33 protein-coding genes are annotated in these 41,720 nt (G+C 71.6%); 17 read left to right on the top strand and 16 right to left on the bottom strand.

Annotated elements, in window-relative coordinates; all coding sequences use genetic code 11:
• Positions 1-110: 110 nt before the first annotated feature.
• Complete coding sequence (locus ABZ857_RS24060; protein ID WP_357046368.1) at positions 111-2,558, bottom strand: M14 family metallopeptidase; 2,448 nt, start codon at positions 2,556-2,558, stop codon at positions 111-113.
• A gap of 224 nt (positions 2,559-2,782) precedes the next feature.
• Positions 2,783-3,445, bottom strand: coding sequence for an SDR family oxidoreductase (locus ABZ857_RS24055; protein ID WP_357046366.1), 663 nt, complete (start codon positions 3,443-3,445; stop codon positions 2,783-2,785).
• Positions 3,446-3,593: 148 nt separating this feature from the next.
• On the opposite strand from ABZ857_RS24055, the gene ABZ857_RS24050 reads away from it, so the two are divergent.
• From ABZ857_RS24050 to ABZ857_RS24040, 3 genes are all read left to right on the top strand, one after another.
• Positions 3,594-4,361, top strand: coding sequence for a hypothetical protein (locus ABZ857_RS24050; RefSeq protein ID WP_357046364.1), 768 nt, complete (start codon positions 3,594-3,596; stop codon positions 4,359-4,361).
• Position 4,362: 1 nt separating this feature from the next.
• A complete protein-coding gene (locus tag ABZ857_RS24045; RefSeq protein ID WP_357046362.1) occupies positions 4,363-4,995 on the top strand; it encodes a hypothetical protein in 633 nt (210 codons plus the stop codon).
• A gap of 88 nt (positions 4,996-5,083) precedes the next feature.
• Positions 5,084-5,905, top strand: a complete 822-nt coding sequence (locus ABZ857_RS24040) for an SAM-dependent methyltransferase (protein WP_357046360.1) — start codon at positions 5,084-5,086, stop codon at positions 5,903-5,905.
• A gap of 56 nt (positions 5,906-5,961) precedes the next feature.
• Here ABZ857_RS24040 and ABZ857_RS24035 read toward each other — a convergent pair whose 3' ends face one another.
• From ABZ857_RS24035 to ABZ857_RS24020, 4 genes are all read right to left on the bottom strand, one after another.
• Positions 5,962-9,537, bottom strand: coding sequence for a DUF87 domain-containing protein (locus ABZ857_RS24035; RefSeq protein WP_357046358.1), 3,576 nt, complete (start codon positions 9,535-9,537; stop codon positions 5,962-5,964).
• A complete protein-coding gene (locus tag ABZ857_RS24030) occupies positions 9,534-10,250 on the bottom strand; it encodes a hypothetical protein (protein ID WP_357046356.1) in 717 nt (238 codons plus the stop codon). Before ABZ857_RS24030 ends, ABZ857_RS24035 begins: the two co-directional genes overlap by 4 nt.
• Positions 10,243-11,289 carry a DUF559 domain-containing protein gene (locus ABZ857_RS24025; RefSeq protein WP_357046354.1) on the bottom strand — a complete coding sequence of 349 codons (1,047 nt, stop codon included), beginning with the start codon at positions 11,287-11,289 and terminating at the stop codon, positions 10,243-10,245. The genes ABZ857_RS24030 and ABZ857_RS24025 overlap by 8 nt, the downstream gene beginning before the upstream one ends.
• A 126-nt stretch (positions 11,290-11,415) precedes the next feature.
• Entirely contained in the window at positions 11,416-12,192 is a 777-nt protein-coding gene (locus tag ABZ857_RS24020; protein ID WP_357046352.1) for an IclR family transcriptional regulator, read from the bottom strand.
• Between the two features lie 130 nt (positions 12,193-12,322).
• On the opposite strand from ABZ857_RS24020, the gene ABZ857_RS24015 reads away from it, so the two are divergent.
• Genes ABZ857_RS24015 through ABZ857_RS23980 form a run of 8 tightly spaced genes read left to right on the top strand, consistent with a single transcriptional unit; the run spans position 12,323 to position 20,333 of the window.
• A complete protein-coding gene (locus tag ABZ857_RS24015) occupies positions 12,323-13,327 on the top strand; it encodes an ABC transporter substrate-binding protein (RefSeq protein WP_357046350.1) in 1,005 nt (334 codons plus the stop codon).
• Positions 13,320-14,336: an ABC transporter substrate-binding protein gene (locus ABZ857_RS24010; protein ID WP_357046348.1), complete on the top strand. Its 1,017-nt coding sequence runs from the start codon at positions 13,320-13,322 to the stop codon at positions 14,334-14,336. Before ABZ857_RS24015 ends, ABZ857_RS24010 begins: the two co-directional genes overlap by 8 nt.
• Entirely contained in the window at positions 14,333-15,184 is an 852-nt protein-coding gene (locus ABZ857_RS24005) for an ABC transporter permease subunit (protein WP_357046346.1), read from the top strand. Before ABZ857_RS24010 ends, ABZ857_RS24005 begins: the two co-directional genes overlap by 4 nt.
• The gene (locus ABZ857_RS24000) at positions 15,181-15,972 is read left to right on the top strand and encodes an ABC transporter ATP-binding protein (RefSeq protein ID WP_357046344.1); all 792 of its coding nucleotides are present in this window, start codon (positions 15,181-15,183) and stop codon (positions 15,970-15,972) included. Before ABZ857_RS24005 ends, ABZ857_RS24000 begins: the two co-directional genes overlap by 4 nt.
• Positions 15,969-17,441: a hypothetical protein gene (locus ABZ857_RS23995; protein WP_357046342.1), complete on the top strand. Its 1,473-nt coding sequence runs from the start codon at positions 15,969-15,971 to the stop codon at positions 17,439-17,441. The genes ABZ857_RS24000 and ABZ857_RS23995 overlap by 4 nt, the downstream gene beginning before the upstream one ends.
• A 3-nt stretch (positions 17,442-17,444) precedes the next feature.
• Positions 17,445-18,362: an LLM class flavin-dependent oxidoreductase gene (locus ABZ857_RS23990; RefSeq protein ID WP_357046340.1), complete on the top strand. Its 918-nt coding sequence runs from the start codon at positions 17,445-17,447 to the stop codon at positions 18,360-18,362.
• The gene (locus ABZ857_RS23985; RefSeq protein ID WP_357046338.1) at positions 18,352-19,446 is read left to right on the top strand and encodes an LLM class flavin-dependent oxidoreductase; all 1,095 of its coding nucleotides are present in this window, start codon (positions 18,352-18,354) and stop codon (positions 19,444-19,446) included. The genes ABZ857_RS23990 and ABZ857_RS23985 overlap by 11 nt, the downstream gene beginning before the upstream one ends.
• Positions 19,443-20,333, top strand: coding sequence for an ABC transporter substrate-binding protein (locus tag ABZ857_RS23980; RefSeq protein WP_357046336.1), 891 nt, complete (start codon positions 19,443-19,445; stop codon positions 20,331-20,333). Before ABZ857_RS23985 ends, ABZ857_RS23980 begins: the two co-directional genes overlap by 4 nt.
• A 50-nt stretch (positions 20,334-20,383) precedes the next feature.
• On the opposite strand, the gene ABZ857_RS23975 is transcribed toward ABZ857_RS23980, so the two are convergent.
• Positions 20,384-21,388: a CU044_5270 family protein gene (locus ABZ857_RS23975; protein ID WP_357046334.1), complete on the bottom strand. Its 1,005-nt coding sequence runs from the start codon at positions 21,386-21,388 to the stop codon at positions 20,384-20,386.
• Positions 21,385-21,879, bottom strand: a complete 495-nt coding sequence (locus ABZ857_RS23970) for a sigma-70 family RNA polymerase sigma factor (RefSeq protein ID WP_357046332.1) — start codon at positions 21,877-21,879, stop codon at positions 21,385-21,387. Before ABZ857_RS23970 ends, ABZ857_RS23975 begins: the two co-directional genes overlap by 4 nt.
• Positions 21,880-22,049: 170 nt before the next feature.
• Between ABZ857_RS23970 and ABZ857_RS23965 the strand changes: the two genes are divergently transcribed.
• Both ABZ857_RS23965 and ABZ857_RS23960 read left to right on the top strand, forming a co-directional pair.
• Positions 22,050-22,289 carry a helix-turn-helix domain-containing protein gene (locus tag ABZ857_RS23965; RefSeq protein ID WP_357046331.1) on the top strand — a complete coding sequence of 80 codons (240 nt, stop codon included), beginning with the start codon at positions 22,050-22,052 and terminating at the stop codon, positions 22,287-22,289.
• Positions 22,258-22,863, top strand: a complete 606-nt coding sequence (locus tag ABZ857_RS23960) for a transposase (protein ID WP_357046329.1) — start codon at positions 22,258-22,260, stop codon at positions 22,861-22,863. Before ABZ857_RS23965 ends, ABZ857_RS23960 begins: the two co-directional genes overlap by 32 nt.
• Positions 22,864-22,957: 94 nt before the next feature.
• Here the strand turns inward: ABZ857_RS23960 and ABZ857_RS23955 are convergent, their stop codons facing one another.
• Both ABZ857_RS23955 and ABZ857_RS23950 read right to left on the bottom strand, forming a co-directional pair.
• Positions 22,958-23,701, bottom strand: a complete 744-nt coding sequence (locus ABZ857_RS23955) for a hypothetical protein (RefSeq protein WP_357046327.1) — start codon at positions 23,699-23,701, stop codon at positions 22,958-22,960.
• Between the two features lie 185 nt (positions 23,702-23,886).
• Positions 23,887-25,656, bottom strand: coding sequence for a 5'-nucleotidase C-terminal domain-containing protein (locus ABZ857_RS23950; protein ID WP_357046325.1), 1,770 nt, complete (start codon positions 25,654-25,656; stop codon positions 23,887-23,889).
• A gap of 103 nt (positions 25,657-25,759) precedes the next feature.
• On the opposite strand from ABZ857_RS23950, the gene ABZ857_RS23945 reads away from it, so the two are divergent.
• Both ABZ857_RS23945 and ABZ857_RS23940 read left to right on the top strand, forming a co-directional pair.
• Complete coding sequence (locus ABZ857_RS23945; protein ID WP_357046323.1) at positions 25,760-26,776, top strand: DNA polymerase ligase N-terminal domain-containing protein; 1,017 nt, start codon at positions 25,760-25,762, stop codon at positions 26,774-26,776.
• A gap of 43 nt (positions 26,777-26,819) precedes the next feature.
• Positions 26,820-27,188, top strand: a complete 369-nt coding sequence (locus ABZ857_RS23940; protein ID WP_193201656.1) for a hypothetical protein — start codon at positions 26,820-26,822, stop codon at positions 27,186-27,188.
• Positions 27,189-27,194: 6 nt separating this feature from the next.
• Here ABZ857_RS23940 and ABZ857_RS23935 read toward each other — a convergent pair whose 3' ends face one another.
• Positions 27,195-27,815, bottom strand: a complete 621-nt coding sequence (locus ABZ857_RS23935; RefSeq protein WP_357046321.1) for a sigma-70 family RNA polymerase sigma factor — start codon at positions 27,813-27,815, stop codon at positions 27,195-27,197.
• A 204-nt stretch (positions 27,816-28,019) separates the two neighbouring features.
• Here ABZ857_RS23935 and ABZ857_RS23930 point away from each other — a divergent pair, with 204 nt between their 5' ends.
• Positions 28,020-28,190, top strand: coding sequence for a hypothetical protein (locus tag ABZ857_RS23930; RefSeq protein WP_357046319.1), 171 nt, complete (start codon positions 28,020-28,022; stop codon positions 28,188-28,190).
• Between the two features lie 15 nt (positions 28,191-28,205).
• On the opposite strand, the gene ABZ857_RS23925 is transcribed toward ABZ857_RS23930, so the two are convergent.
• The 4 genes from ABZ857_RS23925 to ABZ857_RS23910 form a co-directional block, all read right to left on the bottom strand.
• Positions 28,206-29,468, bottom strand: coding sequence for a site-2 protease family protein (locus ABZ857_RS23925; RefSeq protein ID WP_357046317.1), 1,263 nt, complete (start codon positions 29,466-29,468; stop codon positions 28,206-28,208).
• Positions 29,469-29,661: 193 nt separating this feature from the next.
• Positions 29,662-31,845, bottom strand: a complete 2,184-nt coding sequence (locus ABZ857_RS23920) for a cellulose binding domain-containing protein (RefSeq protein WP_357046492.1) — start codon at positions 31,843-31,845, stop codon at positions 29,662-29,664.
• Between the two features lie 292 nt (positions 31,846-32,137).
• On the bottom strand, positions 32,138-33,181 hold the full coding sequence (locus tag ABZ857_RS23915) for a LacI family DNA-binding transcriptional regulator (protein ID WP_357046315.1): 1,044 nt from the start codon (positions 33,179-33,181) through the stop codon (positions 32,138-32,140).
• 243 nt (positions 33,182-33,424) lie between these two features.
• Complete coding sequence (locus ABZ857_RS23910) at positions 33,425-35,767, bottom strand: cellulose binding domain-containing protein (protein WP_357046313.1); 2,343 nt, start codon at positions 35,765-35,767, stop codon at positions 33,425-33,427.
• Positions 35,768-36,280: 513 nt separating this feature from the next.
• On the opposite strand from ABZ857_RS23910, the gene ABZ857_RS23905 reads away from it, so the two are divergent.
• Positions 36,281-37,585 (top strand): FAD-dependent oxidoreductase, encoded by a 1,305-nt coding sequence (locus ABZ857_RS23905; protein WP_357046311.1) that lies wholly within the window; start codon positions 36,281-36,283, stop codon positions 37,583-37,585.
• Between the two features lie 13 nt (positions 37,586-37,598).
• Here the strand turns inward: ABZ857_RS23905 and ABZ857_RS23900 are convergent.
• Positions 37,599-41,720: HAMP domain-containing protein (locus ABZ857_RS23900; RefSeq protein WP_357046309.1), on the bottom strand; the 4,122-nt coding region annotated here is incomplete at its 5' end.

Below are 41,720 nucleotides of genomic sequence, written 5' to 3'. Positions count from 1 at the left end.
TTCCAACCCTGGTTCCCCGTCCGCCGGTATAGTGGGGGTCGGTTGGGAAAGTTGGGGGGGCCCCGCGGCGGTGAGAACTCCCCGGCCGGCGGCCACCTCGGAACGGAGGGTCAGCGCGTGTCGCCGACCTTGACGGTCTCCTTGTTGTAGTTCTTGCCGTTGCCGTCCGGCTTGTAGTTCTTCTCGACGTTGCCCGCGATGTCCACGGCGAACCAGTGGACCTCCGTGGTCCCGGTCACCGTGATCTTCTGTGCACCCTCGCGCATGCCGGCCGCGGCCAGCTTGGGCGAGTTCAGCGTCGGGCGGCTGCCGTCGAGCGTGTAGTAGACGTTCGCCGGCTCGTCGGTCGTGAACGTGAAGGTCGCCGAGGAGGCGTCCTTCGCGGTCACCGTGAGCCGCGAGTCCGGCCGGTCCTTGTCCTCCGCGTAGGCCCGGGCCACCTCCAGGATGGCGACCTGGCCGTTGGAGAACTCCATCGCCTCCTCGTGGCCCTCCGCGAACGGCGGCTGGAAGCCGACCGCGCGGTACTGCTTGGTCGCCTGGTCGTAGACGTCCGCGCCGACCTCGAAGTCCCAGCCGATGATGCCGCGGTTGTACCAGTGCTCGTCGGCGCTGTTGCCCGCCGCCGAGTAGAGCACGTCCACCACCGGGCCGGTGCGCCCCGGCCAGATCGCCGTGCCACGCCAGTCCTGCACGGCCGACAGGATGTGGCCGGAGGCGTTCCAGAAGAAGCTCTCCGTGCCGAAGTCGGTCCGCGGCAGGACCTCACGCCCCGCGGTCTTGTACGCCCCGGGAGGCCACATGAAGTAGCCGCCGTAGGAGTGGGTGTTCATGGCGAACTTGATGTTGGTGTACTTGTCGGTGAGCCACACCTGGTTGCGCGTCTCGGGCTCCGACAGCTCGGAAGGACCGCCGAACGTGTCGCTGGTGCAGGTCGTGGAGGCGCCGTTGTACCCGTCGAACACCGAGCCGACGGTGAAGTTGCGGTTGAGGTCGACACCCCACGAGTTGCGGCGGCCCGGGTCCCCGTTGGAGACCGGGCAGTAGTTGGTCATGTTGCGCCGCTGCATGTTGTAGTCGTACATCGAGTAGTGCCCGCCGTCGGGGTTGGCCGTCGGCATGATGAAGATGTCGAGGCCGTCGACGAGCTTGCGGGTGGCCGCGTCGTGAGCGTAGTTGCGCAGCAGCCGCTCGGCGGTCTCCACGCAGGTCACCGGGGTCACCCACTCGCGGGCGTGCTCCTGGCAGTAGAGGAAGACGCCGACCTTCGAGCCGTCCCGGTGCTTGCCGACGCGCAGGACCTTCATCTGGAACGGCTGCCGCGAGACCGTCGCCGGAGCCTGGAGGCCGTCGGTGAGCTTCGTCGCGGCTGCCTCGGTCACCACTCCGTTCCCGGCGTTGCCGCGGTAGGTGGCGGCGGTGAGCAGCGCGGAGGCGGCGGCGTCGCCGTTGAGGGCGGCGACCACCTGCGCGGCCGTGCTGCTGATCGCCCCGGAGGCGTCGGTGGCCAGGTTGACCACCACGTTCTTGCCGTTGACCGCGACCGACAGCGGGGCGGAGGCGGCGGCGGGCCGGACCAGCGCGACGCTCACGTCGTTGCCGCCCTCGCTGCCGTACGCCTTGGAGCTCACGTAGAAGGTGCTCGCGGCGGCGGTGCCGGCCCCGGTGCCGAACTGCGCCTGGGCCGCCCGCCGGTAGCCGTTCGTCTTGTACGGCAGGTCGACGATCTCCGCGATCTTCGGGAACTCCTTGGCGAGCCCGGTGATGCGGCCGGTGACCTCGGTCGGGTCCATGTAGTGGTCGACGAAGTCCGACACGTAGTGCTTGCTCGGGGCCTTGCGCTCCTCGCCGAGCCACTTGGTCACCGGCACCGTGACCGTGCCGCCCCGGTTGCTGGTCACCGTGACCTTCGTGGGGGTCTGCGTGATCGGCAGCGGCGAGTTGAACCGGTGGTACATGTACTGCCCGGCGTCGGTGAAGCGGGACATGGTCGCCGTGCCGCCGGAGTCCGGAGCCGTTCCGGGACCGCTGTCCCAGGTGGCGGTGAGCACGGTCTGCGCGTCCGTGGCGCTCGACTTCACCTCCACCGACAGGAAACGCTGGCCGTCGAGGCTGGTGAACCACTCGGCGCGCAGCGGGGTGAGCGTGTCGGTCGCCGCCGCGTCGGCCGAGGCGGCGGCCAGGGCCTGCCGCCGTTCCGCCTGGTTCGCGGCGTAGTCGCCCTGGTCGGATATGGCGTCGCGGACGTCGAAGCCCTGGTCGCGCAGGCTCCGGGCCTCCTCGGGGCTGAGCACGGCGTGCACCTCGATGCCGCCGTCGACCGGCTTGGTGTACTCGGCCAGGTCGACGCCCAGGGAGACCAGCTTGTCCACCGCCGCCTGGTCGGGGACGACGACGCGCAGCAGCGCGACCCCGTCCTGCGCGGTGCTGGACGCCCGGTCGGGCGGGACCGGCTGGGGAGAGGGGTCGGCGAGCACCGGGAGGGCGTTCAGGGTGATCGCCAAGGGGAGTGCGAGCACGGCCGCGTAGCGCCGCGCCCTGCGGGGAGAGCTCCTCATCGAGTTTCCTCCATCTGGCGTGCCTTCCGGGGCGGGGGGTCAGCCCGGAGGGGAGCACGCGAGGTCGAGGGAAGTCTTTGTCACCCGGAAAAAGTCGTCAAGGTGCCGTAACCCCCCAAATTTGGGATTTTTCCGTAACGAGATGACTTAGTGCTCGATTGGGTATTTAGCCCCTCTTGTCACGCGGGACCGCACGAGTAACGGTCCCGGCTCGCCCTCGCGCCTCACCGCATCAGCACGAGGCGTACGGCCTCGGCGACGGGCACGCCTCCGCCGATGAGTTCGAGGACGCGATGCCGCGTCTGCGGAGCGTCGATCAGCGCGGCGATCACGGCGGCGACGTCGTCGCGTGGCACCGCCCCCGGAGGAAGCGGCGGGTCGGCCAGCGTCACCAGGCCGGTCCCCGGCCCGTCGGTGAGCCGCCCCGGCCGCAGGATCGTCCAGTCGAGCGGGCGGGCGCGCAGGTCCTCCTCCGCCGCCGTCTTCGCGGTGATGTAGGCCGCCCAGACCTCGTCGCGCCCCGGCGCCGGCGGCGATCCCGCGCCCATCGAGGAGATCTGGATGAAGCGGGACACACCCGCCCGTTCCGCGGCGTCGGCGAGTAGCACCGAGGCGCCCTGGTCCACGGTGAACTTGCGTGCGGCGCCGCTGCCGGGTCCCGCCCCGGCGGCGAAGACGACGGCTCCGGCTCCGAGCAGGATCTCGGCCACCTCCCCGGGCGTGGTCCGCTCCAGGTCGCACAGCACCGCCTCGGCCCCGGCCGCCTCCAGGTCCGCGACCTGGTCCGGGTTGCGGATCAGCCCCACCGGCGCGTCGCCCCGCCCGCTCAGCAGGCGTGCCAGCCGAAGGGCGATCTTCCCGTGCCCGCCCGCGATCACCACGCGCATGCGCCCACCTCCGCGCCGATCCTGCCACGACCTGCCCCCGCGGCCGGGGCATGCCGCGCCGTCGTTTGCGCGTCTCCGCTGGTCGCTGGTTACTTTTTGTGATAGTCATCTCACCACAAGTAATCGGCAAAGTGTCTGTGGAGATGTCATGCTCATGGGCGTACTCGCGGTCGCGGCGGCCGTCGGCCTGGTGGCCGTGGCGGCCCTGCTGTTCCGCGCGCTGGGCCGGGGCACCGACGATCGCGATCCCGGCGGCGCGTCCGCCGGGCACGCGGGGTCGATGCTGTCCTCGCTGTTCCTGCTCGTGTTCGCCATCGCGATCGTCGTGCCGTGGACTTCGGCCGACTCGGCGCGGCAGAACACCTATTCGGAGACCCAGGCTCTCGTGGAGGCCTACTGGGCCGCCGCGCCGCTGCCCGCCCCCGACGCCGCCCAGGTGCGCGAGGGGCTGCGCGAGTACGCGAGGTACGTCGTCGAGGACGAGTGGCCGCAGATGGCGGCCGGACGCCTCGGCAGCGAGGGGACGGCGCGGCTGGAGGCGCTGCGCGCCCGCGTGACCGAACTGCCGGTCACGACCGACGAGGCGCACGACGCCAAGGACGCCGTGCTGGAGCGGATGGCGGACCTGTTCGCCGCCCGCCGGCAGCGCGCCGCCGACACGGAGACCACGCTGCCTCCCGGAGTTTTCCTGCTGACGATCGTGACGGGCGCCATCGTCGTCGTCTTCCCGTTCCTGGCCGGGGCCCGGCCCCGGGGGCTCACACTCGTGCCGGTGACGGCGATGGCGGTCCTGCTCGGCGTGGGCGTCTACCTCGCGTGGAACATCTCCCACCCCTTCAGCGGTGGCCTGGCGGTCAAGCCCGACGCGTTCGTGAGCGCCCTGCACGAGTTCCAGCGGATCCCCGAGGGCCGCTGACATGGGCAGGACGGCGGGCCCGCGCGCGGCCGTCGCGCTCGTCTGCGCCTGCGCCGCGCTGACCTGCACCGCACCGGCCTGTGTCATGCCGGCCGCCGCGTCTCCCGCGCCGGCGCTATCGGGGCGGCTGGAGACCGGAGGCTCGGCGCGGGCACAGGGCGTGGTCCAGGGTGTGTCCCTCGCGGCCGACGACCCGCACGGACCGGGCCTGCGGGTCGGCGTCTGCGTCGACGTCGACGTGATCGTCGATCTGCACGCCGAGGTCGGCATCGGCGGGCCCGGCTGCACGCCGCCGACGCCCGTGCCGCCGCCCGCGCCCTCTCCGGAGCCTCCGCCCGCGCCTTCCCCGGAACCACCGCCGTCACCGGCTCCCGAGAAGCCCGCGCCGGCGCCCCGGCACTCCCCGCACCGGGTGGCGGCCGCGCCCCCGCCGCCCGCCGCGGTGCCGTCCCCCCGCCCCCGCCCGACACCGCGGCCCACCCCGTCGCCGTCGAGGTCACCGGTATACCGCGTGCCGGCCATGCGCGCGGTCGCGCCCGTACGGCACCGCAACCCTCTGGGGACGCTCACGGTCGTCGTGGTCCTGTCGGTGGTGATCGCCGCCGCCGCCTCCGCCGCCTTCCGTCTCCGGTAGGAGGACACGGGCGCCGGCCCACGTTAGATTGGGCTCACGATCTGGATCTTGAAAGTGCCGCGGTCGCGCGGTGAAGGACGTGAGCCCTATGACGGCCGAGCAGGCGCCCCGTGGAGTCGATCCGACCATTCCCAACGCGGCCCGCATGTACGACTACTTCCTGGGCGGCAAGGACAACTTCCAAGCCGACCGCGACCTGGCGAACCTGGTGCTGAGCGTGCTGCCCGAGACCAGGGAGGGCACCAGGCAGAATCGCCGGCTGATCGGCCGGATCGTGCGTTACCTGGTGGACCAGGGGATCAGGCAGTTCCTCGACCTCGGGTCGGGACTCCCGGCGCAGGACAACGTGCACGAGGTGGCCCACCGGTTCGCGCCCGACGCGCGGGTGGTCTACGTGGACAGCGATCCCGTGGTCTGCGCGCACGGGCGGGCGCTGCTGGCCGACCCCGACCGCGTGGCGATGATCCAGGCCGACGCGCGCAGGCCCGCGGAGGTCCTCGGCGATCCGCAGGTGCGCGGACTGATCGACTTCGAACGGCCGGTCGCCGTGCTGATGATGTTCTTCGTGCACCTCGTGCCGGACGAGGACGACCCTCAGGGGTTCGTCGCCGCCTACCGGGAGGCCCTCGCGCCGGGCAGTTACCTCGCGCTCTCGCACGTCTGCGGTGACACCGCCCCCGAGAGGATGGGCAGGATCACCGAGTTCTACCGCCAGGCCAACGTGCCGTTCGTCCCCCGGTCGCGTACGGAGATCGCCCGCTTCTTCGGCGATTTCGAGCTGATCCCTCCCGGCCTGGCCAGCGGCGCCGGGCCGGAGAACGTCTGGCCGTTCGGCGACGAGGAGACGGCGATGTTCGCCGACGAGGAGACGGCCCGCATGGGCTGTGCGGGAGTGGGCCGCAAGCGCTGACGCGGGCGGCGGAGCCGGCGCCGCGCCCGAGGGCGGCGCCGGCTCCCCGCCATCCCTCAGGACCGGCTCGCCCGGGCCACGACCTCCTCACTGGTCAGGGGGCTGCTCGGGTGGTGGCTCAGGCACAGCGGTGTGCGGACCTTCGTGAAGGACCCGCCCTCGAACGCCGCGTAGAACTGGCCGGACCGCAGCCGCGACACGTCGGCGACGTCGCCGCCCTTGGCCCTGGCCAGCTCACGCGCCGCCGTGATCTGGGCCGGCGCGTTGAGCAGGCCGAAGAACTGGGTGGCGGCGTTGCCCGTGATCCGGTTGTGCAGGCCCTTCGGCGCCTGGGTGGCGAACACCAGCCCGAGGCCGTACTTGCGGGCCTGGGCGGCGAGGGCGAGCGTGCTCTGGGTGCACACGGTCGCCGGTCCGGACGGCGCGAACGTCTGGGCCTCGTCCATCACGAACAGTCCGCCGAGCGGCCGGTCTCCGGCCGGATGCCGCTTGATCCAGGAGAACAGCGCCATCTGCAGCTGGTTGACGAAGCCCTGCCGCTGAGCGTCGGAGGCCATGCCGGTGAGGCTGATCACCGAGACGCGGGCCCGCTTCCCCTCCGGCGGCGTCAGCAGGACGCCGGGATCGACAGGCGTCCCGGTCCCCGCGAACAGGGGATCGCTGATCGTCTCCGCCCTCAGGTGCTGGGCCATCTCGGTCGCGAGCCTGGCAGCGCCTTCGAGACTGCTCACGCCGTCCGGCAGGTCGTCGAGCAGGGCGATCAAGCCGTTCAGCCTCGTGCCACCGTGCCGTCCGTAGTGGGCGACGGCCTCGCGGAGCACCGCCTGGCCCAGGTGGGCCCTGGCCGTCCTGGTCTCCAGCTTCGCCCGGGGCACGAGCGCGGCGAGGGCGGCGTCCACCGCCTCGTCGAACTCGTCCGCGTCGTCGGCGATGCTGCCGAAGTCGGGCAGCGGCTGGAAGCTCAGCGGGCGTCCCGACTCCTTGCGCGGCGTCCAGACGACGACGTCGGTGTTCGCCAGGTAGTCGTCGGCCCTGGCCGCGTCGCCCTCGCCCCACTCCGCCGGTGGCTCGGGCCACCGGTCGCCGAGCCGTGCGAGGTCGTTGTTCGCGTCGAGGACGATCGCCGAGACCCCCTGAAGGGCGCACTCCTCCACGAGACGGCGGATCAGCACCGTCTTGCCGGAGCCCGAGCCCGCGAAGATCGCCGTGTGCTTGCGCAGGGTCTCCAACGGGATCCGTACCGGCCGGTCGTCCGAGGTCGCGGCCCCGATCGTCAGGTACGGAGCCGGCGGGACCTCGTCCGACCACAGTGCCCTGCGCGAGCGAGGAACGGACGGCGTCTCCGCGAACGGCGTCTCCGTAGCCGGCGCCTCGGTAGCCGGCGTCTCAGCAGCCGGCGCCTCCGGGGCCGGTACCTCCGCGGCCGGCGCGTCGGCCGGCGATGCCTCGGGGGAGAGCAGCGGTGGCCAGACCTGCAGATCGGGACCGGCCGAGCCGACGGCTGCGCCGCCGGGCGGCGCGACGCTCGTACCGACCGGTTCCGGCGCATCGCCGGAGGCCGGTGACGGCGTGGTCTCGGAGGCCGGTGGCGGCGCGGTCTCGGAGGCCGGTGGCGGGGTGGTGCCGGGCGCCGGTGGCGGCGTGGTGTCGGAGGCGGGGGACGGCGCGTCGGACACCGGCAGCGGCCTGAGTCCTGGCACCGCCTCCCGGCGGAGCAGACGCCGGTCGGGATTGGCGGTGCGCCGGGGGCGGTCCGGCGACCGGGTCGCCCGGGAGGACCTCCCGCTCCCGGCGCCGGACCCGCGGGGAACAGCCGCGTCGCTCAGCGCCTCGGCGAACAGCTTCACCTCGCTCGTCGGCCTGCGAGAGACGAGCCATGCCTGGAGGTCCGGCGGGTTTTCGGTCAGCAGGGTGCGAAGCGCGGAGAAGATCCTCAGGTCGTCCTCCTCGACCTGGAGGACACGGCCGCCCGCCTGCTCGAAGGCCGCGAGGGCCTCCTGCGTGACCGGCCCCTTCGCCCAGCTCTGGTTCCTGAGCACGAACAGTCTGCGCGCGGGTATCCGCTCGTCGAGCCCGGCCGCGGTGGAGGCGGCCTTCAGCCGGTTGAGCGCGGCGATGTGGTGGGACGCCGAGATGGCCCGGAAGCACCAGTGGGCCTCGTTCTCCGTCGCCTCGTCCAGGGTCCGCCGCAGACGCGCGTGCAGGGGCGGCTTCGTGCTCGGGGGCGGGTCCTGGGTGAACAGGCGCCCGTCGTCGCCCTGCTCGGCGATCCAGGCGGACAGCCCGGCCGACAGCAGTCCCGGCATCACGGCGTCCTCCGTGATCGGGTCCAGCGCCTCCGCCACGTCCGCCCGCTTTCGCAGCTCCGCGAACCGCCTGTCGAGCCCGCCGAAGTCGGGTTCCCGCTTCCGTGGCAGGGGGATGGGATCGACCGTGCTCGACCCGGAGCCCGTCAGCCGTTCCAGCTCCGTGACTTGCCCGCTCGCCAGGCACGACCGCACGTGCTTGTCGATCCTGATGAGCAACTGGCGCGGGGTGTACTGGTTCGCCTCCTCGAACGCCTCCGGCTTCACCGGCCACGTCGGATACGGCGGCGTGAACCCCGCCGCGCCGTACTGCGCGCCGAACCGCTTCTCGACCAGCGCCCGGCCCGTCTTCGCGTCCGAGATCGTCCCCAGCGGAAAGGTCGTCCGGAAGCGGTCCTGGACGGTGTCCGTGGCATGCCGCTCGATCAATGCCCATGTCTGAGGGAGACAGGACAGCACCGTCAGCGTGCGGCGGGTGACCTCGCGAAGGGTCATCAGACCGCCCGCGACGCGTTCGAGCGCCCTCCGGTGCTCCGGGTCCTCCGCCGATCCGCCCTCGGTCAGGGCCGAGGACTGGGCGATCAGCGTGTCGACCTGGTCCACGGCGATGACGGAGGGACCGGTCAGCGCGAGAAGCCTGGACAGGTCGTGGACGATCTCCTGCGGTGTCTTCTCGACGGTCCGGAACCCCCATCCCGCGCGCTCGCCGGGCTCTCCCTGCGGCGCCGAGATGAGGTAGGCGTCACCGACGTCCTGCGCCGCCAGGTCATGGGAGGCCCGCAGCGTGAGGGCCCGTGCGGTGTCCTGCACGTCACGGCCGGCGTGCGAGTCGTAGCGGCGCAGGGCGTTGATGAAGGCGTCCAGGTCCGCCCGGGACAGGGGAGCGTCACCGATGATCGGGCCGCGAGCGGCCTGCGGCACGTCGGCGAGCACGCACAGGCGCCACAGGAGCTCCTTCAGCTGACTGCCGTCCCCGGCCATCGGCCGGGAGAGGCTGTCGAGCATGGAGAGCAGCACGCTCTCCCAGAAGTCCTTCGCGTCGAGCAGGCTGACGAGGAAGAAGTAGGCGTCCTCCTCGTGCACCTTCTGCCGCACCCAGCCGAGCAGGTGCGTCTTGCCCGTTCCCCGCTGGCCCTGTATCGCGACGCCGATGGGGCTCGCGGCGACGCTCTCCTCCGCCTCCAGCAGGCCGTTCAGGATGACCTGGGCGGCGTCCCGGTGCAGCCCCTCGACGTGGAACGGCAACGGGCGCCACACGTCGTCGGCGACCCGCGTGTAGTTGAACCGCAGGGCCCGAAGGGCGTCGAGTTCGTCGCTCGTCATCATGCTCCGATCAGGATGAGGTGCTTGGCCTGGTCCCCGATCACGACAGCGGCGCTCCTGTCCTCGTCGGTGAGCATCTTCTGGTTGGACTCGGGCACCAGGCGCACGTCGGGCAGGCCGATCATGTGACGGAGGACGGCGTCGACCTCGGCCCTGGGGGCGTCGCCCAGCAGCGGACGCAGCCGGGTCAGGCTGACCCAGGCGTTCGGCTTGTCGGCCAGTTGCGCGTACGCCTTGCGGATCATCGTCTCGACGTCGTCGGATGCGAGCGATATCCCGCTCGCGGCCGGTGGCTGCGGGATCGCCGCCTCGGAGGCGGACGGTTCCTCAACCGGTGCCTCGGTGGTCGCCGGGGGGAGGTCCTCCTCCCGCCCGAAGATCTCGGCGAGGCTGTTCTCGCTACGGGCGATGTGCCGCTGGAGGTTGCCGACGAGGGCCTTGACCGTCGCCGCGGCGAAACCGGTGCCCGGCGCGGTGACGCCGTCCCGGAAGAGCTGCGACGCGTGATGCCAGCCCTTGTCGGTCAGCACGTGGCTGAAAGAACGGCCTGTTCTCCGGCTGGTGACGAATCTGCCCTCGTTGAGGGCGGTCCGTTCCTTGCCCGTGATGGTGACGCCGTACTTTTCCTTGAGCTCGGGATTGGACATCTCCCGGTCCTCCGCCATCAGGATCAGGAGGGCGCAGGTCGCGGAGAAGGACAAGGGCTTGTCAGGCATGGGGTGACCCTTCGAACGTTCCATGGCGGCACTGGTGGAGGAAGCGCTCCAACTCGGCGAGCACGGTGCCGAGACGTTCCAGCACCTGCTCGTTGGTGAAGCGGCGGACGGCGTAGCCGTCCCGGCGGAGGCACAGGTCGCGCTGTCTGTCCGCGGCGAGGCGGAGCGGCCTGAGATGCTCGGGGCCGTCGATCTCGACCACGCATCGCTCGGCACGCCAGAGCAGGTCGACGCGGATCGGGTTGCTGAGCGGTCCGGAGGCGTGGAGCTGGTTCCACTCGCGGCCCGCCGCCCAGGCGCACGGCGACAGCGCCGCCTCCAACCGCCGCTCGGCGGCGCTGGCCGGGTGCGGCACCCCGGCGAGAGGCGGGAAGGTGAGCGCCGGCAGCCGGCAGTCCTCGGCGCCGCCGGACGCGATCTCGCGGGCGAGCGCCGCCACCTCCTCCGGGATGGGGGCGGCCACGGTCTCGATCCGGTCGACAGAGCGCGGCGGCGGCCCGGTGAGCCAGACGCCGAACCCGCCGTGGTGGGCCAGCCACTCGCACGCCGCGACCAGCGCCTCCTCCGCCGACGGGCTGAGCTCCGGCGGCATCCGCACGAGGATCGCGGCCTCGGGCCGCCGGTAGCCCGAGCGGAGCACCCGGGCCAGCCCGGCGGCACGGATCTCGGGCGGGAAGCCGCCCCGGGCCTCACCCCGCAGGGCGCGTTCCGCCAGGTGGGCGAGGAAGGGCGCGAAGTGCCTGGTGGCCGAGCCCGTACGCAGGGCGAGGGCGCGAACGGCGGGGACGGCCGCGCCGCCGGGTCCCGTGATGCCGTCCGCCTCGGGCAGCCAGGCCGGGAACATCGCCAGCGCGGCGGACTCCAGTTCCCCCAGCACGTCGGCGACCACGTCCGCGGGGGTCCCGGCCGGGCGAGGGACGTACGTGACCAGCGCGGGCGCGTCGTCAGGCAGAGGCTCGACCGCCAGCGCGACGGCGTCCGGGTCGCCGTGCAGGTGCACGACCCGGCCCGTGGGAAGCTCCGTCCACGAGCGCGCCACGCCGTCCCCACCCTGTCGCTGAAGATCCAACAATCTCGACCCGGCAGAGGCTATCCGGCAGCGGCAGGACCGTCCATGAAATCGGGAATTTCCGGTTCTGTACTCCTGGTGCGACACCCCGCGGCCTCACCGCACGTCGGCGATCCGCCGCTCGGAGGGTGGCAGGAGCAGCACCTCCAGTGCTCTCGCGCACGCCAGGGCATGGCTCACGAACCAGCCGATGCGCGCCTCCGTGATGAGCCGTGGCGTGGCACGCACGGCGAGCGCGTAGCGGGCGTGCTCCGCCCGGTCGAGGACCGGTACGGCGAGAGTCCGGACGCCGTAGGCCGACTCCCCGTCGTTGAGCGCGTAGCCGTTCTCGCGGACCTTCTCGATCTCGGCGCGCAGCTCGCCGGGGTCGGTGATCGTCCTGTCGGTCTGGGGCGGGAGCGAGCCGAGAAGTGTGAGGTCGTCACCCGGAGGCGCGGCCCAGGCGAGCAGGACCTTGCCGAGGGCGGTCGAGTGGAGCGGGCGGCGCAGGCCGATGGCGCTGTCGGGATCGACCGAGCCGCCCAGCAGGATCACCGCGTGCTTCCCGTTGCGCATCGCCAGGTCGACCGTCGCCGAGGTGACGCGGGCGAGCTGGTTCAGCTCGGGGGTGACGCGGTGCAGTCCGCGCTGGTGGAAGGAGAGCCGGCCGAGCTCGGTCACCGAAGGGCCGAGGCGATAGCGGGCGGTCTGCGGGTCCTGTTCGAGGAACCCCGAGCCGGCGAGGGCCTGGGCCAGCCGGTGTGCGGTGGAGCCGGACAGGCCCAACCGGCGGGCGATGTCTGAGGCGCTCAGGGGCGGGCCGCCGTCCTGGAAGCAGGTGAGCACGGCCATCGCCCGCTGCACCGCCTGTGCCCCGGCGCTCGTCGATCCCATGATGTAGGAATCTCCACTTCGTCTAAGGGGATTGGTATCCACAGCCCACTGCGCAGCCGATCGAACGGGCTTCCCACGATATGGGAGCATACTTTGCAATTCCTACCAAGTTAGTGGCAAACTTCGGGACATGAGCGCACCCGCGTCCCACCTGGACACGATCTGGTTCACCCGCTGTCCGGTGCCCACCGCCACCGGCATCGCCGCCGACCGGGGCTGGCTCACCGCGGAGTTCGCCGCGGAGGGCATCGAGGTCCGTTCGCTTCAGGACGTCCCGAGCGAGGTCGCCGGGGACCACCACTACACCCACGGGCTCCCCGGCCTGTTCCGGGAGGGCGGCAACGTGCCCGCTCTGTGGGCCCGCTCCCGGGGGGAGGCCACCCGCCTCATCGGGCTGACGTGGATCGAGGAGCGCCAGGTGATCCTCGTACGCGCCGGCAGCGAGATCCGCACCCCCGGACAGCTCAAGGGACTGCGCCTGGCGGTTCCGCGGCACCCCATCCCTATCGACTTCTGGCGGGCCATGGCGCTGCGCGGTTTCGAGGGCGCGCTGTCCCTGGCCGGTCTCGGCCTGGCCGACGCGGACCTCGTCGACGTCGAGGCCGAGCCGGGCGCCGGGCAGTGGGAGGCCGAACTGGCCGCGCTGTCGCGGGGTGAGGTCGACGCCGTCTACGTCAAGGGGGCGCAGGCCGTCGAGGCCGCCGCACGGCACCGCGCCGAGGTCGCCGTCGATCTCGACGCGGCCGAGGACCGTCGATCGCGGGTCAACAACGGCACCCCGCGCCCGATAACCGTCCACCAGCGGCTGCTCGACGAGCACCCCGGCGTGGTGGCCCGATTCCTCGCCGTGCTGCTCAGAGCCGCCGACTGGGCCGCGGACCATCCGGCCGAGGTGGCACGGATCCTCGGCGCGGAGACGGGGGGCGGCCCCGCCGGCGTGGCCGGCGCCTACCGTGCCGGAGCCTCCCTCCACCTCGACCTGTCCGCCGAGCGCCTCGACCTCCTGGCGGCGCAGGAGCGTGCCCTGCGCGCCCACGGCTTCCTGGAGACGCCCGTCGACGTCGCGGCCTGGGCCGACCACACCCCGCTCGCAACCGCCCGACACCTCATCACCGCTGGAGAGTCACGTGCGTAAGCTTCCCCTCGCCCTGGCCGCCGCCGTCCCGCTGGCACTGCTGGCCGCCTGCGGCTCCACCGGAACAGGCGCGACGGCGTCGGGCGCGCCTGAGAAAGCGGGTCAGGTGGTCGTCAGGATCGCCGATCCCGGCAACGACGGCTACCTGGCCGTGGCCAAGAAGGACGGCAGCCTGGACGCCGCGCTGGCGAAGGTGAACGCCAAGGTCCGGTGGGCCGGCGACTTTCCCGTCTTCGCCCCGGCCGCGCAGGCCATCAACGCCGGCTCGCTCGACGTCGCCCAGGGCTCGATCACCTCCGGGATCACCGCCCTCGCCGTCAAGCCCAGCTTCAAGATCTTCGCCGTCACCCCGCCGGACGAGGCGGGTGAGGGCATCGTGGTCAAGAACAGCTCCCCGATCAAGACGGTGGCCGACCTCGCCGGGCACACCGTGGCCGTCGGCAAGGGCGGCACGAGCGAATACCTCCTGCTCAAGGCGTTGCAGACCTACGGCGTGCCGCTCGACAAGGTCAAGCGCGTCTACCTCGCGCCGGTCGACACCGCGCCGGTCTTCGGGTCGGGCAAGGTCGACGCCTGGGCCACCTTCTCCACGTTCCTGGCTCCCGCGGTCGCCACCCTCGACGGGCGGGTCCTGGCGGACGGCGCCGACATCAAGTCGGACAACTACGCGATCTGGGTCGCGTCCAACACGCTCATCGAGAAGCACCCCGAGGTCGTCAAGGCGCTGTACGACTTCTTCCACGAGGGCTCGGCCAAGGAGATCGCCGACCCGAAGGCGTACCAGAACGTCTTCACCTCCGCGGGCCCGCAGGCGGTGGCGGGCAGGCTCCAGGACCTGCTGATCGACATCCGCAGGCAGGGGAAGCCGGTCCAGGCCGTCACCGAGGCGGACCTCGCGCGGTTCCGGGACGTCGCCGCGTTCTACCTGGACCAGAAGGTGCTCACCGCGCCGCTCGACGTCGCGCAGTACGTCGTCGACGTCACCACGCTCCCGGGCGGCGGCGCGTGACCGCGCTGGAGGCGACGCGGCGGGCCGACGCCGAGCCGGCTTCCCACCTCATCCGGCCACGACCGCCGCGCAGGGCCCGCAGGCACCCGGCGGCGAGCCTCGCCCTGCGCGTCGTGGGGCCGGTCGCACTGGTCGCGGCCTGGCAGATCGGCGCCGCCTCGGGGCTGCTCACCCCCGATGTGCTCGCCGGGCCGGGGACCGTGCTGACGACGTTCGGCGACCTGTGGTCGGACGGGCAGCTCCAGGAGGCGCTGCGCGTCTCGCTCGCCCGCGCCGGGCTCGGCTTCGTGCTCGGCGGCTCGGCGGGCCTGCTCATCGGGGTGCTGTCGGGGCTGACCCGCCTGGGGGAGGAGCTCTTCGACTCCTCGATGCAGATGCTGCGCGCCGTTCCGTTCCTGTCGCTGGTGCCGCTGTTCATGGTGTGGTTCGGTATCGAGGAGGCGTCCAAGATCCTGCTCATCGCGGTCGCCTGCACTTTCCCGATGTACATCAACGTCTCCAGCGGCGTCCGCAACGTCGATCGCAAGGTCGTCGAGGCGGCCAGGTCGTTCGGCCTCGGCCGGCTCCGGCTGGTGCGGGAGGTCGTCCTCCCCGGTGCGCTTCCCTCGCTGTTCGCCGGCCTGCGGCTGTCGGCGACGCTCAGCGTGATCGCGCTGATCGCCGCCGAGGAGATCAACGTGACCTCCGGCCTCGGCTACCTGATGAACACGGCGCGCGACTACCTGCGCACCGACGTGCTGGCCCTCTGCGTGATCCTCTACGCGCTGGTCGGCCTGCTCGCGGACCTCGCTCTGCGCGTGATCGAACGCCTCGCGATGCCGTGGCGCAGGGCGGTGGCGGTCCGATGAGCGGCCCCACAGCGCACACAGCGCACACAGCGCACACTGCGCACACTGCGCACACGACACACACGGCGACCGGCGGCGACGCCCTCGCCGTACGGGTGAGCGGGCTGCGCAAGGTGTTCGGCGACAGGGCGGTCCTCGACGGGATCGACCTCACCGTCCGGCGGGGCGAGTTCGTCGCGCTGCTCGGCCCGAGCGGCACGGGCAAGACCACGCTGCTGCGCATCCTCGCCGGTCTCGACGGCGCGACCACCGGGACCGTGCTGGTCCCGCCCGTGCGTACGGTCGTCTTCCAGGAACCCCGGCTGATCCCGTCCAAGCGGGCGCTGGCGAACGTCGTGATCGGACAGGGCAGGAGCGCCCGCGCCAAGGGGCTCGAAGCGCTCGAAGAGGTGGGACTCGGCGGGCACGCCCGCGCCTGGCCCGCCACGCTCTCCGGTGGGGAGGCGCAGCGGGTGGCGCTCGCCCGGGCCCTGGTCCGCGAACCCGAGTTGCTGCTCCTGGACGAGCCGTTCGCCGCCCTGGACGCGCTGACCCGGATCACCATGCAGGAGCTGATCGCCGAGCTGTGCGCCCGGCACCGTCCCGCCGTGGTGCTGGTCACGCACGACGTGGAGGAGGCCATCCTGCTCGCGGATCGGATCATCGTGCTCCGCGACGGCGCGTTCGCCACGGATCTCGCGGTGGACCTCGCCCGCCCGCGCGACCGCGGCGGCGCGCGCTTCGTCGGACTGCGCCACCGCCTCCTCGCCGACCTGGGCGTGGACGTGACGGCGGGAGCGGCGCGATGAGCGCCAGGACCACGGCCCTGAGCTGGATCGAGGAGAACTCCGCGGCGCTGACGGGCCTGTCGGACACCATCTGGGCGCTGGCCGAGCCGTCCCTGCGCGAATGGCGGTCCGCCCTCGCCACCGCCGGGCTGCTGCGCGCCCACGGCTTCACGATCGAGTGGGGCACGGCCGGTTTCCCCGCCGCCTTCGTGGCGACGTACGGCGAGGGCGCGCCGGTGATCGGGTTCAACGTGGAGTACGACGCGCTGCCGGGGCTGAGCCAGCGGGCCGGTGTGCCGCGCCACGACCCGCTCGTGTTCGACGGCGATCCCCATTACGGACCCGGGTACGGCCCGGGGCATGGCTGCGGGCACAACGCGCTGGCCGCGGCCTCGGCCGGCGCCGCCATCGCGGCCGCGAAGGCGCTCGGCGGCCGGGGCACGCTGAAGGTCTTCGCCTCGACAGGGGAGGAGCAGCTCGTCGGCAAGGCGTACGCGGTGCGCGACGGCGCCTACGACGGGCTGGACGTCTTCCTCGACTGGCATCCGGCGCCGGTGACCGCGACCGGCTGGGACGTCACGACGGCCCTGATCTCCGCGACGTTCACCTTCCTCGGTTCGCCCGGGCACGCGTCCAGCCCGCTGGGCACCAGGAGCGGCCTGGACGGCGCCCTGCTGCTGACCACGATGGCCGAGCACCTGCGCGCCGGGAACGTCTCGCCGTCCGGGCGGATCGGCTACGCGTTCGCCGGGCCGGCCGGCGCCCCCAATGTGACGCCCGACATCTCGACGGTCTGGTTCTTCGTCCGGGAGAGCACCTACGAGGGGGCGCGCATCCTCCACGAGAAGGTGCTCGACTGCGCCAGGGCCGCGGCGCTGGCCAGCAGGACGCGGCTGGAGCACCGGGTCGTCACCGCCATCCGGGAGGGCCTCGGCAACCGCGCCGGCGCGGAACTGCTGCACGCGACCATGAGCGAACTCGGCGCGCCCGAGTTCACCGACGCCGACCACGAGTTCGCGGTCCGGCTCCAGGCGGCGATCGGCAGGCCGCAGGCGGGGCTGGCCACGGGCGTCCTGCCGCTCCGCCCGCCCGCCGAGGTCGATCTCGGCGGGCCGTCCAGCGACACGTCGGAGGTGAGCCGGCGGGCCCCGCATCTGTCCTTCGTGGCGCCCGTCGTCCCGCTGGGCGTGCCGCTCCACTCGTGGGCGGCCACGGCCTCGACCGGCACGGGCATCGCCCACCGCGGGCTGCTCTCGGCGGCCCGCTACCTCGCCGCCACGGCGGTCGACCTGGTCGAGCGGCCCCGCGCGCTCGCCGCGATCCGGGAGGAGTTCGCGGGGCACCCGCCCTCGCCCGGCCCGCTCCCCGGCGACGCGACCCCGCCGCTCTGTTCCCCGCCGCCCGAGTTCCTGGCCGAGACCGGGCAGGAACCACCGGCCGCCCCCGCGTGGAGTCCACCGATCTCCGCCGAGCCCGTCGGAAGGATCTGAATAATGAATGTCCGAGGCGGTGGCATCACGCCGGCCGTCCACATCACCCTCCCCGCGGGCGGGTGGCGCCCGCCCGCGCTGCCCGGCTTCGTCACCGATCCGCGCCCGGAGGCCCCCGGTCCGCTCGACCACCTGGGCAGGATCGGCCGGGCGGCCGAGCTGGCCGGGCTCGACGGCGTGCTCGTGCCGTTCGACCCCGCGGGGCAGGACACGTTCGTCGTCGCCGCGGGACTGCTGCGGCGGTCCCGCCACGTGCGGGTCGCGGCCGGGTTCCACGCGGGCATCGCCACCCCGGTCTACGCCGCCAAGCTCTCGGCCTCGCTGCAGCGGTTCTCCGGCGACCGGCTCGACTGGCGGCTCACCGTGGACCTCGACACCCGGACGGCCCGTTCGCAGGGCGACTTCCTCGAAGGCCCCGACCGGTACGCGCGGGCCGAGGAGTTCCTCACCGTGGCCAAGGGCGTGTGGCACGAGGGGGAATTCACGTTCGAGGGCCGCTTCTACCAGGTGCTCGGCGGGGGCCTGCCGTTCCCGCTGTCCGGCCGGGTCTTCCCCCGGGTGCACCTGTCGGGCACGTCGCCCGAGGCCGTCGCGCTGTCGGCCCGCCACGCCGACGTCCACGTGTTCTCTCCGGACGACGACATCGAGTCCCTGATCGACCGGCTGCCCGGCGTCGCGTACGGCCTGCGCCTGCCGGTGCTGGCCCGGGAGGACGACGGGGAGGCCCGGACGGCGGCCGGCCGCATCGGCTTCTCGGGACTGACCGGGTCGTACGAGGCCGTGGCGGACGCGATCCGCGGCTATGCCCGGCGGGGCGTCTCGGAGTTCTTCGTCGAGACCGCGCCGCACGTCGAGGAGACCTACCGGCTGGGCGAGCACCTGCTCCCGCTGCTGGCGAAGGAGACGCACCATGTCGGTTGACATCTACTGGCGCATCGCGATGGAGGGCGACCAGCGGTCGCTGCGCCGGAAGGGGGCCAGCAGGGGTGGCTTCGCCCCCGAGGTGCCGGGGGCCCTGGCGCCGGGCGGACGCGACGACTACACCCACGCCGACTACATGGCGCAGGTGGCCCGGGCCTCGGAGGCGGCCGGGTTCGTCGGAGGACTCCTGCCGTCCTTCCCGCACACCGACGACCCCTGGGCGGCGGCGGCGACCCTGGCCGGGGAGACGTCCACCTACCGGTTCATGGTGGCCTTCCAGCCGGGGTTCCTGCACCCGGTGAAGGCCGCGCACATGTCCGCGACCCTGCAGCGGGCGACCGGCGGGCGCGTCGTCTACAACATCATCTCCGGTGGCGGCGGACCGCAGCAGCTCTGGTGGGGCGACAGGGTCGACCACGACGACCGTTACGCCCGCACCTCGGAGTTCCTCGACGTGCTCAAGGGAGTCTGGCGCGGGGACTTCACCCACAAGGGCCGCTTCTACCAGGTGGAGGACGCCGGGCTGCCCGAGTCGCTGACCGGCCTGCCGTTCCCGCAGGTTTACTTCTCCGGCTCGTCGCCGGCCGCGATCGCCGCGGCCGGTCGGCACGCCGACTACTACCTGTCGTGGCTGGAGCCCTTCGAGGCGCTGGCGGAGAAGTTCGGCCAGGTGCGCGCGCACAGCGTCACCCCGCCGAAGTTCGCGGTACGGATCGACGTGCTGGCCCGCGAGACCGAGGAGGAGGCCTGGGAGGAGATTCGCAGAGGCTGGACCTCGGCCGCCCGGGGGACGGGGGCGGGCGACTCCGTCGGCTGGCGGCGCAGCCAGTCGTTCGTCGCGGGCGCCGGTGACGACCACCGCGACCTGGAGGTCCAGCCCAACGTCTGGGGCGGGTTCGACCGGCTCCGCGCCGGCCCCGCCTTCGGCCTGGTCGGCGACTACCGGCAGGTCGCCGCCCGGCTGAACGAACTGATCGCGCTCGGCGTCGACGCGTTCATCCTCGCCGGCGTGCCCCACCTGGAGGAGGCGCTCCGCGTCGGCGAACACGTGCTTCCCCTGCTCACGAAAGGAACGTCGAAATGACCCTCCGCGTCGGATACTTCCCGCAGAACAACTCGCTGTGGGTGCTGCGCCACCGCGGCATCCTGGAGCGCGCGATCCCGGACGTCGAGTGGGTGAACCTGCGTGACCTGCCGTCCGGTGACCGGGTCGCGCCCACCGAGGGACTGCCCTCCCAGCACAGCGACCACCTGTTCGACGGCGGCTACGACTTCATCGGCACCGGCGCCACGCCGCCCATCACCGCCCAGGGCAAGGGGCGCGACATCGTGTACGTCGCCGTCTCCGAGCCGCGCCACGAGAACGGGCGGCTGGTCGTCCTGGACGACTCGCCCATCCGGTCCCTGGAGGACCTCAAGGGCAGGCGGATCGCGCTCGGGCACGGCTCCTGGCAGACCACCCTGGTGCTGCTCGCCCTGGAGAAGGCCGGCCTCGGCTGGAAGGACATCGTGCCGGTCGACGTCTACGACGACGCGGCCGGGCTGTTCCTGCGCGGCGAGGTCGACGCGTGGGTCGGCTCCTACCCCTACCTCACCGAGGTCGAGAAGCAGGCCCAGGTGCGCGAGCTGGTCCCCACGGACGGCCTGTTCAGCCACCGCTCGCTCTGGTTCACCCGCCGGGACTTCGCCCTGGAGCGGCGGGACGAGCTGGCCGCCGTCGTGTCCGCCCTGCGGGAGTCCGACGCGTGGGTCGAGGACCACCCCCGAGAGGCCGCCGAGCTGTTCGGCGGCGATGTGGACGCCTGGGAGCACGCGCTGCGCACCCGTCCCTGGGGCCTGCACCCGGTGAGCGAGGAGTTCGTCGCCGAGCAGCAGCACGTGGCCGACCTGCTCCACGCCAACGGTCTCCTGGACCGTGAAGTGAAGGTCGCCGACGCCGTCCTGCCCGAGATCGCCGCGCTGCTGCGGTGAGCGCCGCGGCCCGTGCCGTCGCGTGGACGGCACGGGCCCCGGCGTCGTGGCTACGGCCGGTCGCCGATCTTCTCGACCCAGCCGGAGGATTCGTACACGGTCTTCTCCCCCTTGCGCGCGCCGGCGTACACGCTGCGTCCGGCACGCTTCTCCTCTCTGTCCGGGCCGTTGTACTCCTCAGCCAGCAGGCGCGCGCCCGACTCGTCGACGATCAGCCGGTACGTGCCGTCGGGGGAGACCACAGCGGCGCCGGGACGGCCGGCCGGGTCGGTGACGCCTTGTTCCAGCTTCAGCCCCGGCTGGTCGGCGAGGATCCGCAGCATCGCGGCCCGGGTGGCCGGAGTGGTCGGGCTGGAGAGCATCAACCGCGTCATCCAGAACGTGAAGTCCACGGAGGACTCGCCCCGCCGATGGGCATGAAGCCAGCGGCGCAGGCCCTCGACATCGCGGGGCAGCCGCCAGAAGTCGTCCTGGGACAGGTCCTCGCCGCCGATGTTCAACAGCAGCTTCATCCTGTAGTCCTGGGTCGTCGGCGTGGGCTTCGCGGTCCGGGCGGCCTCGCCTGCGACGACTTCGGCGTCCAGGCCGGTCGTCATGCGGCCCCGGCCGGTGGCGGCGTCGTACCAGCTCTCGGTGGAGGAGACGAGGATCTCGCCCGACGGCCGCGGCTCGTAGGTCCGGTGGCGGCTGTACCAGAAGCGGCCCGTCCTGACGTCCGCGCGGGCCGCGTTGTCCGCCCCCGCCAGGAGGAACGACCGGGCGTCGAGCGTCGCGACGGGCGCCGGCCGGCTCGGCGAGGCGGACGCGACCTCGCCGCCGCCCGGTGCGCTCGCCCTGTCGGGCATCGCGACACCGGCCACGAGGGCAGGAACCACGAGCGCGGCGAACCCGGCCGCCGCCGCACCCACGAGCACCAGCCGGGCCCGTACGGACAAGGGCCGGTGGGCGGGGAGGTCGGCGAAGATCCGCGCGAGGTCGGCCTCGCGGCGGCGGTGGTAGGTCTCGTCGAGAAGGTCGTCGGGCCGCAGGGCGCGGATCAGTTCGTCGGTGTTCATCGCATCTGCTCCTGAAGGGCCGCTTGAGGGGCGTTGAGCATGCCCGCCAGACGCCGGCGGGCACGGTGGAGACGAACGGCGAACGTGCGCGCCGAGCATCCGACGACCTTCGCGGCCTCGGCGGGGCCGAGGCCGTACCAGCTCGCCAGGATCAGGGTCTCCGCGTCGGCGCCGGAAAGCCGGGTGAGGGCGTCGAGCGCCGCCTGCCGCTCGCTGATCTGGTCGGCCACGTCCCCTTCCGGGGACAGGGTGGTCAGCCGCAGCCGCCGCATGTCCAGACGATGCTGCTTGCGCAGCAGGTTGCGGGCGACGGCGAGGAGCCACGGCAGGGGATGTTCCGGCACCTGGGCGAGCCGTCGCCAGGCGATCAGGAACGTCTCGCTCGCGATGTCCTCGGCCGACTGCCGTTCGGCGCGGAGCAGCGCGTACCCGAGCACGTTCCGGTAATGCCGGTCGTACAGCTCGGTGAAGCGTTCTTCGGGGTCGTCCATCAAAGTCTCCTGAGGGGACCGTCGCCTTCAGGCGAAGGGGGAATCGGGAGCGGGAGGGCCGCCAGGGCCCGAGCGTGCCCTGACCTGCGTGGTCTGCGCATTACAGATGTCCTTCCGGGTTTTGTCGGTGCCGGGCGATACCGTGGTGTTCTCGTTCCCGAAGGTGGGAGGTGGGTGTGCGCAGGTCGTTCACGTTCCTGCTGCGCCCCACCCGTAAGCAGGCCGCCGCGCTCACGCAGTGCCTGCACGACCACCGGGAGCTTTACAACGCCGCCTTGGAGCACCGCCGTACGGCCTACCGCAGAGCCGGGGTGAGGGTCCGGTACGGCGATCAGTCGGGCGAGCTGAAGCACATCCGCGCCGACGACCCCGCTGGACATGGGTGTGGCGTCGCTGGCCACGACCAGTGACGGGGACCCCCTGGCCAACCCGCGCCACCTGGCCGCGTCCGCCGGCCGTCTCGCGGCGGCCCAGCAGGCTCTCACCCGGAAGAAGCGGGGGTCCAAGCGGCGCCGTAAGGCGGTGGCGCGGGTGGCGGCGCTGCACGCGAAGGTCCGCCGTCAACGTCGTGATACCGCGTACAAGGCGGCGCTGACCCTGGTCCGCGGCTATGACGTGATCGTGCATGAGGACCTGCGGGTCGCGAACATGACCCGCTCGGCTTCGGGCACGATCGAGGCCCCCGGGCGGAACGTCGCGGCCAAGTCCGGGCTGAACCGGAGCATCCTGGACGCGGGTTGGGGGGTGTTCCTGCGTGTGCTCGCGCACAAGGCTGAAAGCGCCGGTCGAGAGCTGATCGCAGTCAACCCCGCCAACACCTCCCGCACCTGCTCGCGGTGCGGGCACTGCGCGAAGGACAACCGCGTCACCCAAGCCCGGTTCCGATGCCAGGCGTGCGGCCACGAGGCGCACGCCGACGTGAACGCGGCCAAGAACATTCTCAGGGCAGGGCTTGCCCTTCGCGACGCTGCGGAAGCGGCTTAGCGAGAAGCCGCTCCCTTCAGGGAGCGGAGGAGTCACATCCAGTAGTTCCATTGAGGGGTCCCCGATTACAGGGGCCGGCGGGAAATCTCGCGGACTACGCCGTCTCGGATCTGATCAGGCGGAGGAACGCCTTGATGCCCGACAGGACCTCCTGGTTGTCGGTGAGGCGGCTGAGGGAGTCCTCGAATTTCCTGCCCGTCGCGTCGAGCCGGCGGTCGAGGTCGTCCGCGCGCGCCGTGGCCGCGTGGAACCCGGCGCGCGTCTCCGAGGTGAGGGCGTCGAGGCGTTCGGCCAGTTCGGTGGCCCGGGCCTCGGACTCCTCGGCCCGCCCCTCCAGCGCCGTGACACGCTCGACGAGCGTGGCGACGTCCTCCCGGGGATACCGGACCTCCTCCAGCATCGTGGTCATCCGGCTGCGCAGGTGGGAGAACCACGCTCCGGCCGGTCTGAAGAACGTGCCGAGCAGGTAGAAGACGGCGAAGTAGTAGCCGACGGTCTCGCCGGAGAAGTAGGTGACCACCGCGAGCAGGGCGGCCGACAGCAGGTGGGCGGCGACGGCGGCCCGCCGCATGCGCACCGCGATGCGGCGGGCCTCCGCCTCGCGCTCCGGCGAGACCTCCACGCCCCGCTCGCGGCTGACCCGTATCTCGTGGATCAAAGAGTGGGCCTGGAAGTACAGGTTCCACGGCACCGTCAGGAGCACGATCAGCCAGAGCAGGCACAGTGCTCCGAAGCCGAGCGAGACGACCACCGGCAGCGGCACGTCCACCACGTAGACCAGGACGATCCCCGCGATCGTGGAGACGATCGCGAGAAAGACGATCCCGCTTCTGCTCACGGCCGGCCTTTCCCTCGGCGTTCGGACACGTCAGTGTCGCCGCCGGATCGGCGCGCGGGCATGAGCGGGATCACCCGGATCGGCTGAGTACGACGACTCAAGGAAGACTCAAGGAGAAGACGACTCAAGGAGAAGGGGGTGGCCCGGGACCCGGACCACCCCCGCTCGTCACTCCGAGAAGCGGGTCACTTCGGGAAGACGGGAACCCCGTCGCGGACGAGCTTCCAGTTCGGCTCGGCGAAGGTCGCCGGGTCGATGGTGCCGGTCGCGGCGGCGTACTCGATCAGCGCCTGGCGGATCTCCACCTGCGCGTTGTAGACCACCGGGGCGGTCGAGACGTGCGGGAAGCCGCCGCCGCCCGACTGGCGGTAGTTGTTGATGGCCACGACGAACTGCTGGTCGGCGGTGACGGGCTTGCCCTGGTAGGACAGGCCGACGATGCGCTGGCCGACCGGCTTGGAGATGTCGATGTCGTACGTCACGCCGGAGAGCTGGTCGTAGTTGTAGTCGGGCGTGCCGCCGGCGTTGGTGAGCGTGGCGAGGTCGATCGGGGCGCCCGGGGCGACCTGGGCGAAGTACTTCGCCGAATACTCCAGGAAGTCCTTGATCTGGGCGCCGTTCAGCTTGATGCCGAGCAGCGTGTTGTCGTAGACGTACAGCCCGGCCATGTCGCGGACGCTGACCGGCCCGGCCGGGAACACGGCGGTGCGGCTGAACGGCGCGGCGATCGACAGCACGGGCAGCGAGGCGTCGGCGGTGCCCGCGATGGCCTTGCTGACGAGGTCGGTCTGGACCTTCTGGATGTAGTCGAGGATCGGCGTGTCCTTGTACGGAGACTCGGCCGCCGACAGCTCCTGGGTGGACTGCGCGATGACCTTGTTGACGTAGCCGACGGTCTTGTCGTGCTGCTCCTTCATGAGCGCGACGATCTTCGGGTCCTCGGCCACGGCGTTGGTGTTGAGCGTGGTGGACGACTTGCCGGTGACCGTCCACTTCCCGCGCTGCTTGGCGAGCGTGAAGTCGACGACGCTGAGGCGCTGGCCCCACTTGCTGGGCTCGGTCAGCAGCACCTGCTGCCCGGTGACCTTGTTGGTGACGAAGCGCTGGGGGACGTCGTTGTGCGCGTGGCCGAACAGGACGGCGTCGACGCCGGGCACCTGCTCGGCGACCATGGCGGCGGCGTTCTCCACCGGCAGGTCGGAGCCGTAGGACGACAGGCCGTTGTCACCCGCGTGGGCGGTGACCAGGACCACGTCGGCGCCGAGGCCGCGGATGACCGGCACCCACTTCTTGGTGGTCTCGACGAGGTCGAGGAACTTCAGCTTGCCGTCGACGTTCGCCTTGTCCCAGATGGCGACGCCGGGGTTGGTGAGGCCGAGCACCCCCACCTTGATCGGCTTTTCGCCCTTGACCTTCATGGTCTTGATGACGAACGGCTGGTAGGCCGGCAGGCCGGTCTTGGCCGAGACGGCGTTGGCGCCGAGGACCGGCGCCTTCATCTGCTTGACCCACGCGCCCAGCAGCGGCAGGCCGTAGTTGAACTCGTGGTTGCCCAGCGTCACCGCGTCGTACCCGATGGCGTTCATGGCCTTCGCCATGGGGTGGACCTGGCCGGTCGAGGTGATCGGCTCGATCTTGGCGTAGTAGTAGTCCAGCGGCGTGCCCTGGAGGGTGTCACCGGAGTCGAACAGCAGGGTGTGGTCGGCGCCGCGGTCGGCCCTGATCTTCGACACCATCGTCGAGATCTTCGCCAGGCCCACGTCGTTGTGCGCGCTGTCGTCGTACTCCGCGTTCTTGTAGTAGTCCCAGTTGAGCGCGTTTCCGTGGATGTCGGAGCTGGCCATGACGGTGATCTTGACCGTGTGGCTCGGAGCCGCTGTGGCGGGGGTGCCGGGCAGGAGGAGACCGAGGGCCACGACGCCGGCGCCCGCGGTCAACCTGATCGCTGAACTCATGCTGCGTGACGATAGTGATGCGCAATTACCAAGTGGTCACGAAGTCCTTAACCGGACATGTCGCTACAAGGTGACACGCCCGTCACCCACGGGGAGTCACGCCGTGGGTAGGACCATCCAGATGGCGGACAAACTCGAGACCTACCGGGCCAGGCGCGACGCGACGCGCACCAGGGAGCCGATTCCCGCCGAAGGGCCGCTGCCGCGGGGCGAGGACGACACGTTCGTCATCCAGGAGCACCACGCCAGGTCCCTCCACTGGGACCTGCGCCTGGAGCGGGGCGGGGTGCTGGTCTCCTGGGCCATCCCCAAGGGCCTGCCGCCCGACCCCGCGACCAACCACCTCGCCGTCCACACCGAGGACCACCCCATGGAGTACGCCGGGTTCGAGGGCGAGATCCCCAAGGGCGAGTACGGCGGCGGCACGATGACGATCTGGGACCGCGGCCACTACGCGACCGAGAAGTGGAGCGACCGCGAGGTCAAGATCGTGCTGAGCGGCTCCCGGGTCGCGGGGCGCTACGTGCTGTTCCAGACCCGCGGCCGCAACTGGGTGATCCACCGGATGGACCCGCCCAGCGGGCGGTGGGAGCCGCCGCCCGCCTCGCTCGCGCCGATGACGCCGGTGACCCGAGCCCGCGTGCCGCGCGACCCGGAGGCGTACGCCTGGGAGTTCTGGTGGGGTGGTGCGCGGGCGCTCGCGTACGTGGAGGGCGGCAGGCTCACCCTGCGCGACGCGGGCGGCGCGGACGTCACGGGGGAGCACCGCTGGCTGCGCCCGCTGGCCGAGTCGTTCGGCAGCAGGGCCGCCGTGCTCGACGGCGAGGTCGTCACGTTGGCGGGCGCTCCCGTCTACGTGGCCTACGACCTGCTGTACGACGACGGCAGGTCGTTGCTGGACGAGCCGTTCGAGCGCCGCCGTACGAGCCTGGAGGATCTCGGGGTGAACGGGCCGCGCTGGCAGACGGCGCCGTCCTGGCCGGGGGAGGTCCACGCGGTGCGGCGGGCGGCGGCCGAGCAGGGCCTGCCCGGCGTGGTGGGCAAGCGCCTCGACTCCGCGTACGCGCCGGGAGAGGAGTCCCCCGCCTGGGTGCGGCTGCCCGGGAAGGCGGCAGGGTAAGGCGGACGGCGCCGGGTAGGGAGGACGAGGGGGAGGTGTCGAGATGTCCGAGCAGCACCACCCGGTCACCGGCGAGCACAAGTACGAGCAGGAGATCGCCTCCGCGGAGGAGCACGAGGAGCGCCCGGGACGCAGCCTGATCACGACCGACCACGAGGTGATCAGGCGGTGGGCCGAGGAGCGGGACGCCAGGCCCGCCACCGTTCCCGGCACCGAGCACGAGGGCCGTCCTGGGGTCCTCCGGTTCGACTTCCCGGGCTACGGCGGCGGCGACCTGCAGGAGATCTCCTGGGACGAGTGGTTCACGACGTTCGAGGAGCGCAAGCTCAACTTCATCTACCAGGAGCACCGCAAGGACGGCAGCCCGAGCAACTTCTTCCGGCTGGAGAACCCCGAGCGCGAGGACGCCTGACCCGTCTCAGCGGTCCGCGCGGCCGTCCAGGGCGGCGGCGCTCGCCGAGCGCAGCAGCCCGAGCTCGGCGGCGTAGTCCTCCAGCTTGGCCCGCAGCTGCCGGCGTCCCCGGTGGAGCCGCGACATGACCGTGCCGATGGGGACGTCCATGATCTGCGCGATCTCCTTGTAGGCGAAGCCCTCCACGTCGGCGAGGTAGACCGCCAGCCGGAAGTCCTCGGGCAGCTCCTGCAGCGCCTGCTTCACCCGGGAGTCGGGCAGCCCTTCCAGGGCCTCCACCTCGGCGGACTTGAGTCCCGACGAGGTGTGCGAGGCCGCCTCGGCGAGCTGCCAGTCCTCCACGTCCTCGGTCGCGGCCCGCTGCGGCTGGCGCTGCTGCCTCCGGTAGGTGTTGATGTAGGTGTTGGTCAGGATGCGGTACAACCAGGCCCGCAGGTTCGTGCCCTCCCGGAACTGGTGGAAGTTGCTGAAGGCCCGCATGTACACGTCCTGCACCAGGTCCTCGGCGTCGGTGGGGTTCCGGGCGAGCCGTAGGGCGCCGGCGTAGATCTGGTCGATGTACGGCAGCGCGTCCCGCTCGAACCGCAGCCGCCGCCGTTCGACCGCCGTGTCGTCGACGATCGTCATATCCCCACCTCCTTGAGAGCCTGCCTCTATCAGTCACGACCGCTCTGTCCGGTCCGGCCGTACGGGTCCGCCTACCCCTGGTCTCCCTTCCGACACGGCTCACGCGTCTGTTTTCGGCTACCGCGGCCCGGTCCCGCGACGTGACCGAATGTCCCCGTCACCGGGGGGTAGGCGAGGAAGAGAGGCGAGCCCGAGGAGGAGGCCATGCCGAAGGACAACGCGGGGCCGGAGCGCCTGATCCCGGACCGGCTGCCGCCGCTGGCGCAGTCACCCGACGTGGAGCCCGGCGCGGACCTGGACGGCGGTGCGTCCGGCGACTGGCACGCACCCGGCGCCGACTCGCCGGACGACGTGGAGGAACCCGCCGACGAATAGGTTCTGCGGAGGCCGTCAGGCGGCGTCACGGCTTCCGGCGGGCGGAGCCGTACCACCGGGCGTAGCGCCTCCTGGAGTATCGCCGCCCGGGGTGGTGCCTCCGGGAGGGGGCGGGGCGAGATCGGCGCCGCGCGGCGTCCGGTACGGCTCGCGCGCCCGCAGGTCCACCGTCTGGATGGTCCGGCTGATGTCGGTGGGGGTGACCAGGCCGACGAGGTGACCGCCGTCGTCGAGCACCACCGCCCGGCCGTCCGTGCAGCCGCTCATCCGCTGGAGCAACTCGGTGAGCTGGTCGCCGGGGCGGGCGGTGGGCACGTCCGACGGCGGGCACGCGATCTCCCGCAACCTGGTGATCACGCGGTCGTCGGGTGGCACGCGCCGGATGCGGCCCAGCGTCACCAGGCCGGCGAACCGGCCGTCGTCGTCCAGGAGCGGATAGGTGGACAGGTGGTGGCGCAGCACGAGCCGGTCGATCAGAGTGGCGACCGTCTCGAAGGGGTGGGCGACGACCGGGTCGCGCGACATCACCTCACCCACCGTGATCCCGTGCAGGGCGGCGTCGATCTGCGTCTGCTGCTCCTCGGCGGTGGCCGCGTTCACCAGGAACAGGCCGATCAGGGCCAGCCAGAACCCCTGGAGTCCGAGGCCGGTGACGAGGTTGAGGAAGCCGACCGCGATCAGGACGTAGCCGAAGACCCGGCCGGCCCGGGCGGCGGCCACGGCGGCCCGCATCCGGTCGTGCCAGCGGGCCCACAGGAAGGCGCGCAGCACCCGGCCGCCGTCCAGCGGCGCGGCCGGCACCAGGTTGAACACGGCCAGCAGCACGTTCACCGCGGCCAGATAGCCGAACATCCCGCTGACCAGCGGCGGCGCGCCGAGGACCGAAACCCCCCAGGACGCGAGGGCGAAGACGCCGCCGAGCACGACGCTGGTCAGCGGCCCCACCCCGGCGATCTTGAGGTCGGCGGCGGGGGAACGGGGCTCGCCGCGCAGTTCGGCCACTCCGCCGAGCAGCCAGAGCGTGATGCCGTTGACCTCCAGCCCGTGCCGCCTGGCGACGATCGCGTGGGCCACCTCGTGCGCGAGCAGCGAGGCCAGGAAGAGCACGGCCGACACCACCGCGGCCAGCACGTACGCCGCCGTCGGCAGGCCGGGAAAGGCGATGGGGAAGCGCCCGAAGGCCAGCCCGATCACCAGGATCACGACGATCACGAGGACGCTGATGTTGAGCCCGACCGGCACCCCGCCCACGCGGCCGAGACTGATCGACGATCGCATCCTGCCACCCCCTCGGCCCTCCGCTGTGACTGGCCTACCCACAAAGGCGCAGGTCACGCGGCGGTCGCGGACAAGGTACGCACGCGATGGCGCGGGCGAGGCTCCCCCCGGTCCGGCTGACGCGGTTCGACCGACGCCGGGCCCCGGCATCGCGGCGGATGCCGGGGCCCGGATCAGGTGGCGGTCGATGGGATCAGCGCAGGTAGACCTTGGGCTGGGGTGGGGTGCCTATGCCGTTGCCGATGAAGAAGCTCGGGTGGGGCGGCTGGTTGTAGGCGGTGTTCTGCCAGGCCAGGGCGACCCGATACTGCGGGTCGTGCAGCAGGGTGTGGATCTTCACGGTGGTGAGGTTGGGAGTGGAGTAGATCCGCAGGGCCCGGTTGTCGGTGGTTGGCCAGACGACCTCCTCGCGCCAGTCGCCGAGGATGTCGCCCGACAACGAGGGGGTGGACTTGGTGCCGTTGTTGGAGTGCACGTCGCCGGCCGTCAACAGCCTCGTGTCGCCGCCGGTGCCGTACTTGTCGATGTGGGTGCCGTCGAGCAGTTCGCGGACGGGGTCGGCGTCCCACCAGGCGAGGAAGTTCATCGAGGACGGCTTGCGGCCCAGGGTGGCGCCGCTGGGGCTGCGCAGGGAGCCGTCTCGGGCCGACCAGGACTCGGCGCCGGGGCTGCCGGCCCAGATGTCGTCGGAGACGCCGCGGCCGTTGTCGCCGCCGGAGGCGGTGGACCACAGCACCTGACCGGTGCGGGCGTCGGCGAACCAGGAGCCGGGCTTGGAGGAGTCCTCGTCGACCTTGAACTCCTCCAGGCCGGGCCGGGAGGGGTCGAGGTCGCCGACGTGCATGGCGTCGCCGTGGCCGTTGCGGGTGTTCCACAGCGGCTGGCCGTTGTCGTTGATCGTCATCGAGCCGAAGACGATCTCGTCCTTGCCGTCTGCGTCGACGTCGGCGATCGACAGGTTGTGGTTGCCCTGTCCGGCATAGGCGGTGTTGGAGTTGGAGTCGAACTTCCACCGCTCGACGAGTGAGCCGTCGCGGAAGTCCCATGCCGCGATGACCGTACGGGTGTAGTAGCCGCGGGACATGATCAGACTGGGCCGCTGGCCGTCGAGGTAGGCGGTGGCGGCGAGGAACCGGTCGACCCGGTTGCCGTAGCTGTCGCCCCAGGAGGAGACCGTCCCGCGCGGCGGGTCGTAGTTGACCGTGGACATCGCGGCGCCGGTCCGGCCGTTGAACATGGTCAGGTATTCGGGGCCGGACAGGATGTAGCCGTCGGAGTTGCGATAGTCGGCGCTGCTGCTGCCGATGACCTTGCCGGTGCCGTCGACCGTGCCGTCGGCGGTCTTCATCGCCACCTCGGCCTTGCCGTCGCCGTCGTAGTCGTACACCTGGAACTGGGTGTAGTGCGCGCCCGCGCGGATGTTGCGGCCCAGGTTGATCCGCCACAACCGGGTGCCGTCCAGCCTGATGCCGTCGACGTACACCGGGTCGGTGACCCCGGCCTGGGAGTTGTCCTTGGCATTGGACGGGTCCCACTTGAGCACCAGGTCCAGCCGGCCGTCGCCGTCCAGGTCGCCGACACTGGCGTCGTTGGCGCTGTAGGAGCCGCTCGGCGGGCTGATCGGCACGTCGAGGTAGCCGTTGGCGAAGCGCAGCGAGGTTTCCGAGGCGGCTCCCTCACTGCCGCCGCTGACCGGGCGCACCGTGTAGGAGGCGTCGGCAGGGGCGCCGGAGTCCAGATAGTCGGTGGAGTCGGTGACGGTGGCGATGCGGGTGCCGCCCCGGTAGACGTTGAAGGAGGTGTCACGGGACTCGGTGCCCCACAGCCGCCAGGACACCAGGTTGCCGCTGCCGGAGCGCACACTGATCAGACCGCGGTCCAGCTTCTCGGCCTGCTTGGCGCCGCCCGGCGCCGGCGAGGGGCTGGCGCTCGGGCTCGCCGACGGGCTGGGCGAGGCGCTGGCCGAGGGACTCGGGCTCGGCGACCGGCTCGGGCCGGCACTGGGCGAGGGCGAGGAGTGGGTGCCGTCGCACACCGTCCCGTTGAGGGAGAAGGACGTGGGGATCGGGTTGGAGCCGTTCCAGGAGCCGTTGAACCCGAAGGCGGTGCTGCCTCCTGAGCCGATGGCGGCGTTGTAGCCGGCGTCGCTGACGGTGACGTTCGCGCCGCTTTGGCCGACGGTGCCGTTCCAGAGCTGGGTGATCTGCTGGCCGGCGCCGAAGGCCCAGGTCAGCCGCCAGCCGTTGACGGCGTCACCCAGGTTCTCGATCGTCACGGTGGCGCCGAAGCCGCCCTGCCACTGGTTGGTGATCTCGTAGGCGACTCGGCAGGCCACCGCGGCGGTGGCGGGCGTCTGTGTCGCGATCACCCCTGTCATCGCCACACAGATGGTGCCGGCGGCCGCCGCGAAGCGGGCCGACGGCCAGATTAAACGTTTCATGAATCGTCCAATCTGGTGCGGGTTTCTGGTCGGTGGTGGACGTCACGAGACGCTAGAAACGCAGACGTAAAGGCGTCAAACACCCTTTGACGTCATGTCGAAGTGACAGCGAAGAGGGAGTTGTTTCGTTTCAGGTCAGCAAGGGGAACGCCCCCCAGCGGAGCGCGGTCCCCGCTTTGAAACTTTCGGAGTCGGAGGGCGGCCGGTCGCCGCCGTCACCCCGACCGGGTCACCGGCAGGGGGGTGCCGTGGAGGCGCGGACGACCAGCCGCGGCCGGTAGACCAGGCTCTGGTGCCGGTGGCCGGGGCGAGACTCGTCCAGCAGCATCGCGGCGGCGGTCCGCCCCAGCTCCCGCTTGGGCTGCCACACGGTGGTGAGCGGCGGAGCGAGTTGCGGGGCGAACACCACGTCGTCATACCCCACGACCGACATCTGCTGCGGCACCGCGATCCCCCGGTCCCGCAGGCCGCTGATCACCCCGAGCGCCGCGAGGTCGTTGAGGCAGACGATCGCGGTCGGCCGGTCGGGCAGTTGCAGAATGTGGTCCAGCGCGGCCTCGGCGGTCGCGGCCACATCCGGCGGAGGCACCCGCACCTCCAGCACCGCTCGGTCGGGATCCAGTCCCGCCTTCCGGAACGCCTCACGCACCCCCGCGTGCCGGTCGGTGGTCTGCTGCACCTCCACCGAGCCGGTGAGCATGACGACCCGCCGGTGCCCCAGGGAGATCAGGTGGGCGGCGGCCTGCTCACCGCCCGAGACGTTGTCGACCGACACCGAGCACAACCGTCCGTCGCCCCGGTGGTCCAGCAGCACCACCGGGACGCCGCGCTCGGACAGGGCGACCAGCGGCTCCACGCCGGTCGCGACCGGCGTGATCAGCACGCCGCGCACTCCCTGCTTCTCCAGCTCTCCCAGGTAGTACTGCTCGCGCCCCGGCTGCACATCGGTGCTGCAGGTCATCAGCATGCATCCGTCCTGCAGCAGCCGGTCCTCCACGCCCCGGCACACCTCGGTGTAGAACGAGTTGGCCAGGTCAAGCACCACCGCGCCGACCAGAGGGCTCGGCACACCGCGCAGCCGTCTGGCCACGTTGTTGGGCACGTACCCGACCTGCTCCATCGCCGCCAGGACGCGCCGGCGGGTCTCCTCCGCGACCAGCTCGGGATTGTTCAGAACGTTGCTGACAGTCGACGGCGAGACGCCGGCCTTCTCCGCGACAGAGCGCATGCCGCGGCGGCGCGGCGCGGAGATTTCCGAGGTATCCCCATCCACAAAAGCACCATATCCAGCCGAGGCCAGCAAAAGATCGCGACACTGAGCCCATGGGCCCGATGGGAATTCTCCCTCATCCGGCGCGCTGTCCGTGCTGGACCTGGACCGCCGGAATCGCGAAGGCCTGAGGACGACTTGGTCGTGACTTGGCGAGCGAGTTCGCCGCGGCACCACTCGGCGACCGGCAGGGCGCGGCGGCGGCCGCGGACCTCGCCAGGTAGTCCGCGGCCGCCGCCGGGCGGGTCACCTCAGGTAGATGTTCGGCCTGGCGGGCGTCGCCATGCCGTCCCCGAGGAAGAAGCCCGTGTGGGGCGGCTGGTTGTAGGCGGTGTTCTGCCAGGCGACCGCCACCCGATATGTCGGGTCGTGCATCAGCGTGTAGATCTGCTGGCTCGCCGCCGTGGTCGTGCTGTAGATCCGCAGGGCGGTGTTGTCGCTCGTCGGCCAGACGACCTCCTCGCGCCAGTCGCCGAACAGGTCGGCCGACAGCGACGGGGTGGACTTGGTGCTGTTGTTCGAGTGCACTCCGGAGGCCGTCAGCAGGCGGGTGTCGGAGCCGGTGCCGTACTTGTCGATGTGGGTGCCGTCGAGCAGTTCGCGGACCGGGTCGGCGTCCCACCAGGCGAGGAAGTTCGCCGAGCCGGGCTTGCGCCCGACGTTCTGCCCCTTGGTGTTGTAGATGCCGCTGACGGCGGACGACCACGACTCGGCGCCCGGGCTGCCGGCCCAGACGTCGTCGGAGACGCCGCGCCCGTTGTCACAGCCGCAGGAGGCGTTGCTCCAGATGATGGAGCCGGTGCGGGCGTCGGCCATCCAGGCCGCGGGCTTGCTGGTGTCCTCGTCGACCTTGAACACCTCCAGTCCGGCGTGGGAGGGGTCGAGGTCGCCGACGTGGAGCGCGTCGCCGTGGCCGTTGCCGGTGTTCCACAAAGGCGAGCCGCTGTCGTTGATCGCCATCGCACCGAAGACGATCTCGTCCTTGCCGTCGGCGTCCACGTCGGCGCCGGCCAGGTTGTGGTTGCCCTGGCCGGCGTACTGGCTGCCGGCCGAGTTGGAGTCGAACGTCCACCGCTTGGTCAGCGAGCCGTTGCGGAAGTCCCACGCCGCGATGACCGTACGGGTGTAGTAGCCGCGCGACATGATCAGCGACGGGCGGGTGCCGTCGAGGTAGGCCGTCGCGGCGAGGAAGCGGTCCACGCGGTTGCCGTAGGAGTCGCCCCACGAGGAGACCGTCCCACGCGGCGGGTCGTAGTTGACCGTGGACATCGCCTTGCCGGTCTGACCGTTGAACATCGTCAGATACTCAGGGCCGGACAGGACGTAGCCGGAGGAGTTGCGGTAGTCGGCGGAGGAGCTGCCGATGACGACGCCGGTGCCGTCCTTGGTGCCGTCGGCGGTCTTCATCGCCACCTCGGCCCTGCCGTCGCCGTCGTAGTCGTACACCTGGAACTGGGTGTAGTGGGCGCCGGCGCGGATGTTGCGGCCGAGGTCGATCCGCCACATGCGGGTGCCGTTGAGCTTGTACGCGTCGACCAACACGTTGCCGGTGTAGCCGGACTGGGAGTTGTCCTTGGAGTTGGACGGGTCCCACTTCAGCACGAACTCGTACTGCCCGTCGCCGTCCAGGTCGCCCACGCTCGCGTCGTTGGCGCTGTAGGTGTAGGCCACCCCGTCGGGCGTGGTGCCGCCGGACGGCGGCTGGATGGGCACGTCGAGGTGGTCGCCGCCGGTGAAGCGCAGCGACGTCTCCGACGCCGCCTGCTCGGCGCCGTTCACCACGGCCCGCACCGTGTACGTGGCGTCGGCGGCGGCCCCCGAATCGAAGTAGTTCGTAGAGGTGGTGATCGGTGAGGAGTTCAGCTTCGTGGAGCCCCGGTAGACGTTGAACCCGGTGCCGATGCCCTCGGTGCCGAGCAGCCGCCAGGAGACCAGGTTGCCGCTGCCCGACCGCACGCTGACCAGGCCGCGGTTGAGGTCCTCCATCTGCCGCGCGCCCGCCGGGATGCTCGTGGGGCTCGGTGTGGGGCTCGGTGTGGGGCTCGGTGTGGGGCTCGGTGTGGGGCTCGGTGTGGGGCTCGCAGAGGGCGACGGGCTCGGCGACCGGGTCGGACTCGCGCTGGGACTCGCGCTGGGACTCGGACTGGGACTCGCGCTGGGACTGCTCGTGACCCCGCCGGTGCAGGTGGTGCCGTTGAGCGCGAAGCTCGCGGGCACGGGGTTGGACGAGTCGTTCCACGAGCCGTTGAAGCCGAACGACGCGGTGCCGCCGGTGGGGATCGACGCGTTGTAACCGGCGTCCTTGGCGCTGACCTGCGCGCCGCTCTGGGTGACCGTGGCGTTCCACGCCTGCGTGACGGTCTGGCCGGCCGTGTACGACCAGGTGAGCGTCCAGCCGTTGACCGCGTCGCCGAGATTGGTGATCGTGACGGCGGCTCCGAATCCGCCCTGCCACTGGTTCGTCACCTGGTAGTCCACCCGGCAGCCCGCCGCCGCGGAGGCGGGCAGGGCGGGCAGGACCCCGGCCCCCGCCAGCGCGGCGGCCGAGGCCACGGCGGCGACCAGAACGGATCTTCGTCGTGTGGTCATCTAGAACTCCATGAGGGGGTGCCGATGGGGGCGACGGCAGAGCCGTGACGGCGCCCGGAACCCACCGCGCCGGGCAACGTGATCGGGGTTCTCCGAGGCGGGACCTCCGGGTCTGGCCGGGCCCCGGCGGGTACGGTGCGACGGGATGTGCCGGGGTGGGTCATCACAACCCGAAACCGGTGGTGTGGTCAATCAGCCGTGGTTCATCAATGTGAACGCAATCATCGGATGCGTCCGAGAGGGTGGATCTTCGGCTGGTGAGAGCCGTCACTCCCACTCCACCTGCGCGAGGGCGCCGCCCGCCGATGACTGAAACTTTCAGTCCGGCATGCCGTGCCGACCTGTGAACGATCACAGATCTGATCTCTGGTACCTCGACGCGTGGTGCCGGAGCGGGATCCATCTGAGTGGGGGCGCGGCGCCGCTGCAGGCTGCATCCGCCCCGCCGTTCCGAGTCGAAATCCCTGTAGGGAGCCGTCCGCGTGTGCGGCCGGTCAGGGAGGAGATCCGCTCATGCCACAGCCTGCCACGGTGATCGTCGTCGGCGCCGGGCTCGCGGGCCTGGCCTGCGCCTGGCACCTGCGTCAGGAGGGGGTGCCGGTCCGCGTCCTGGAAGCGTCCGACGGCGTGGGCGGCCGGATACGCACCGACCTCGTGGACGGCTTCCGGCTCGACCGGGGGTTCCAGGTCTTCAACACCGGCTATCCGGAGGCCCGGCAGGTGCTCGACATCCCGGCTCTGCGCCTGCGCCCGTTCAGCTCCGGGGTGATGATCTTCCGCGAGGGGCGGCGCGAGCGGGTGATGCTGCCCTGGCGGCATCCCGGCCAGGCGCTCAGCGGCCTGCTCGCCCGGGTGGGCACGCCGGTGGACAAGGCCGTCATGGCCGCCGTGACCGCCCGCGACCTGCTGCTGCCCGACGCGCTGGTCCGGCGGCGCGGGGGAGCCGCGGAGCGCACCACCGAGGCCGAACTGCGGCGCTGGGGCGCGTCCCCGGAGATCGTCGAGAACCTGTTCCGCCCCTTCCTGGCGGGAGTGTTGCTGGAGCGGGAGCTGGAGACCTCGGGACGGTACTTCCACCTGCTGTGGCGGGCGTTCGCCCGGGGCACGATCGGCCTGCCGGCCATGGGCATGGGCCGGATCCCCGCCCAGCTCGCCGCCCGCCTGCCGGAGGACGCGATCCGGCTGGAGACGCCGGTGAGCGCGCTGACGGCGGACGGCGTGGCCCTGGCGGACGGAGGCGAGATCGCGGGCGCGGCCGTGGTGGTGGCGGCGGACCCGCTCACCGCGGGACGGCTCGTGCCGGGCCTGCCGGTCCCCGCGATGCGGTCCGTCACGACCTTCTACCACGCCGCACCGGCCTCGCCTCTCGGCGAGCCGACGCAGATCGTGGACGCGGAGGGCCTGATCACCGACACCGTCGTGCTCACCGACGCGGCCCCCGAGTACTCCTCCGACGGCCGGGCGCTGATCGCCACCTCGGTGCTCGGCGTCCACCCGGACCGGGACGAGCCCCGGGTGCGGGCCCGGCTCGACCAGATCTACGGCGGCACCTCGACGTGGGAGCACGTCGCCACCTATGCGATCGAGGCGGCCCTGCCCGCCATGCCGCCCCCGATGCCGCTGCGCCGCCCAGTGCGTCTGGAAGCGGTGGGGCTGGGCGCCCGGCGCTACGTGTGCGGCGACCACCGGGACACCGGCTCCCAGCAGGGCGCGCTGGTCTCCGGACGGCGGGCCGCCCGGGCCGTGCTGGAGGACCTGCACCGGGCGGCGCGGGTTCGAGGCCGCCGCACCGCCCCGGCGCCGACCCGCCGGCCTTGACGAGGGCCGGGACCTACCTGTCGCCGTTGCCGGGCAGGTCCAGCCAGCGCTGCATACAGACGATGAGCTCCTCGGCGTCCACCGGCTTGGTGACGTAGTCGCTCGCGCCGGACGACAGCGTCTTCTCCCGGTCGCCGTGCATGGCCTTGGCGGTGACCGCGATGATCGGCAGCTGGGCGAAGCGCGGCATGGACCGGATGGCGGCGGTGGCCTCGTAGCCGTCCATCTCCGGCATCATGATGTCCATCAGCACCAGGTCCACGTCGTCGTTGCGCGTCAGCACGTCGATGCCCTTGCGGCCGTTCTCCGCGTACAGCACCTGCATGCCGTGCAGTTCCAGGATCGTGGTGAGCGCGAAGACGTTGCGCACGTCGTCGTCCACGACCAGCACCTTGCGGCCCACGAGCGCGCTGTCGAGCTTCCCGACCTCATGCGCCCCCTCCTCCGAGGCGGGCTGCACGAGCGGCAGGACGTCGCCGGGCTCCTCGGCGGACAGGTGCAGCGTGATCCGCTCGCGCAGCTCGTCGAGGCTGGGCAGGCGCTCCAGCGGCTGGTTCCGGGAGCGTACCTGCAGCAGGTCCTCCTGCGGGCGTGACAGCTTGCGCGAGTGGTGGGCGAGCACCGGGAGCGCGCGCAGCGCGGGATCGGAGTCGAGCCCCTTGAGGAAGTCGGCCGCGACGTCGTGCGGCATGCCGAGGTCGAGCACGACGCAGTGGACGCTCTCCTGCCGCAGCATCGACAGCGCGGTTTCGGCGTCGCTCGCGGTCGACACCTGGACCGGCCCGTGGGTGTCCCGCAGGTCGGCCGCGACGCTCTGGGCCAGCATGGACAGCAGGCCGCCCGGCCTCGCCTCGACGACCAGCAGGCGGCGCCGCGCCCTGCCGTCGTCCCTGCCGCCCGGGATCCTCGGCGCCGCGGGGGCCGGGCGGGGGGCGATCAGGGGCGGCTCCGGCTCCCTCGGCTTGCTTTCGTCCCGTTCGGCCGCGGCGTCGAAGTGGGTCAGCGGGAGGTAGAGCGTGAACGTGCTGCCCTCGCCCAGCGTGCTCGTCGCGCGGATCTCGCCGCCGAGCAGGGTCGCGATCTCCCGGCTGATCGACAGGCCGAGGCCGGTGCCGCCGTACTTGCGGCTGGTCGTGCCGTCGGCCTGCTGGAAGGCGTCGAAGATCTGCGAGAGGTTCTCCGCGGCGATGCCTATGCCGGTGTCCACCACGTGGAAGGCCAGGACCTCCTGGCCGGCGCCGTCCGGCAGGTCCACGTCGGCCGCCCGCTCGATCCGCAGTTCGACCGAGCCGGCCTCGGTGAACTTGACCGCGTTCGACAGCAGGTTGCGCAGCACCTGCCGCAGCCGCTGCTCGTCGGTCAGCAGCTGGGCCGGCACGTCGGAGGCCACCGTCACCCCGAACCGCAGCCCCTTCTGGGTGGTCAGCGGACGGAAGTTGGCGTCCACGTATTCGAGCAGCTGACGCAGGCTGACCGGCTCGGGCGTGATGTCCATCTTGCCCGCCTCGATCTTGGACAGGTCGAGGATGTCGTTGATGAGCTGGAGCAGGTCGGTGCCGGCCGAGTGGATGACGTTGGCGTACTCCACCTGCTTGGGGGTGAGGTTGCGGGTGGGGTTCTGGGCGAGGAGCTGCGCCAGGATGAGCAGCGAGTTGAGCGGCGTGCGCAGCTCGTGGCTCATGTTGGCGAGGAACTCGCTCTTGTACTTGGACGCCAGCGCGAGCTGCTGGGCCCGGTCCTCCAGCTCCTGGCGGGCCTGCTCGATCTCGCTGTTCTTGGTCTCGATGTCGCGGTTCTGCTGGGCCAGCAGCTCCGCCTTCTCCTCCAGCTCGGCGTTCGACCGCTGCAGCTCCTCCTGCCGAACCTGGAGCTCGATGGCGAGCCGCTGCGACTCGGCCAGCAGCGCGTCGGTGCGGGCGTTGGCCACGATCGTGTTGACGTTGACGCCGATCGTCTCGACGAGCTGCTCCAGGAAGTTCCGATGGATGCCGGCGAAGCGCCCGAGGCTCGCCAGCTCGATCACGCCGAGCACCTGGTCCTCGACCACGATCGGCAGCACGATGAGGTTGACGGGCCCGGCCTCGCCGAGACTGGACGACACGGTCAGGTAGCCCGGCGGGATGTCCTCCACCAGGATCGTCCGCCTGGCCTGAGCGGCCTGGCCGACCAGTGATTCGCCGAACGCGTAGCGGCGCGAGGTGTCGCGGTGGCCGTAGCAGCCGACCACCCGCAGCTCCGCGCCCGCCGGGGTCTCCTCGGCCAGCAGGAACGTGCCGTGCTGCGCGTTGACCAGCGGGGCCAGCTCGTTCATGACCAGCTCGGCGACCGCAGACAGGTCACGGTGGCCCTGCATGAGCCCGGAGATGCGGGCGAGGTTGGTCTTGAGCCAGTCCTGCTCCTGGTTGGCCCTGGTCGACTCGCGCAGGGACTCCACCATGGAGTTGACGTTGTCCTTGAGGTCGGCCAGCTCGCCCTCGGCGTCCACGGTGATGGAGCGGGTGAGGTCGCCGGAGGTGACCGCGCTGGTCACCTCGGCGATCGCGCGGACCTGCCGGGTGAGATTGCTGGCCAGCTCGTTGACGCTCTCGGTCAGCCGCTTCCAGGTGCCGGACACGCCCTCGACCTCGGCCTGGCCGCCCAGCCGTCCTTCGGTGCTGACCTCGCGCGCGACGCGGGTGACCTCGGCGGCGAAGGAGGACAGCTGTTCGACCATCGTGTTGATGGTCGTCTTCAGCTCCAGGATCTCGCCGCGGGCGACGACGTCGATCTTCCTGGTCAGGTCGCCCCGCGCGACGGCCGTGGTGACCTGGGCGATGGAGCGCACCTGGTTGGTCAGGTTGTCCGCCATCGAGTTGACGTTGTCGGTGAGGTCCTTCCAGGTGCCCGCCACGTTGGGCACCCGGGCCTGGCCGCCGAGCTGGCCCTCCGTACCCACCTCGCGGGCGACGCGGGTGACCTCGTCGGCGAACGCGCTCAGCGTGTCGACCATGGTGTTGATGGTCTGGGCGAGCGCGGCGACCTCGCCCTTGGCCTCGACGGTGATCTTCTGCGACAGGTCGCCCTTGGCGACCGCCGTGGCGACCTGGGCGATCGAGCGGACCTGGCTGGTGAGGTTGGACGCCATCACGTTGACGGAGTCGGTCAGGTCCTTCCACGTGCCCGACACGCCGCGTACGGTGGCCTGCCCGCCCAGCCGTCCCTCGGTGCCGACCTCGCGGGCGACGCGGGTGACCTCGTCGGCGAACGAGGACAGCTGGTCGACCATCGTGTTGATGGTCTCCTTCAGCTCCAGGATCTCGCCGCGGGCGTCGACCCGGATCTTCTGCGACAGGTCGCCCTTGGCGACCGCCGTGGTCACCTCGGCGATGCTGCGCACCTGGTCGGTGAGGTTGTCGGCCATGACGTTCACCGACTCGGTCAGCGCCTTCCACGTGCCGGAGACGCCCTTGACGTCTGCCTGGCCGCCCAGCCGTCCCTCGGTGCCGACCTCGCGGGCGACGCGGGTGACCTCGTCGGCGAACGCGCTCAGCGTGTCGACCATGGTGTTGATGGTCTGGGCGAGCGCGGCGACCTCGCCCTTGGCCTCGACGGTGATCTTCTGCGACAGGTCGCCCTTGGCGACCGCGGTGGCGACCTGGGAGATGTTGCGTACCTGGCTGGTGAGGTTGCCGGCCATGAAGTTCACCGAGTCGGTGAGGTCGCGCCAGGTGCCCGACACGCCCTTGACGTCGGCCTGGCCGCCGAGCTGGCCCTCGGTGCCGACCTCGCGGGCGACGCGGGTGACCTCGTCGGCGAAGGACGAGAGCTGGTCGACCATGGTGTTGACGGTGTTCTTGAGTTCGAGGATCTCGCCGCGGGCGTCGACGGTGATCTTCTGGGAGAGGTCGCCGCGGGCCACGGCCGTGGTCACCTGGGCGATGGAGCGGACCTGGCTGGTGAGGTTGCCGGCCATGAAGTTGACGGAGTCGGTGAGGTCGCGCCAGGTTCCGGCGACGCCGGGCACCTGCGCCTGGCCGCCCAGCCGTCCCTCCGTGCCCACTTCGCGGGCGACGCGGGTGACTTCGTCGGCGAAGGAGGACAGCTGGTCGACCATGGTGTTGACGGTGTTCTTGAGTTCGAGGATCTCGCCGCGGGC

Source organism: Microbispora sp. NPDC046933, assembly GCF_040644635.1.
Lineage (GTDB): Bacteria > Actinomycetota > Actinomycetes > Streptosporangiales > Streptosporangiaceae > Microbispora.
This window is presented reverse-complemented; position numbering and strand designations above follow the sequence as displayed.

Coding starts and splice junctions, on each gene's coding strand:
- ABZ857_RS24000 (WP_357046344.1), top strand. CDS start 15,181: ATGAGCGGCCCCACAGCGCACACAGCGCACACAGCGCACACTGCGCAC.
- ABZ857_RS23930 (WP_357046319.1), top strand. CDS start 28,020: ATGCCGAAGGACAACGCGGGGCCGGAGCGCCTGATCCCGGACCGGCTG.
- ABZ857_RS23990 (WP_357046340.1), top strand. CDS start 17,445: ATGAATGTCCGAGGCGGTGGCATCACGCCGGCCGTCCACATCACCCTC.
- ABZ857_RS23905 (WP_357046311.1), top strand. CDS start 36,281: ATGCCACAGCCTGCCACGGTGATCGTCGTCGGCGCCGGGCTCGCGGGC.
- ABZ857_RS24020 (WP_357046352.1), bottom strand. CDS start 12,192: ATGGGATCGACGAGCGCCGGGGCACAGGCGGTGCAGCGGGCGATGGCC.
- ABZ857_RS23910 (WP_357046313.1), bottom strand. CDS start 35,767: ATGACCACACGACGAAGATCCGTTCTGGTCGCCGCCGTGGCCTCGGCC.
- ABZ857_RS24030 (WP_357046356.1), bottom strand. CDS start 10,250: ATGCCTGACAAGCCCTTGTCCTTCTCCGCGACCTGCGCCCTCCTGATC.
- ABZ857_RS23920 (WP_357046492.1), bottom strand. CDS start 31,845: ATGACAGGGGTGATCGCGACACAGACGCCCGCCACCGCCGCGGTGGCC.
- ABZ857_RS23980 (WP_357046336.1), top strand. CDS start 19,443: ATGACCCTCCGCGTCGGATACTTCCCGCAGAACAACTCGCTGTGGGTG.
- ABZ857_RS24040 (WP_357046360.1), top strand. CDS start 5,084: ATGACGGCCGAGCAGGCGCCCCGTGGAGTCGATCCGACCATTCCCAAC.
- ABZ857_RS23985 (WP_357046338.1), top strand. CDS start 18,352: ATGTCGGTTGACATCTACTGGCGCATCGCGATGGAGGGCGACCAGCGG.
- ABZ857_RS24055 (WP_357046366.1), bottom strand. CDS start 3,445: ATGCGCGTGGTGATCGCGGGCGGGCACGGGAAGATCGCCCTTCGGCTG.
- ABZ857_RS23995 (WP_357046342.1), top strand. CDS start 15,969: ATGAGCGCCAGGACCACGGCCCTGAGCTGGATCGAGGAGAACTCCGCG.
- ABZ857_RS24045 (WP_357046362.1), top strand. CDS start 4,363: ATGGGCAGGACGGCGGGCCCGCGCGCGGCCGTCGCGCTCGTCTGCGCC.
- ABZ857_RS24060 (WP_357046368.1), bottom strand. CDS start 2,558: ATGAGGAGCTCTCCCCGCAGGGCGCGGCGCTACGCGGCCGTGCTCGCA.
- ABZ857_RS23960 (WP_357046329.1), top strand. CDS start 22,258: ATGGGTGTGGCGTCGCTGGCCACGACCAGTGACGGGGACCCCCTGGCC.
- ABZ857_RS23925 (WP_357046317.1), bottom strand. CDS start 29,468: ATGCGATCGTCGATCAGTCTCGGCCGCGTGGGCGGGGTGCCGGTCGGG.
- ABZ857_RS23950 (WP_357046325.1), bottom strand. CDS start 25,656: ATGAGTTCAGCGATCAGGTTGACCGCGGGCGCCGGCGTCGTGGCCCTC.
- ABZ857_RS24050 (WP_357046364.1), top strand. CDS start 3,594: ATGCTCATGGGCGTACTCGCGGTCGCGGCGGCCGTCGGCCTGGTGGCC.
- ABZ857_RS23940 (WP_193201656.1), top strand. CDS start 26,820: ATGTCCGAGCAGCACCACCCGGTCACCGGCGAGCACAAGTACGAGCAG.
- ABZ857_RS23935 (WP_357046321.1), bottom strand. CDS start 27,815: ATGACGATCGTCGACGACACGGCGGTCGAACGGCGGCGGCTGCGGTTC.
- ABZ857_RS23970 (WP_357046332.1), bottom strand. CDS start 21,879: ATGGACGACCCCGAAGAACGCTTCACCGAGCTGTACGACCGGCATTAC.
- ABZ857_RS24035 (WP_357046358.1), bottom strand. CDS start 9,537: ATGATGACGAGCGACGAACTCGACGCCCTTCGGGCCCTGCGGTTCAAC.
- ABZ857_RS23975 (WP_357046334.1), bottom strand. CDS start 21,388: ATGAACACCGACGAACTGATCCGCGCCCTGCGGCCCGACGACCTTCTC.
- ABZ857_RS24015 (WP_357046350.1), top strand. CDS start 12,323: ATGAGCGCACCCGCGTCCCACCTGGACACGATCTGGTTCACCCGCTGT.